The sequence below is a fragment of the Bythopirellula polymerisocia genome (genome assembly GCF_007860015.1).
In the GTDB taxonomy this organism is placed as follows: domain Bacteria; phylum Planctomycetota; class Planctomycetia; order Pirellulales; family Lacipirellulaceae; genus Bythopirellula; species Bythopirellula polymerisocia.
In genome coordinates this window covers 288,358-346,028 of the sequence record NZ_SJPS01000005.1, presented here as the reverse complement: position 1 = coordinate 346,028, position 57,671 = coordinate 288,358, and the positions used below count along the sequence as shown (strand labels likewise).

The window sequence follows — 57,671 nt, the reverse complement described above, 5'->3', positions numbered from 1 at the left end:
TGTCGGCAAGGCTGCCGATGGACGTAGTTTAATCAAGGATGAACACGATGAACCACTTAGCGAAATATTCGAACGCGAAGCGTAAGAACCGCCTTCTTTCGACAGCGATAATAGTTAGCGCTCTGCTGGTTTTGCCGGGCTGTGGTATTCCACCGCTCCGTAGGGCGGATTGTGGAGCCCCTTTGCCGCATACTTTTTCCCGGTTCTGGACCATGCAGAATGTCGCAACCGGTTCAGAGGCGGATGCCGACAATTCGGGAGTTCAATCTGCCAGCTTCGTGTCGGAAACCGAAAGCGAACTCAAGCCGATTCCTTCGGCTGATACTGCCACTTCCCGAGATAGTGGAGCTACGAGTGCCGAAACTTTGCCCTCGTACCCGAAAAGCGAAACTGCCAGCGAGGATGCTCAACAACCTAGTCCCGAGGAACTTCCTCCGAGCTTTGACAGCGATACGACGAGCTTGCTCGAACTTCCGGATAGTTGCGAAAACTCAGCGCAGCTCTCCTTTTGCCAATTTTTCGACGACCCGGTCCTCACAAGCTTGATCCATCAAGCCCTGGCTGGCAACCAGGAATTGAAGATCCTAACCGAAGATATTCGCATCGCCTCTAACGAGGTTCGGGGACGCAGGGGGGAACTCTTTCCCTTTTTCGGTTGGGGAACCCGAGCAGGGCTAGAGAAGCCAAGTCTCTTCACCCCTCAAGGTGCCGTCGAAGCTCAACTCGAGGTTCTTCCTGGCAAAGGCTTTCCTGATCCGCTGCCCAATTTTCTGGTCGCCACCGACATTACTTGGGAAGTCGACATCTGGAGAAGGTTGCGAAACGCGCGAGACGCGGCAACGCTTCGCTATCTGGGCTCAGCGAACGGTCGGAACTATATCGTCACCCGTCTGGTCGCTGAAGTTGCCGAGAATTATTACGAGCTGCTTGCCCTCGACAACCAAATGCTGACGCTAGACAGGACCATCGAGATCCAACAAAAGAGCCTGGAGCTCGCTAAAGCCATGAAGGCAGCGGCTCGTGGCACCGAGTTGGCAGTACAGCGTTTCCAGGCCGAGGTCAGCAAGAACCAGAGCGAAAAGCTGATCATCCAGCAGCGAATCGTTGAAGTCGAAAACAAGATTAACTTCACACTCGGTCGCTACCCGCAGCCTGTCGAACGAATCTCCACAGATTACATCAATCTGAATCTGCATGCGCTGAGAGTTGGGGTGCCCTCGCAACTACTTCGCTACCGCGCCGACATCCGCGAAGCCGAACGCGAGGTGGCAGCAGCAGGACTCGACGTTCGGGTCGCCCGCGCCCGCTTCTTTCCTTCTCTAATTCTCAGCGCAGGCGCCGGATATGAGGCTTTCAACACCAGGTATCTGTTCTCGAGCCCGGATTCCTTGATCTACGGCGTTGCAGGTAACTTGGTTGGTCCGTTGATTAATAAGAGTGCGATCCGAGCTGATTACATGACAGCGAATGCCATGCAATTGCAGGCTATTTACAACTATCAGCGAACCGTCTTGAATGCTTACACAGAAGTCGTCAACCGGATCTCCAAGGTAGAGAACTACGCCAAGAGCATCGAGGCCAAGAAGCAGCAGTTGGCTTCGCTTGAGTCCTCGGTCGAGAGCGCCACGAAGCTCTTTCAGACTGCCCGTGGCGAATACCTGGATGTATTACTGTCACAGCGAGACATGATGGAGGCCAGGATGATTTTGATCGAAACCAAACAGCAACAACTCTCCGCCATCGTCAATGCCTATCAAGCCCTTGGAGGCGGTATGATGCCTAACGCAATAAACCTATTCGCTGGCGCTTGCCCGGCGTATGTAGTGTCGTCATCGCCACAACCCGAAGCGATTCCGACGATCCCCGAGCCGACGCCCGATCCAATCCCAGAACTTCGACAGTCGGATCTCGATGATTCACAAGCAGCTGATGAAAGGAGCCCCCAACTGCTACCTCCTGCCGAGCCATTGGCTGAATCAGGTCCACTATTGAACCATTCCGTGGCGATTTGAGAGCCGAAATGTGCCCTGTTCGCCCACTTGGCACCGGTACAGGTAGAGAGTTCAGTTGACCGACCAAGAAAAAATAGCTGAATCGGTATGCTGCCACTCCGTTTTGGCACTCTCTAGATGCTCCTTTAGCGCTTGTGAAATTCTCAATGGTCGTTCGATAACAAAATTCGACTTGAGCGTTGAAGCAGCGTGAATAGTCATCCAAGCCAGAGCGAACGACGCAGCGACGGTTGCGATCGATTCATTAAACCAATTGGTCGTGTTGCTCACGGCGAGTGTCCCCGCATTGCTTGTTGCCATTAAGAGCAGATTCAGGCCCAAAGTTGCTGCCCTCGCCTGTAACCAGCGTTGCGGGTCGAACCAGGCGACGATTAATGCGGCGGATAGGATTGCGGTATGATGCCCCGTGAATGCGGGGTAGTTGAGATAAACAAAGGTCCAATTCCAAAACGTGTAGCCGCAAATCCAAACAAATGGGACATTATATCGAAGCGTTTGATGTTGACTGGTGCGATCAACTAGTGTGTGTCGCACAGAAAACGGCAACGTAGCAATTAAGAGAATACCTGCCAGCGCGTTGAAACCGTGCGCGATTCCGCCCCCCTGGATGTCCAACACGAGCGCCTCCAGGATGTTTGCCACCAGTAGCCAGGCAATCGTGAGGCGTAGCCAGGGCTTGTCTCCCATCGGGGTGAAACGCAGCCAACTGGCCCAGCTTACGCAAAACATCACGCTGTAGATCTTGATCCACACGAACAAGTCAAAGCTATTGGTCTTCAGCCAGTAGGGGGTAAGCGCCAGCGGCACGAACAGAAAGAGTGTCCACAAAACGGGCAGCCTGCTGCGGGAAACCAAATCTTGTGCCCCGAAGAACACCATCGTCATCACAACCACCACCAGTAGTTGCCACATGATCGCTCTCCCTCAAGGGATAAACCACAGGAATCAGCCCTGGACGACACAGCGTCGAAAAACTTTGGGGCCGAATACTAAGGTGTGAAGCGAACGATAGGGGCAGGCGTTACATAAAACAGAAATTTACGATGGGATGCACGATAAGGAGCGAGAAAAACATGCTGTGCGCAGCAAGGCAGTTGGGTTGAGATAGATCAAAAGCTTGAGGGACCCTGTTCCAAGGAATAGGGCCCCTCGTGTTTGGTTTGTGTGTTCAAACGAATGACGCGGCAAATCACTCTGCAGCGGCGGCCGCTTTTTCTTCTTTTGGTGGCATTTTGAGCCGTTCAGCGGCGAGCGCTTCCGCCACGCCAGATACGTCTTTAGCACCGACGGGGACATGGATACTGGAATCCTCGAAGTCTTTGCCTACGGGTTCAAACTCTCCTCCCAGATGTTCAGCTAGGAAGGCTTCGGTGACCGCGTTGAACGACATGCGGTTTTGCTCACCGGCGAAGCCGTGGCCTTCGTCGGGGTAGAGGACGTAGGTGACTGGGATGTTCTTTGCCTGCATCGCTTCGACGATTTGGTCGGCCTCGATTTGCGTTACGCGGGGGTCATTGGCACCCTGGCCAATTAGCAGTGGGCGTTCGATCTTGTCGACCAGCGTGAGGGGCGAACGTTCCAATAGCTCAGCTTTTCCCTCTTCGGTGTCGACATCCCCCACGCGAACCTTCATCACTGGCATGAAGGGCACCCAATAGGGTGGGATGTTCTCCAGCAAGGTAACCAAGCTTGATGGACCGACGATGTCGACTCCGCAGGCGAACACATCGGGTGTGTACGTCAGCCCGACCAGGGTCGCGTAGCCCCCGTAGCTGCCACCCATGATGGCGACCTTATCACGATTGGCGATTCCCTCGTCGACGGCCCAGTTGACGGCGTCGATCAGATCGTCGTGCATTTTACGGGACCATTCGCCGTTGGCGGCGTTGGTGAAGTTCTTGCCAAAACCGGTTGAGCCACGGTAGTTGACGCTCAGGACTGCGTAGCCACGATTGGCCAGCCATTGATGGCTGCTGTTGAAGCCCCATTCATCGCGGGCCCAGGGGCCACCATGAACATCGAGCACTAGTGGAAGTGGCTTGTCGGGCACGCCATCGCCGTCGGGATCGCTGCCTGGTGGTAGCGTGAGATACGATACCAGATTCATTCCGTCGCGACTTTTGATCACGGGGGTGTGCATCTTGGAGAACTGGTACCTATCGAGATCGTCGCGACTATTGAATAGGAAGCGGGCTTTTTTGTTCGCGCGGTCGTAAAGATAAAACTTGATTGGCCCGTCATCGAGCATGAACGCGACGGTCCAATACTTGTCGTCGAGCGTACGGCTGGTCATAATCACCTCGCCATCTTCAACGGTTTCCAGATAATTGAGATCAGCGCGAATCGCCTCGTCGAGAATCTTCCACTCGTCGCGGGTGTAATTGAAGCTCACGGCTTGAATTGTTTTTTCAGTGGGATGGACGATCATGCTACCTACATCAGCACGGGGATCCTCGGCTACCAGTTTTTTATCGCCTGACTCCAGATTGATTGCGAACAGGGCACCTGTATCACGATCACGGCTATCTTGCAGATAAAGCACATTGCCCGATTTATCGAAGCCAGCCGGCCCAGTGTTCATGGCGTCCTCGGGTCCGGTGGCAATGAATTCTTCCCATTCGGCGCCTTCGCCGGTGTTGCCTGCCACCTTGGGCTTCATCAGAACCGTGCCCCCCTCGGGGGTATAGTTAAAGGCAAAGCGGACATCGAAGTCGTCGTCAGTTACATAGGCTGCGACACCTTCGTTCTGCTGCACGAGTTCCCGGTCTCCCGTGAGTATGTTTACGCGGTAGATATCGTGTAGTTGGGGAATTCGGTCGTTGAGGCCCACTAGTATTTCCGTCGGAAACTTCTGGCTGACGTCTTGGACCTGGGCGTGGATATTGTCGAGCGGCGTGAGGTCCTTGGTTTCGCCGCTGGCCACGTCGGTGACATAGATGTGCCAGTTTTCGTCTCCCGCTTTGTCCTGCGAGTAGATAATGTGATCGCCCGTGTAGGCCCAGTAATGTCCGCGGATGTCGCGAACTTTGTCCTTGGTTACCGGCTTGGCTTTTTCAAGATCATCTATGGGTGCTACCCACACATTCAATATTCCATCAACTGGAGCTAGGTAGCTGAGCCATTTTCCATTGGGACTGACGCGGGCGCCGGCACGTTGGGGGTTGCCGAACAAAACACTGCGGGGAATCAAGATAGGCTCCTCGGTTGAAGTGGAAGTGGTTGGTTTTGAGCTTTCGGTGGCGGACTCCTCGGCTGATGCAGCTGGCGACAAAGTCGCGTAGGACACTAGAATCGCCGGAATCAACGCGCCTAGCAGAGCAACTCGGGGATTTAGAGTGGGAATTATAGTTAAAAATCGCTTCATGGCAGATACTCCAGCTACGTGGATCGCTAAGGTGTTTTGGCTATTGTTCCCGCTTTCGAAAAAACTTCAAGCGGAAAGCGGAGGGCTTTATGGGGAAGTAATTCAATTTTGGAAGTCCCCAGAGTACACTATTGACCGGCTTCTGCCCCGTTTTTCGCATTTGCAGTGACGCCCGCACAGTCATTGTGTTCCTATATGTCTACGGATTCAAACCACAATCGTTCGCTTCGTATCTTGCCGAGTTCCTGGCCATTGCTCCTAGTGGTGGTGTTTATGGTCGCGGGAATTCTGACAGACCATCTGTGGGGCCAGAATCTTGGCATGGACCCAGTCACCTGGTGGCTCATCGCGGTTGGGGCCACCTCAGCGACGATGACCCTGCTAAATTTTGGCCATACTCAGATTTCGGTGGTTGCTCTTCTGCTAGCGGTTGGGGCACTTGGAGGAACCTGGCACCACTACCGTTGGAATACAGTTTCGGGCAACGAGATATCTCGATATGCGCCGGCCTTGGCATCGCCTGTTTGCGTGGAGGCGATTGCCACAGGTCCAATACATCATTCTCCAGCCGCAGAGACCAATCCACTGCGCGCGATTCCCTCCGAGCCTCAAAGCCAGCTTTTCGTTCTAGTCACGCGAATTCGTGACGGAACCACTTGGCAAACCACGAATGGCAGAGCTCGAGTACGAATCAATGGCACTCTCAGAAAAATCGTACCAGGCGAACGCTTGCTGATCTTTGGAAAATTGGGGAAATCGCGACCCGCGATTAACCCAGGGCAATACGACTATGCCGCGGCTGAACGATCCGCCGACAGACTTTGTGAGCTATACACTGGTTCGCCAGAGTGCGTAACGGTTGTTGAGCATGCGAGTACGTTTTCGCCAGATCGCTGGCTGGCCGCGATTGGTAACAGATGTCAATCACAGCTAGAACGCTACGTAGGTTCGTCGAGTGGCCCCATTGCCCAGGCTCTTCTGCTGGGAACTCGCTCGGAACTTTCAGACGAGACGTTAGAATCTTTTATGAAGACGGGGACTATCCATTTGTTGGTGGTCTCGGGCTTGCATGTTGGCCTCTTGGCAGCAGCTGTGTGGTTGATCCTGAAAGCCTTTCAGGTTTCGCAGAAGTGGAGCTTGCTGGCGACGGCCTTACTGATAATTCCTTATGCGGCGATCGTCGGCGGGGGACCCCCTGTCGTACGGGCGAGTGTCTTGGTGTTGATGACCCTATTGGGAATCGCGGCATCACGTTCGGCATCGGTAATCAACCTCCTCGCGGCATCCGCATTGGTCGTGCTCGCGATCAATCCAGGCGAGGTCTTTCGAGGGGGCACCCAACTGAGTTTTGTTGGTGTGGCGGTCGTGGTTGGATGTGCAAGATCTGGAATGTTGCAAAGCACCCCTGATCCACTCCAGAGAATGATTGCCAGCTACATGACTTGGCAAGAATTAACGATTCGTTGGTTTCTCAGTCGTTTCAAGGCGCTGGCAATCGCATCGTTTCTCGTTTGGGTTCTGGTAGCGCCTCTGGTGCTGTATCATTTCAATATCATCACTCCCAGTGGTTTTCTGATTACGCCTGTGCTGTGGCCCTTCGTGGCGGTGGCACTGGTTGCAGGATTGGGAGTTTGCACGGTCGGCTTTGTCTTTCCACCGGTCGCTTGGCTGCTGGGCCTAATCTGTGGCTATTCTTTGCTTGTCACCGAAAGCACTGTCGGGTGGGCCAGTCAGTGGAAGTGGGGACATGCCTACGCCCCTGGTCCACCACTGTGGTGGTTGATCGTATTCTATGGTGGACTGGCTATGATGGCGGTCGTACCACAATTTCAATTCCAGACTAAGAGGTTCATTGCGATAGCCGCGCTTTGGGTGGCCGTTGGCTTCGGAGCTGCTGCCTGGCATCCCAAACACGAAGACGAATTGCGCTGCACTTTCTTAGCGGTCGGACACGGCACTTGCGTTGTGTTGGAATTCCCAGGGGGACAAACTATGCTCTACGATTCGGGGAGCCTTGGTTCGCCTGAGAGTGCTGCCAACATCGTCTCGGGTTTTCTTTGGTCGCGGGGCATTTCGCACATTGATGCGATTGTCGTTTCTCATGCAGACGTGGATCATTACAACGCAGTTCCGGGGATATTGGAGCGTTTTGATGTTGGGGCCGTGTATGTGTCTCCGTTGATGTTCGATCCTTGGGCGAATGACGGAGACCTCACTGCTCCCAACTTTCTCAAACAGACCATTATCGACGCAGATGTTCACCTGCGAGAAGTGTGGATGAACGACCGACTACGAGTTGCTGATTCCGACATTTCAATCGAAATTCTTCACCCGCCTCGACTTGGCGTGCCCGGCCGAGACAATGCCAACAGTATCCTACTGGCGGTGGAATTTGCCGACACCCGGATTCTGCTCCCAGGGGACCTGGAGTCGCCGGGGATCGAAGGTGTCCTGGCAGAACCCGCTCTGGACACAGATATTTTGCTTGCCCCCCACCATGGAAGCCGGTTCAGCGATCCTCCCGGGTTTGCGGCCTGGTGCACTCCGGACTGGGTAGTCATGAGTGGCGGGCCCTCGGTCGACTACACAAGCTTTGCTTCGAGTTCTTATCAAGCTGCGGGGGCAGAAATCTTACATACAGCCCAGTGCGGGGCAGTGGAATTTAAGATAGGTCCCAACGGCGTAAGCCGGCAACTTTTCCTGGGAGATTAGAGAAGTTGTCACTATGGTCATCAAAACTTCGGTAAAGCACGCAAATTACCAGCCTGGCTCAAATGCTAGCCCGCGGGAGTTTCTATTTTTTTACCCAATATCTGACCTTGCGGCCTAGCACATTAACTGCATATTTCCTATGCTGTCGGCATATAATTAAGAATCAGTCTCAATTACATTTAACCCTCGATAAGTACGATTTTCAACTTCTCGAGCTCAAACTTGCGTCGAAGGATTTGCATAGTCCTCACCGAACATCTCACCTGTAATGCACAAAGGAGCCACTGCAGTGTCAACTGATAAACCAAGTGAGCCCTCTCAAAGCTCCCGCAAAGTCACTGAAATGCAAAACTCTATCAAGCAATCTGGCACGGCTGCAGTCGCTGCAGCCAATGCCGCCTACTTGCGTGGCAAGCAGGCCTTTGAAGAATTGGGCATGAACTGGCCCATCGTCATCTGGATCGCGCTAGTGCATATGTTAGCTGTTGCCGCGCCGTTCTTTTTTAGTTGGCCAGCGTTGATCACTTGCATCCTCTTGGCATTTGTTACGGGCAGCCTTGGTGTCTGCATGGGATATCATCGCTTGTTGACTCATCAGAGTTTTCAGACTTACCGACCGATTCGCTGGCTATTGGCATTCTTGGGTGGTTTGTCTGGCGAAGGTTCGGCACTCACATGGGTGGCTCAGCATCGTAAGCATCATGCGTTCAGTGATGAAGATGGAGATCCCCATTCTCCGCGCGATGGCCAGTGGTGGAGCCACTTGCTGTGGTTCATGCCAGACTTTGGTCGCAAATGGCATCGCGAATTGTTGCACCGTTACGCGCCTGATATGGTCAAAGACAAAGTCATGGTCTTGATTCATCACATGTTTTTGCCCTCGCATTTGATACTGGCTGTCGCCCTGTTTCTGATGGGCTATTTCGGTCCTACGAACTGGGGCCTAGGCACTGCCTGGGGCGGTTGGTCGATGGTTTTCTGGGGCTTGGGCGTGCGGATGGTGTACGTGTTGCACGTTACCTGGTTCGTGAATTCGGCCACGCATCTGTGGGGCTATCGCAACTACGAAACCAGTGACGACAGCCGCAACCTCTGGTGGGTTGGCCTGTTAGCCTGGGGTGAAGGTTGGCACAACAACCATCACGCCTATCAACGCGTCGCCAGCCAAGGTCATCGCTGGTGGGAAATCGACACCACATACTGGTGCATCCTACTGATGGAAAAGCTGGGCCTCGCTTGGGATGTAATCCGTCTGAAAGACGTTCGCAAGCCGGCCATGTAGCGTGCGAGCGTTCGTGGCTCGAATGAGTATTATTCCCTCTAAATGTCGAAATCCCTAATGATTACAGGGTACTGGCCCGAGACTCGCTGGTTTGCGGGTGCTATCTACCCGCACTTAGTTCCTCAGCGTATGATTTACTACCGAAATCAAGTGAGATTTTCCGCAACTACTTCCACGCGAATGTTTCGCCGGTGATAAGGTTGTAGGCTTCGATGTATTTCTCCCGAGTACGAGCAACTACTTCTTCAGGTAGTTCTGGGGGGGTACTGTTCTTGTCCCAACCACAGTTGGTGAGCCAATCCCGGACGTATTGTTTGTCGAAGGAGGGCTGAGCATGTCCCGGTTCATACAGATCGGCTGGCCAAAAGCGGGAACTGTCCGGCGTTAGAACCTCGTCGATGAGAATCACCTCTCCATCAACGACTCCAAATTCAAATTTGGTGTCGGCAACGATGATTCCTTGCTCATGGGCATGGGCGGCACCTTGTTGATACGTTTCTATACTCATGTGCCGCAATTTATCGGCAAGTTCATGTCCCACGCGTTCGCACATCTGAGAGAAGGTGATGTTCTCGTCGTGATCGCCTTGCTCCGCCTTGGTAGCGGGGGAGAATATCATGGAGGGGAATCGGGAAGATTCTTGCAGGCCAGTTGGTAATTCGATACCACACACTTTGCCTGTATCGCAGTACTCTTGCCAAGCCGAGCCTGAAAGAAACCCGCGAACTACACACTCGATGGGAACGACTTCGGTCTTGCGGACGAGTATCGTGCGACCCGCGAGAGATTCTAGATCGGTCCCCACTGGCAAATCCATTGCCTCAACGTCAGTTTCCAGCAAGTGATTGGGAATTTTCAGATGATTAAACCAGAAATTGCTGAGTTGAGTGAGCACCCGTCCCTTGTCGGGGATGCCTGTGGGCAAAACCCAATCAAAAGCACTGATCCGGTCAGTGCTCACCAAGAGCAAATTATCACCCAGGTCGTAGACATCGCGGACCTTTCCGCGAGTGACTGAGAAACCTGATAAATCGGTTTGCAAGAGTGGTAGCGACATAGGGAATCCATGGGGAGGCACATGTTATAATTCTGCTGAATTGAAGACCGTCGGATGATAGACTTTAAATATAGCGGAATGCGATATCGGCGTGCACCCCGCCTCGTTGGCATCCCCAACGGCAAGAAGAGTTGTTAGAATAAAGAATTAGGGCAGGCAAGCCGATCCACACGCAACGAGCCAAGTGTGGGCGTACCGGGAAACTCACCTTATGGGACAATTGCGATTTCGACTTCAGGATCCCAGTCGCATTCCGGAAGGTGGCCTGGAACGCATCTATGTAGCTGGAGCCGAGGAAATTCCTTGGGCGACCCGCACACACTGGGAAGGCAACGAGCTAGTTGTCGACCGTTCCAATAGTGAGTCAGGTTGCCTCTTCGTCCCTTGGCTTCTCGATGGCCAAGGCCGATGTTTTCTGGCGACCGCTACTCTCATGGAACGCACATTGCCTTACCAGCTGGAAGTTGAATTGGCTCGAGGATTGATTCAACGGATTCGCAATCGACTTTTCATTTGGCAGTGGCTAGGAATGGAAGTACCGGCACTGCTGCAGGAGCATCTTTCCGATGCCACTCTGCTATTCTCTCGGGCAGCGACGAACCAGGGAGATCCAACGATTGCTGCTGAAAAAGCCAACGAAGCCATCACCCTGGCACTGCGTACCTCGGAGGAATTGGTAGCCGAGTACGCTCGCCAGGCAACCGCTTCGCGATTGCATCAAACCCCTGTTTCGACTCTCATGGGAGTCAGTCTAGGACCGCATCTACCCAGTGTCGAAGTCCGCCGCCGGCTAGTTGAGGCTTGCAACATAGTTCAGCTGCCGATTTCGTGGCGTGCCATCGAACAAAGTGAGGGCAAGCGGAATTGGAAACAGACTGACGACCAGCTCGCCTGGTGCCAAAAGGCGGGACTCAAGGTCTCGGCAGGCCCTTTGCTACAACTTGATGATCGTGGCATCCCTGACTGGATGGTGTTGTGGGATGGCGATTTCGACAACTTGATGAAATTGCTGCTCGATCATGTTCGCGCGGTTGTCACAAGGTATGCGGGTCGAGTCCATCTGTGGTTAGTAGCGTCTCGAATCAATACGGGAAAGATGCTCTCGTTGGAAGAAGAACAACGCCTGCATCTGGTAGCTAATGCGTTAGACTTGGTACGCAGGCTTGATCCACGCACTCCCACCGTGGTATCGTTTGATCAGCCGTGGGGTGAGTACCTAGCGAGCCAGTCGGACGATCTTGCCCCTTCTCACTATGCCGATGCGCTAGTAAGAGCTGATCTGGGTATTTCGGGATTCGCCTTAGAGATTAATGCGGGCTTCGACCCCGGGGGAAGTTTCCATCGTCCCACGATTGAATGGGGAAAACTGCTCGATCAATGGAGTATGTGGGGTCTGCCGCTAATGGTTAGCATCTCGACGGCAAGTGATAGCAATCGCGATCCCAAAGCAAGGAAGAATATCGAAGTGGAACTGCCAATCGGATTTCAGGTGACCGGACAGGACTCCCAGCGGCATTGGGCAGGATCGGTACTACCTTTGCTACTGGCGCGTTCCGCTGTTCAGGTGATTATCTGGAACCAACTTTCCGATGCCGAACCGCATGAATTCCCTCATGCCGGCCTGTTCGATGCCAAACAGAAGGCTAAGCCAACACTTGAAATGATGTGTGACTTGCGCAAGTCGCTGCTATGACGTTTGTTCGGTATTCGAGCGAGAGACCAATCTAGACTCGCTCCAATTCTTCGCCATAGATTGCTTCGGTGCGGGTCGTAAAATGCGGCAGTGCCTGATCCAGGCGGCAGACGTGAATTGCTTCGAGACATTCCGGGGAAAGCCCCGACAAACGAAGTGAGCCCCCTCGTTTGAGCACGCGCTTGTGCAACATGACCAATTGTCCCATCATCTGACTGGGAAGGAAATCGACGTAGTCCATTTCCAGCACGAGTCGATAGACAAAGTGTTGGTCCAACAGAGACCACAAGCGGTCAGCAAGATTGTCGAATGGTTCATCCGTGGGTGTTAACTGCACGATTAACCAATCGGGTCCACGATCGATTCTCATGGCATTGCTCCAGTCTTGGTTCCGTCCAAACATGCCGCCAGGAAGAGCCGCCTACGGCAGCCTGTTTTGGGCGTAGATTATAAAGAGAAATCCTTCTCAACTGCTCCCCCTGTATTCATTCTATACCTGCATGCATTCCTGGGACAATAGAAATCTACCGAATCTTTATTTTCTGAAGAGTGATGTAGGTGAATGAGTTAGGGGAAATCTCGCTCAAAAGCAAATAGCGATCTACTTTCAACTCGCCAGCTCACAATGTCCAGCTAGCATTTCGCCTTTCAGCTTTTTCCTTCGATCATATTTGCGATCGTATGTCGGGCGACTTCTAGTGCCTCAGAAAGTCGCTCGGGTTCCTTACCGCCGGCTTGAGCTAAATCGGGACGTCCTCCTCCGCCCCCTCCCAGTGCTTGGGCTACAGGTTTGATCCAATTACCAGCATGGCCACCAAGTGCCTGTAGGTCTTTCGAGATACCAGCCACAAGTGTAACTTTGTCGTCTCCCTCGGTTGCGGCTAGCAGAACGGCGCTTAAGGAAACCTTTTGGCGGATTTGATCGATCAATTGCCGCATCAAATTCGCATCGGCCGTAGGTGCCTCGGCCACCACAACTTGGACATCTCCCACTTTTGTCGCTTCCGCCAGAAGCGCATCGGCCGACAAGGGTCCAGCCGCTGCACGTTGGGCCAACCGGTCGCGCAAGGCAAGGACCTCTTCATTGAGGGCGACAACTCGCTCAGGAACGGCCAGGGGTGAGACGGACAGCATTTTGGCGACTTGTGTGAGAATCTCTTTTGCTTGAGAGGGCTTCGGCTCTTCCGAGCTGAGGTTGGTCGCCATTTCTCCCGCATCGGAGTTGGGAAGGACTCCTCCTGAGGTGAGTAATTTCTTGAGATCACGCTGCTTCTCAAGTAAATCGGAGACATTTGAGGCCAGGGCCAGTTGAGCACATCCAATAGTTTCTGATGCGCTACGAACGGCTGTGCAGACTTGATCGGAATATTGAGTCGCCTGCGGACCTGTGAGTGCCACGATTCGCCGAGTCCCCGCAGAGACCCCTTCTTCGCTAAGTACTTCAAACGCCTCAACCTCTGCGGTATTGTCCAAGTGGGTGCCACCGCAAAGCTCTTTGCTGAAGCTACCCATGGATACCATCCGCACGGGGTCGGGATACTTCTCTCCGAAGAGCATCATTGCTCCCTGCTTGCGAGCCTCAGCCAGCGGCAAAGTTTCCCACTTTACCGGCTTAGCTTCATCTACATGTTTATTCACATCTTGCGTAATGGCACTTATTTGCTCGGCAGTCACTGGGCTGAGGTTGGTAAAGTCGAACCGGAGCCAATCGCAGTCCACCTTGCTTCCCTGCTGTTGAGCGTGGGTGCCTAAGTGTTTTTGCAAGGCATGATGGAGGATGTGCGTGGCAGAGTGAGCTCGGCGAATTCCCTGGCGTCTGTCGGTATCCACGATCGCTTGGACGGCATCCCCCTCGCGAATGACTCCCTTGGTGAGCTGCCCTAAATGGACAATCAATTGCCCGTCTTTATGGCTATCAGAGACCTGGAATTCGAAATCTTTGCCGATAATCTTGCCGGAGTCCCCAACCTGGCCGCCACTTTCTCCGTAAAAGGGAGACTGATCCAGCACAACCCGCACGGCTTTGTGACTCAGGTCGTCGAGTTGATCGCATAGGTGATCATCAGGCGACTCGCCGACCACGATTCCTTTCACGACGGCGGCGGCTTCAGTGGTTTCATAGCCCAGAAAAGGGGTGCTGTGGAGTGCATGCTTTAGCGAATCGAGTGGCCCTTTGGCCCCCATCACTGTGTGCTGCACTTTGCCGGAAGCTTCGCCATGAAGTTCCATCGCGCGGGTGTAGCCCTCCCAGTCGAATGTGAGATTGTGCTCGGCGGCGAGTGCTTCGAATAGCTCAGGAGGGACCCCAAAAGTCTGGTAAAGTTCTGCGGCAACACCCCCCTCGACCTTCACGCGGTTTTCCTTCCGCATGTCTTCAAAGACACGGTCAATCCTGTTCAGTCCCGCGTCAATGGTGCCAAAGAAATTAGCTTCTTCTTGTTGAATCACGCTCGCAACGCGTTCGGTAGTTTCGGTGAGTTCTGGATAGGCACTCCGCATGGCCTCGACCACAAATGGTACTAGTTTGAACAGAAACGGATCGCGGAGTCCCAACTGGTGCCCATCAAGCACAGCCCGCCGAAGCAGGCGTTTGACCACATACTTTTCCTTGTTCGCGCCGGGATAGACATTCTCATGGACGGCAAACGTGCAGGCCCGTACATGGTCGGTGATCCGCCGGCAACGTCGGCCCGCGTCGCTGTCGAGCGTGTACTTCACACCGCACACTTCCGCCGCGGCCTGCACAATAGGCATCAAGTTGTCGATGTGGTAATTAGTCGGTACTCCTTGCAACGTCGCCACAGTCCTTTCAAGCCCCATGCCCGTGTCGATATTCTTAGAAGGGAGGGGTCGCAGATTTTCCGGTGGGTCTCCGACTCGATTGAACTGTGTAAAGACCAAGTTCCAAATTTCGACCGACTTGCCTTCATCGGGGTGAAAGTAGATCTCACTACAAGGACCACAGACGCCGTCGGGACCTTGGCTCGGGGCGCTGGCGGGCCAGAAATTCTCCCCTTCGTCGAGACGCTCAATCTTCGCTTTGGCCAGACCGATATCCTTGGCCCATATTTCTCCGGCTTCCTCATCATCGAGATAGACAGTGACAGTCAATCGATCTGGGTTTATGCCAAGCCATTTTTTGTCGGTAAGAAACTCCCACGCCCAGTTAATGGCATCCCGTTTGAAGTAATCGCCGAAGCTAAAATTACCCAGCATCTCAAAAAACGTATGGTGGTAGGCAGTGCGACCGACATTGTCGATGTCGCCGGTCCGAAGACATTTCTGGCAACTAGTAGCACGCGTGTAGTCCAGCTTCACTTTACCGAGAAAGTGATCTTTGAACTGATTCATCCCCGCAGGCGTGAACAGCACCGAAGGGTCCCAAGTGGGAACCAATACGTCGCTGGCCACACGTGTGTGGCCTTTAGTTTCAAAGAACGCCAGATATTTTTCGCGAAGCTCGTCGGTTTTCATGCGGAGTTGGTATGGGGTCAGAATGGGAGAGAAAACCCAAAATATACCGCAGTCTCGGCAGCTGCGGCAGGGCAACTATTCGGACAGGAGGTGGAGTAGCCCTTTAGGCCTCTCGCACCGCAGCACACTGATTCGTATACTCTCGGCTAAGAATTCCATAGCCTGGAGCCTAAATAACATGAATCCTGAAGCAGCCCCTGCACCTGAAGGCCCCCGCTGGCATCCCCTGGAACGCATCGAACGCCGCGTCCTGGGGGTACTTGTGGAAAAGGCAAAGACGACGCCCGATAACTATCCTCTATCCCTGAATGCCTTGGTCAATGGTTGCAATCAGAAAAGTAATCGTTTCCCCCAGATGCAGCTCGACGAAGAGCAAGTTGACAGTGCCCTTGAGAGCCTGCGAAAAGTCGGTGCCGTGGCGGCAATTCAAGGGGATGGGCGAGTCGAGAAATATCGGCATTTGGCCTACGACTGGCTGGGTGTCGATAAGCGCGAACTCGCTGTGATGGCTGAGTTGTTGCTGCGCGGGGCACAGACTATCGGGGAGCTGCGTGCCCGGGCGGCGCGAATGGAGCCGATCTCTGGAATCACCGAATTAAGGCCATTGGTTGAGAGTCTGCGACAGAAGAAACTCATCATCCTATTGACCCCTCCTGGTCGGGGCTGCGTCCTGACTCATGCCCTCTATCAAGATCAGGAACTGGCCAAAGTCCGGGCCGAGCATGGGAATGTCACGGTGGGAGATGAGCCTCTAACCGATGAAGAGGATTCTCCTGCTCCACCACCAGTGCGAACTGCAGCCCCTGCTGCACCCGCGCAGGTCAACCACCGAGAAGACTCAAGTGATCTCAAGCGAGAAATGGCTGAGTTGCGAGAAGAACTCTCAGAGGAAATACAAAATTTGCGGAACGAATTGGACGATTTAAAACGGCAACTGGGCGTGTGAGACGACACGCTTCGCTTCTTCAATCAAATATCTCATCGATCTCACATTCAAATCCTGGCACAACCGGACCACCCATGAGTCTTTTTCCCGCCGAGTAGACTCGGATGTCAGAAGCCGATATGTGACAACTCACGGACTCGTTTTCTGGATCGACGATCCAGACGATCGCACCAGCGGCCAACCAGGCCTTGGTCTTCTGTGCTACCTCATCAGGGCTGTCGTTGGGAGAGAGTACCTCTACTGCCAAGTCAGGCGCGCCCGGCCAATAGGCTTCGGTCGGTTTCGCAGCAGGTAGATGCTCGTTAGCAATAAAAGCGATGTCCGGCGCGCGTACCGTATCGGGATTACACGCGAGCTTGAATCCAGTTTCCGCACCAAAGATCAGACCCATATCATGTTGGCGTACGTAGCTTCCAAGCAATGTGTGCAAATTTCCTAGGACTTCACCATGCCGCCAACCAGAGGGGGACATCATGTTCAATTCTCCGGCAATGAGTTCATAGCGACAGCCATCGCCGGAGCGCAGAAAAAGTTCCTCAGCGGTGACAAGAGTGGAACTGCTCATGCTAAAATTATAACACACTGGGCACGCGATGCCACGCTGGAACAGATCACAGAAGACCGAGGAGGTAGTTAAGCTTGCGATTGAGCTGCCATCGGCGGAGTCGCCCAGAAACCGGCGACGGCACACGCACCTGCCATCGCGGCAAACAACCACATTGAGGGGGTAAACCCGCCCAGATAATCGACGCTGACACCCATCACCACTGGGCCGACGGCGCTGGCTCCGACGGCGGCAGTGAGTGAGGTGCCACGAATCTTCCCCAAGTGGGTTCGACCAAAATAGCGAGCCCAAGCTGTACCTGCGATCACGGATTTTATCCCTTGGCCACATCCATAGGTCCCGTATCCCAAGATAAGCGATTGTATGTCAGCAGCAGTCGCAAGCACTACACATCCCAATCCGATCAGTGCCATCGCGGTTACCAATAGCCACCGCATCGCCAAACGATCTGCCAAGACTCCTCCCACGATCTGTGTGGCTGCCATGGCCAAGGCCACCGAACTGACTGCTACCGTAGAGTCCTGTGCGGTGAAACCACGGGCACGAAAAACCGCGACCAGATGGAAGACTAGGCCTGTCCCCACCAGCGACCAGACCGCTGTGGAAATCAAAAGTATCCAGTAGGCACGATGCTGAGTTGTTTCGCGAAGCGTTAATTCGTTGCCATAGCTGAACGATTTATGTTTCTTGGCTGCGTGAAACCTGAGCCCGTCGGGTACTTGTCCGATTTCGCGGGGCGACTGACGAAGAAACAGAGCCACTAGTGGCAGGAAACCTCCTACCATAATCGCAGCAAAAACTAGATAAGTGCCTCGCCAACCGACGGCATCAATCAAGCCGACAATCGCGACAGGAACTAGCCCCCAAGCCCCGGCCATCGAAACTTGGGCAATGCTACTGACCAGTCCCAAGCGGCGATCGAACCAAGCAGCCAGAGTATTGTTGGCAAGCAATGTCATTGTTCCGGGACCAAACATCCGCAGCAGCAGAAACGAAATGAACAGCGTTACGAGCCCGCTGGCTTGCGAGGCAAACACACACGCTCCAGCCATTGTGAGAAATCCTACGATCGACATACGACGAATGCCAAAGCGATCGATCAACGAACCGATCGAAGTGAGCGACAGGGCAGCCAACAAGGTTGCGACCAGATAGGTACTAGCCAAGGCAGTATTGCTCAACCCAAATTCAGCGATGAACTGATCGTTAAAGTAACTAACCCCAAAAGTCTGTCCCGGGCTAGTGGCCAGCATCATGGCAATTGCCAAAGGCAGAATGACCCAGCCGTAAAAAATGGGAAAACTAGTTTCTTGCTGACCGGCGAGAGGTTCTCGAATAGAAACTGCCGATTGTGTGGCAGCGCTCAGTAATTCCGCAGTTTCTGCGCTCGGCGTGGACATTGCGATTGGTACAAGGTGGGGAGGACAGGGTCATGCCCTCGGGAACGGTGGGAGGGATTGCGGGGTAAGACTCATTGTAGAGTCCTCGGCGAGCTTAGACACTAGCGATTCTTGGAGGGTTCAGTGGTATTCCGACTGGTGATGAATCCAGCCACAAGTTCTGTTATTCTAGAGAATTCTGCGGCGCGGTTCGGTTGTTTCCGTGAGTCCTACCCAAGTATTAACGTTCCGAATCTTATGACATTGGCTGAACCCACAGGCAACGGCAAACAATCTAGCAAGAATGGATTTTCCAACATTCTTGAGTGGATTCATCTTCATTTCCTGTGGTTACTAGTAGGATGCTACGTCTTAGCGGCATTCCTGCCAGGCCCCGGGCTGATGATTCGCCAGCTCTCTTGGGGGTATCCCTATGCAGGCGAAGTCACGACTCCCATGCTGCTGCTAGCGATGCTCTTGTTCTGTGCAGCGGCTGTGGTCCGCTGGGAACAGGTGTGGCAGCTTTTGCTTCGCCCCGGCATTTTGCTCTTGGGGCTGATTTGCATCTGGTTGGTGCCAAGCATTTTTGTCGGAGTCTTGGGATGGATCCTCCCCTTAGCACTCGGAGAGGCCACGACTAGTGGCCTGCTTGTTGGCTTGGCCCTTGTAGCTGCGATGCCGGTAGCCAATTCTTCGGTCGCCTGGACACAAAACTCGCGTGGCAATGTCGCATTGGGCTTGGGATTGATCGTACTGACGATCCTTTTGAGCCCCCTGGTAACTCCTCAAGTACTGAAGTTAATGGGCTTGGCACTTTCGCCACAAGACACGGTTCATAGTGAAGAATTGGTGAAGCGATTCACTGGAACTTTCTTCATTGCCTGGGTAATTCTTCCGTCTTTGGCGGGAATGACTTTCAATCGACTTGCAGGTTCGGTGTTTATCGAACAAATAAGGAGCAGGATTCGCTTCGTCAGCGCACTCGCCTTATTGACACTCAATTACACGAATGCCTCATTGGCATTGCCAGACTTATTGAAGCGTCCCACCTGGGGAGCAATTTTTCTCGCAGGTGCGCTCGCCGTTGCCTTACAATTGCTGGGGGTTGCCACCGCATGGATACTGGCCCGTTTGACTAAACAAGACAAAGAATCAACGACAGCACTCGTTTTTGCATTTAGTATGAAGCACACGGGTTTGGCATTAGTGCTCGCTGGCGAGGTGCTTCAACAGGAACCGCGCGTGATATTGCTAATCGTCCTCGCCACGCTCTTGCAGCACATCCTGGCTGGCTGCGTGGACTGGTATATAACGCGTACCAAAGCAATTATGTGAGCATATCTTTCTGTGCGAGAATTACCCATGATCATTGAATAGCCGGAGATTGCACAAGCACATTCCACCCGGCTAAGACGGCTTTTGATGTGTCGGTCAACACCTCATTGATGGTATAAGCTACCGGCTCGAAGACTCCCCAGTACGTGACGCCAGGATTGATAGAGAGCGGATCATGGTAGCCAGCTATGAAATGATCTTCACCTTTTTCCATGGCAGCAAGTACTTCTGGAGATACCCGGGGGGGGTGTTCCTTTTCTTTCCAGATGGGGAGTAGTGGGTGATTGAGAATTAGTCCGCGCTGCGGAGTTTTTGCTGATTTATCCAGCATGTCTTCTCGCAAGTCGACTAGCACAATGTCTTTGCCCTGTTGAACATTTTTGTTCAAGACCTCAAAAGCTCCTAGTTCTACCGACATCGAGAGCACAGCAATCACCTTTCGTGCTTCATCGGACGGTTTAGACCACACTGGGACCGAAAATGCAACCTTAAGCTTGCCAGTGGTGCTGCTCATATAGACAGCGGAAAGATTGGGGGACTGAATCGGCTCGATCGGCTTTTCACTGTCATTGGGAAGGTCTTTGCCCAACCCATGAAAATAATCGCGGTAGCCATAGTTTTCGAGAAAGCTGTCTTCGGGCTTCTTGGTTGCCCTCTCGACTAGTGGATGACGGGCGATCTGTATTCCTTCGATGTCGTTGATAAACCAGCTGTCCGAGGGAGCGGAATCCATGTTGTCTTGCCGATGCTCTTTGATCCACTCGGCCAGAGGGTAACTCTCAAGTTGAGTTCGGGCTTCTGTCGGGGAAAATTTTTGGATCATCTCAATGAGTTGGACATCAGTGGCGGCTTGTTGCAAGATCTCAAACCTCAATGTGAGAAAGTTGCCTATCGCATTGGCGGCCGTTTCGGCTGCAAGAGGCAAAGTATCTCTGGCTTGCTGCATAGCGTTGGCAATGGTTCGCTGTCTTGCTTGGTATGCCGTCCAGGAGAGTGCCGCAAAAGCACCAAGAACTAAAATGAACGGAAGCCCTCGTCGCAAGATCCAGCGACGAGTCGGATAGAGATGACTTGCCCTGGAAAGCCAAGTATCCATTCCCGCCCCAGAATCGATCCGCGTATAGCGATGTGAACTGTGCTCGCTGCCCGGTTCCAGGTATCCACGCACCAATTCCACCAGATCGCTCCCTACGCAGAAGGAAGTTAACTCCGCCGCAACCTCTGCCGGTGTGGCATAGCGATCTTCCGGCTTTTTGGCGACCATCTTTTCTATGATGTCCCACAGTTTGCGCGGTACGTTGTTCGTGCGAATGGGTGGAAGTTTGGATTTCTCGTGCGCTTTTTCAGGACGCAAATCAGAATCCATAAAGGGAGGCTTCCCGGCAAGCAGATGATAGAGCGTACATCCCAGACTGTAGATGTCCGCACGTATGTCTACACTGGTAGTCTTCCACTGTTCGGGGGACATATACATGCCGGTCCCCATCGCTTTGTTGTCAAATCGTGTCAAACGGTCTTGGGCATCTCCTGCCAACAGCGCCAGACCGAGATCGAGTATTTTAACGACCCCTTCCACGGGTTCATCATGTTCAGCAATAGCCGGTTGGCTTGCCACTCCATCTCCGTTGACAAGCGTAAGCATCAGATTTGAAGGTTTGATGTCTCGATGGACCATCTCGTTGCGATGGATGAATTGCAAGCCGCGTGCAGCCTGGCGGACAATCTCACATGCGTCCGGCACAGACAAGTGCCCCAATTGTTCGACCAGGTCGTGTACCGATACCCCCTCAATGTATTCCATCACCAAATAATGCAGTCGGTCCGTGGGGGAGGAGGAATCGATCGCGACGACAATATTCCTGTGCTCAAGAGCACCGACTGCTTTGATTTCCTGATAAAAGCGGCGAATGATCTCTTCATTACCAGCAGCAACGTATTGAGGTTTGATGACCTTAATCGCCCTCAACCGGCCAAACTGTGTATGACGACCTTTGTAGACATCCCCCATGCCTCCGCTACCCAGCAAGGATTCCAACTCGTAGTTTCCCACTTGCTTGAGCTGCAAGGTTGAAGCGACTGCGGAGTCCCGGCCACCGTGCTCTTGTCCTGCGCCCATCGTAGGGACCACAGTCCATTGTCGATCGGAGTGGCTTGCTGGCTGTTGACGTAACGGGCGCGGTCCGTGGTCGTCGTAAAGCAATTCGTGGACTTCGACATGGCCAATGCCTTTCAGATGACGTCGGCCATGGAGATGAAATGAAATCCCTTCCAGCCCGATGTCATCAAGAATTGCCATTACACTCCGAGAGACCAAGATTTGGCCTCCGGTCGCGTAGTCATTCAGGCGAGAGGCGTAGTCGACACTCTTGCCGACAAAGTTGTCAGGGGCCGTCGGATCTACCTGCGGCACCCCCACGTGCATACTAATGCGAACCTCGACCTGACCGCCCCCAGGCGTTTCAATCGGGTTCTCTAAGTGGCTTTTTTGAACCTCAGCTGTCCAAATAGCAGCCTGGATTGTATTGCTAAACACAAGGAAGTGGCCGTCACCCGCGGTTGAAACGACTCGGCCAGTCATCTCCTCCAAATGGGCTTCGATCCGCTCTCGATGCGGCATCAGAATCTGCTGGATGAACGCCATATCGCGTTCGGTCACGCTTCGGCCGATCATCTCGTTCTTGAGATCGACGCTTCGACAAATGTCGGTGAAAAGAAAGGTCTTAAGCTCAGCCATAGTATGAGGCGCGTGGCGTGTGTAGCGAGGCGCTAGTTCGCGGTAAACATCGCCGCAATAGTGCCAAGCGTCTGGCAGGCGATTGCGAATATCTCAAAAGCCGACCCATACTGGGGTAGGGGTGACAACCACGGGTGCCAAAGCTGTGCGATATCGTGTGACTGTGCCACCTAAGATAGGACGATAACGGGTACGGGCAACGGGCACACGTTGATAGGTCACCACGGGGGCAGGAGCAAAAAAGCTGGTCACTTGAACCGGAGCAGGTGCAACCCACACAGGCGCAGGTGCAAAGTAAGTCACATGAGCAACCTGGGCATGAGATTTGTCAACGACAGCTACCGCCAAGATACTACCAACGATCAGCATCAGGAATTTGTTCATGTTAAAGCTTCCTAATCCAAAAAAGGGAAAAAGTGGCTAGTCCTCTTCCATGCACGGTATTCCCCTATCCTACGCTAAGCAACCGTCGGCAACTAGGCTTCCGCACCGAGGAATTGTGTTTAGCTTTGTTCAGCCCAGACTCCCGATCTCTGGCTTCTCAATGGGTTCCCCAGCAAAAATGGGGATAAAATGAATTCGCATTTATTCCCGACATGTAAACTCCACAATCAGCGGCAAGTGGTCCGACGCCTCGCGTGCTAGAGCCGTACGACTAGCAAAAGCATGATGCACCTGCAGCGGCCCGCGGTAATAAATGCGGTCAAGCGGTCGCATCGGAAAGAGTGCGGGAAACGTTCGATGCATCCCACCAGCATTTTGGTAGCTGACGGGCTCTAGAACCTTTCGTCCCAGCCTTCCCCAGACATCGTTGAAGTCGCCGCCGACGAGAATCGGTGTATCTTTATGTGCATGGGCTAGCATGGGGTGCTTCAAAAGCCTGCGAAGTTGAATCGTCCGCTCTGGGCCAGCCAGTCCCAAGTGCATATTGGCCAATAGTAGGGAGCGTGAGTGATCGCCGACCGAGAGTTTGCAACGAGCCAGAAGGGCCTGCCGACGTTTCTTCAGTGGAATCGTCAAGTCACAGCTTTCGACATCGCTCAAGGGGAAACGGCTCAGAATTGCGTTCCCATACCAGCCTTGCTTTAGGTGCACATTCCGCTGAAAGGCCAAGTGAGAGAAGCCAAGTTCTGCGGCCAACATCTCAGTCTGATGGTGGTGCCGGGAGCGGGGAACGTCTTCATCGACCTCTTGCAGAAAGAGGATGCATGGCTCCAAGTGAGCGAGAGTCTCGATTATCCGCTCAGGCCGATACCGACGATCCCGTCCGCCGATTCCTTTGTGGATGTTATATGTGACAACGCGAAAATGCATGCCACGATGATAACCATTTGCGGCACCTCAGAGCCAGGACAGCGCAGAAATTTCCTACGCCGCATTGCGACGCTCTTCCTCGGTCGGAGGAGGAATCGTTTGCTTGCCAAATCGCTTTCGACTCAGATGATTAGCAAAATCAATAATGCCCGGGAAAAAACGTTTGGCGTAATATGCCAGCTTGGCGTAGGGCTGGACAACTACCAGGGCATCATCACGTTGGATTGCTTCTATCGCCCGGTCGGCGATCTTCTCGGGTGTTGTCAGCATCCAAGCCGGTGGTTGCTTGTGCGCGGCCAGATTATTGCCTCGCAATGCATTCGAGAACAAGCCAGTATCGACAAATCCTGGACAGAGAGTAGTAACTCCCAAGTTCGTGCGTGCGTATTCGGCGCGAAGAGACTCGCTGAGGCCGACCAGGCCAAACTTGCTGGCTGTGTAGGCTGCCAACTTGCGAGTACCTATGAGGCCAAAGAAGCTGGCGATATTGAGAATGTGGGCTTCAGGCCGCGACAGCAGGCTAGGCAACAAGAGTCGAGTGAAATGCAATGGGGCATGCAGATTGATTGCCAATAACCGTTCGCATTGCTCGGCACTCATCTCCTCGGTATGACCATAATAAGTGACTCCAGCGTTGTTGACCAATAGATCGAACCCACCCCAGCGACTGATGCCATGTTCTACACATGAAACAATTTCAGGGAACTGACTGACATCACATTGCCGCCCCACCGCGATGACTCCACGTTGGCGGGCGGCGGTAACCGTCTCGGCCAGTTGGCCGGGGTTGATGTCAAGGAGATAGAGATTCACACCTTCCTCAGCCAGGCGCAGTGCGATTGCCCTGCCGATGCCGGAGGCTGCCCCCGTTACGAGTGCAATCTTGTTTTGCAAGACTTGCATGTACGGTCTCCTGTTTCAAATAAGTTGATAAGTTGCCGATCACGCTGCTGAGCGATAGCGGTCTTCAGTCGAAGTCTTCTCAAGCCTTGCTGGTACCACGGTCTTGCTGAGATGATGGCGATCTTCACCTCGCAAGAGGGCCACCCCCCAGTTCTTCAAGTTGTATTTGCCACCATTGTAGACAGAGCGGTATTTCTCTTTGCCAGTTAGCACGGGAACATTCGTAGGTACGATTCGTAGATTGAATGCCAATCGATAGCGATCGGTCGTGTTCGCAGGCGAACCATGGATACAGCGCTCTGTGAATATGATGAACTGCCCGGATTTGACGGGCATGGTAACTACCCGAGCGGGATCACGGTCAAAATCGAGCGAGAAATTTGCCTTGTAGAAACCTTCTTCTCCCCCGAATTTTATTTTGTGAATTCGGTCGTGCGAACCACGTATGAACTGCATACAGCCATTCTCGGGAACGGCATCGTCGACAGCGACCCATACAGTTAGCTGAAACATTTCGTCCATGCGTGGCGGATAGATCGCGGGGTCGAGGTAATCTTCAACCATGAACGTACTTGCCTGATGAAATTGAATCGCTGGCGCACCAGGTCCTTTGTAGAAAAGTTGAGTCCGCCAGCAGAGTAGATCGGGGCCCAGAATCTGGGCGACCCGTTCAACGATTGCGGGATGATTCATGTGTTCCCAAAGCCGGGGCGACTCTAGATGGCGATCTCGTGGAGTGACGAAACCGTAAGTCTCGGAATTCGCGTTCTCAACGGCGAGCATTTCTTGTCGAAGCTGAGCCATCTCTTCTTTGGAAAAGGCATCGAACGGGCCAATAAACCCGTCACGATGGAATTGCGTGAAATCGTCTTCCGTCATACGAAATTCCGGCGCGACCTCCGCCTTGGGGAAATGTTTGCCAGAAGTATTAAATGTGCATGGCTCATCGATGAAGGCCTGAGTAAGGCCACTCTTGATGAGCGTCCAGAACATCGAGTAGTGCCAGTTTCTAACGATGGCACGCAAATCGCGGGGAAGAATTCTTCGCGGCAATTTGAGCGCCTTGTAGACGAGCAACATTCCCAGCACGGGTATTATCAACGCCCGCTGCCATAGGGGACGAACTTTGGGATGCATATTCATAGCAATGTCGACCAGAAACTCGTAGAAGAGTAGCGAACCAGCTTGGAACCAATTGGCAAGACTAGGGTCTTTTCCAGCAAATCCACTGTAGACCATCAAACCACCTGAGCATAATAATATTCGGGTTTTCATGGTTCCAAGGTGTAGGAATTCTGTTCCAAGATGAGATTCGGGCAGACAAGATGGCAACTTGTATCAAAATATGAGCAAAATCGACGAGGGAAGAATTCCTTCCTGCTAGCACTGCTGCTACAATCAAAATCTACGAGGAGAATAAGCAGTGAAGAGGCCTCAGTAACTGTATTTTTCCTCTTTTGAGTCGGTATTCATGATTCCCGATTCTGCCAAGAAAAAAATCAAATCGAACGACAAGGGTTTTCGTCTTCCGACCGATTCATATGCCTCAGAAAATGGGGTGGAGAAAGAAGATCTAGAGTCCTTTCGCTTTGAGGTCTCTGCGGGCGAGAAGCTTCGACTCGATGACGACGTTCCACGTTCGAAGGGATTGCGTCTGCGCGCGGATCTCCCCCATCACTCTGAACCTCACAACTCCCCTCTCGTCAGTGAACCTTCACTAACTGAAAACGCCAGGTTTCCCCAGCTTGAGGTGGCGGAGACGAGCTACTACCAAAAAAGAAGCGAGAAGCTTCCTGTCTGGGGCACGAGCTTTTTTATTCATTTGCTGGCCATGCTAGCTTTTGCCTTGTTCACGTTTTCAATTAACAAGCAGCAGGTAGATTTCACACTCACCCTAGAGTCGGATGCCACGATTGAAAATGAAATCGAACTCCAGGATATCGAGATCGACCCCATGGAGGAGATTGAATCTGATGTCAATCAACTAGCGAGCGAAATTCAAGAAGCATCGAGAGTAATGGCTAGTGAACTGAGTGCAGAAGTCGCGATTGCAGATTTGGTGAGCTTCTCTGGATCTCAGGAGATTGGCTTGGGAGAACTATCAGGATTATCATTCGGATCCCACGGCAACGGTCTCAGCGACATGCTCCCGAAGGCAGAGAAGCTCAAGGCCACCTTCTTCGAAACTAAGATCGAAGGACGCCGCATCGTTTTTGTGGTTGATAATTCTGGAGGAATGCGCGGTGGCGAATTAGAGACGCTCGTCGATGAACTTATAAAAAGTGTCGAATCCCTCACAACGGAACAACAGTTCTACGTCATTTTCTACAGCGATATGCTCTATCCGCTGTTCTATCCACAACCCGTCCAACGATTTGTCCCCGCCGATGATCGCTTTAAGAAGAGTCTTCGTCAGTGGCTCGAAACAGTAGAGTTTTGTCTTGGCAATGAAGTCGACAAAGCTATCGAAGCCGCCCAGATGATTCGTCCCGACGCGGTCTACCTGCTAACCGATGGCGATCTGGACAGTACCCGCGATCAGCGTCGCATGGCCTATTTGCTTAATTCTCAAGGGCGCAGATTTCCGATTCACACCTTCGGGATGGGAACCGGCGAAAAGGGGAGAGCAGCAGACAAGTTGCGCCAAGTGGCAGAGGCCAATCGGGGCATATTTCGGGCCGTGAAAGTCTCGACTGCCGCCAAAGATGCAGCCCTGGAAAAGAGGCGACCCTACCACGACAAAGAGCCCGGTGAAGTCTGGGGACTTAACGTCGGCGGCAAATGGGGAAGAAAGTGAGGCGCAAAAAAAAGCGGGCCTCGGACGAGCCAAATACACATTGACTTGATAAATCGGTCAGGGGCAATTGCACCGACGCACCACAGTTCGTCCGAGACCCCGCGGGCCAGTTAGGTTGAGATTCGAGAGACCCGAGGACCACTCGAACCGCTCCTAATATAGGGGCATACTACGTGCCAAATATCTCTTGGTTGGCATAGGACGTACGTGAAGACATGCCATAACCTTTTTCTATCAAAGCACTTAGCGTGAGACAACGACACCGATTTGATCCCTCAATTTAGATTTTTTTGCTAATTAGCCGGCAGGTTGAGTATTGCAAAACAAGTCAATTCTTCTGGAAATGCGCGATTATGCTATGACTCCACTGGCTCATTGCGTAATGCCGAAAAAACCCGCCAATCTGTCTCAAATCGAGAAAACGTCGACTAGCCTAATGTTATAAGCTATTTGTGAATAACAACTTACAACGACCCCGATCGATCCCAATGGTGCTGATCTTTGAATTCTTTTGTCGTGTAAGACTAAAGGAGAAAAGACGGCGAGACTCAAATCGAGACAACCCTTTTTGGCAGAAATCCGTGAATTGCTGTGAGAAGGAGGTCGAATTTTCTTCGACCCTAAATTAGGTCCGTGACAAACACTTACAGCGAGTAGTTCGTATGTGGAATAGGGGTTATATTGCTCCGAACTTAAGCCACCTCGCCTCCTTGCGGAAATAAGCAGTGTCCAACTACCCCGCTCAAATTGGTCCTCTCCTCTGTGGAAATGATCAGCCCTTGTTATGGATTGCCGGCCCATGCGTCTTGGAAGGTCGCGACTCAGCCTTGGAGATCGCCCTAGAGCTGCAACGCGTGGCTCGACTGCTGTCGGTACAACTCGTATTCAAGGCGTCGTTCGACAAGGCCAACCGCACCAGCAGCAGTGCCTATCGAGGTCCAGGGCTCTCCGAGGGGCTAAAAATCCTGCGTGAAATTGGCCAGACTACGGGACTGCCGGTAACGACGGACATCCATGAAGCACAGCAGGCCGCAGCGGTCGGTGAAGTCTGCGACTTATTGCAAATCCCCGCGTTCCTTGCGCGCCAAACCGATCTCCTGATTGCAGCAGCTCGCACAGGCAAAGCGGTAAACGTGAAAAAGGCACAATTCATGGCCCCTGGCGACATGCAGTACGTCGTGACCAAACTGGCAGATGCCGGTTGTGAAAACATCCTGCTGTGTGAACGGGGAACTTTCTTTGGTTATGGTAGATTGGTGAACGATATGCGTGCGATTCCCCAAATGCAGGCCTTCGGTGTACCCGTGATTTTTGACGCGACTCATAGTGTACAAGAGCCAGGAGGTCTTGGCGGAGCGACGGGGGGAAATCGTGCGATGGTTGAACCATTAGCCCGTGCAGCTTTGGCGCTCGGTGCGGAAGGGTTATTTACCGAGACCCATCCCAACCCCGAGCAATCACCTAGCGACGGACCCAATATGATTCCCCTTGGCCAGATTGAGACTGTTATGCGCAGGCTTTTAGCAATCCGGCAGGCGATTTCCCAAATTGCATGAGAGCCATTGTGAAGAAGTCTTACATCGTAGTTTTGGGAGCCATCGTCACCTCAATTGGTTTATTTGCCTCCGTTGGTTGCAAAGACAGCGACTCCCACTCGACGGGTCGCAGATCAGTCGGCCGCCAGGCGCAGGCTCGCCAGGACAATTTATCCGTCTTACTCGATACGGTTGCCAAGACTCTCAACGCGCTTCCGAACGAAACTGTTCTCGATCTTGTCCCGCCAGTGCCCATCCTGGATGACTCCACTAGTGCTGATGGCAACGAAGTATTGGCAATTCTTGGCGTGAACCCCCAAGATCCAGAGGGTGGCAATAACTTTCTGTCTGTTCCCGCCGGCAATGGCAACTTCAGGGGCTTGCGAGTCAAGGCGGGAGACATCGTACGGTACTTTATCGACTACGATGAAGAGAGCTACGAACATGGTGGGGGGGTTGAAGTTGATTACATTGAATTGCCGGTCCGACGACTCGATACCAACAATGCACAGAACGCACTGATTCTGGACGTTTCACTCGGTGGTCCGGTTGTTGAGCCTCACCGCATCGAGATCTGGCGATTTTCTGATCAGCGCATGAATGAGATTCGCCTGCGACTCACTCGCTACGTCCGCCAGCGCCGACCAGCCATCGCCTGGGAGCCTACCCCAGATGAAACTGCATTGGTGCAGTTGGCTGATCGTGCCAACCAATGGTTTCGCAACCTAAGACCGAGTCAAGTAACTTGGGAACTGAGCAAATTGATCGATACGCTCCCGGCAACCGTTCGCGATGCCGGATCGATCGCACCACTGCTGACCCCCGAGGCACTCCGCGATGGGCTTTTCGATTTAGCGGACATCCGCTCGCTCCAAGAGGCCATTTGGCTCCGCGATATTGCGGCTTGGGCGAAGCAGGATGCATACAAGAAAGTCGATATCGCCTTGGCGTTGTTCGACTGGACGATCCGCAATATCCAACTCGACGAATCTGATCAACCAGGAATCGTCCACCAGCCTTGGCAAGCGCTCATGTATGGCCACGGCTCGGCTGAAATGCGAGCGTGGGTTTTCGCGGGACTTTGCCTGCAACAGCAACTCGATGTGGTGATGCTCTCAGTCACAAACGAGAAGGAAGAATCCAAGTGGTGGCTCCCTGCGGTCTGGATCGATGGCGAATTTTACTTGTTTGATCCCCTCCTCGGGCTGCCGATCTTGGACGCTGAGGCGGAGCATATTGCAACCCTGAGCGAAGTGATTGCCGATCCGAGCCTTTTGCGCAATCTGGATCTCGATGACAAGCATCCGTACCCGATCACCGCGGATGACATGAGTCATGTCTCGGCTAGCGTAGTAGCGACGCCACTGCAACTCTCACGGCGGGCAGCCGCCTTACAGAACGCCTTGGAGGGCGAAGACTACGTTGTATTAGCGGCTCCCAGCAAAGGGCTTGTTGATTATCTGAAAGCACAAACAGAATTCACTGAGGTTGCGTTGTGGCCGTTTCCCTACGAACAGCGGTTGGCCGAAGAGGCGATGAAACGGCCGCAGCGGGAATTGGCAGCACAGCAAGTCTTAACTTTTTGTCAACGGCCGCGACTCTGGAAGGCTCGTGTGCTGCATTTTCAAGGTACGAAACCGATCCCCGTTTCACAGCAGAACGATCCACTTGCTCAACCCAATCTTGGCCACCGCGAGGCGATCCAGAATTACCAGCACACTGAGATTCGCACCCCTGACGCGGTACTTGATTTGTTTGATGCCGGCAAGCAGATAATCTATCGCTCGATTAAATACTCAGCCAGCTACTGGCTGGGACTTTTGAGTTATGATCTGGGCAAATTCGAAGTGGCGGAAGATTGGTTCCTCCGCAGGACTTTGGAGCCAAACCCCGATGGCTTTTGGACTCCCGGTGCCCAGTACAATCTGGCCCGCACGCTAGAGCAACTCGGTCGAACCGACGAGGCGATCACGATTTTAGAAGCTGACCAATCTCCTCAACGACACGGCAATCTGTTGCGGGCACGCAGAATAGCCGACACCGAGAATTCTGATTCATCCCCTGCGGAGTGAGAGCGAACCGCAGCGTGATTATCACCATTTGGAAACGCCACTGGTTCCTGCTTTCGTTGGGAGTCGTTCTGTTTACAGGAATGGCTTTTCCCGAAGCCTGCTCCGGATTTGCGTTCGCGATTCCCAAGAACTGGGTGATCGCGGTGGTACTCATGCTGATGGCCTTGCCCTTGCGGATCGATGCCATGTGGAACACCGTCCGGCGCCCAGGGCCTGCACTCCTGGCCGTGGTAATCAATGCGGTGGTGGTACCCCTCTTGGCTTGGCCGCTGAGCTACCTTCTGAAGGGCGAGTTGGCAATCGGACTGGTGATCGCTGCTGCAGTGCCGTGCACGATCGCGTCGGCCACGGTATGGACTCGACTGGCAGGCGGGAACGAAGCAATCAGCATCATGGTGACCGTAGTTACGAATCTGGCCTGCTTTCTCGTTACACCAGCATGGATTTGGCTCATCATTGGTCGCGTGAGCAAGACGGAACCATTTTCCGCCATGGCAACGCAGCTCTTAACGATCGTGGTGCTGCCGATTGTCGTTGCCCAGCTTTTGCGGTTAGTCCCGGTAGTCGCTGAATTCGCCACGGCGAGGAAGCCCCTCTTGAGTATTCTTGCCCAGGCGGGCCTGCTGTCGATTGTGCTGCTCGGGGCCGTGCATTCGGGCTTACAGCTTGCCGAACTTAAGGGACAACTGTCCGTTGTCGCCTGGCATCTGGTGTGGATGATGGTCTTGGCGGCGGTGCTGCACCTGTCGGCGTGGTTCTTAGGATATCGAATGGGGAACTTGCTGGGGTACGCGCCGGAAGATTCTTTGGCGGTGGCCTACGCTGGAAGCCAAAAGACCCTGATGGTCGGACTGGCGATCGCACTCGAATTCGGCGGGTTAGCCATCTTGCCGATGCTCGCCTACCATATAGAGCAACTCTTGATCGGCACTCTTCTAGCGGGTCGCTATCGGGTTAGCAATCTTCCAACCGAGCCCGAGCTTGATTGACTAACTCCTGCACTTGCTGGTGGGCAAGTTTCTTGATGTCAGCGGTATCCAGTTCTTCGTACTCTAGCGGAGTGCCGATTTCGACTGCTACCCGCAGTCGCTTCAGCCCTGCGACGCGCTTGATGTGAACCATGAATGATTCGGCCTCGAAATAGGCAGCATCGTTGTCGTAGGCGAATCCCATCGGCACGATTTGGGCATTGGAGCGGCGGGCGGCATTGAAAGCCCCATTGTGAAATGCCCTGACCTCGTCGCCGGGATACGCGGTCCCCTCGGGAAACATGGCAACCGCTTCGCCTCGTTCCACCACATGGGCAACTTCCTTCAGCACGGCCGCGCCGCTGCGACGTGATGAGCGGTCTACAAACAAAGTCCCGATCCGCTGGGCACCGCGGCCGATAACGGGCCAGTTCGCCACATCGTGGCGGCTAATGCAGTGGGCCTCGACCGTGGTTAACACCACAGGGATATCCATTCCTGAACGATGGTTGGCAATAAAGATACGGCCTCGGCCCGCATCATCGCGGCCTGAAACCAACCTACCGGGCTCAACTAGCAAACCGCGAGGTTCGACACGCACACCGAAAATCCACAAATTGATTCGTGCCCAGCGAGGCACCCAGCGGTTGATCACTCGCAGGCGATTTTGTTTGCTAGAGAACAGCAATTCTAGCTCGAAACCGATCCAACACAGCATCGTGTTGATCAAAAACAGAAAAACTCGCCAGCCGAATCTCAGAGAGTGGAGCAAGGATCAACTTTCGGCAATGGTTCGGCGAATCGAGAAATTTGGGGCAGCAAGATGGCGATCTGGGTCGCAGCGAGTATAGCAGCTTCCTCTAGTTTCGCCACAGGACCAGTGTGCTATGGACCAATATCAGCATCATCCCGACGGCGAATACAGCGAGATCAATGAGGGCGGCCTGGCTGACGCTATAGCCCAGGCGCGCGACCCAAGTGGCGACCCCGGCGACGGCGGTACCGACCAAGACCATCCATCCCCCGGCCACGCGATTCACGGCCATCCATTTCTGGGGGTTCACTAGGGTGGACCGGGTGCGGAAGCCATAAAGTCGATTCGGCGGGACCTTGCCAAAGTAGAGGGGCAACCCCAGGACGACCAGCAGTCCCCCAGCAATCAGGTAGACAAACAAGATGGCCGTGGGTGGATCGACTTGAAACATGGGTGGTCTTGAGGTGTTGTTTGGCTTTCGCGGGTGGAGCCACTAGATGTAGGGTATGGTGAAAAGTCAATAATTCAATAGGCGCGGGTGGAAGGATTAAGTGTTGAGTGATGAGGGTTGAGAGTAAAAAACAGGTCTGGAGGGTGGGCGAAGACGCAAGTTTTGGGGAAATCTCTTGGAGAGTGCCCACGCCTGACTGGAATCAAGGGGTGGGAATAGATAGTAGCTGGAAGTAGTTAGCTTTCAGCTTCTGTTCTCAGTGCCCAGCACAACATAGGTGCAAAAACCTAATAGGCGAGAAATTTTAGGCGTAAAAGTCGGAAGCGGCAAATCCAACACAATAGCATATTAAAAAAACCAGCCCCACGAATGGGGCTGGCAAAGTGAATTCCTAAATGCTAACTCGAACGCGACCGCCTACCATAAACTCAGGCTGAGGCTTCATTGTAACTATTGCGCTGGCCTCTGAAGCATAGTGCGCCGAGAACGCTCAAAGCCACAATGAGCCAAGTTGCTGGCTCAGGTACAGACACTAGACCTGGGTTGTCATCTCCTTCGTACTTATTCTTCCAAATTGCCAAGTCATTATCGTCTACCGAGTCATCCCAGTTCGCATCGCCATCTTCTAGCTTATGGCCCTGACCAAAACCGCGTTGCCAGGCGAGAAAATCTCGACCATCGACGTTGCCGTCCTGATTGAAGTCGGCTTCTTCGGGCGCTGCAAGGTTCGCAGCCACCATGTTCGCCGAGATGAATTGTCCCAATTCACCCACTGGTGGTTCTGGGAGGTCTTCGTCAAGGAAAATCGAGATCGGTTCATGCTCTTCGTCATAAGGACCTGTGTATTCGAAGTACTCATAGCGGCGGATCACGGCAAAGTTTCCCTCACCAATATCATCTTCCGCCTCATTTTGTTTACCAAGTCCTCCTTCCAGTAACTCCCATTCAGTCTCTTGCTCGCCAATGTTGTCAGGAATGATCCTGTTGTCTGACATCAATTCCATGAGGTCCACCGGCCGATCAATCTCAGTCTTGAAAACTTTCATCCAAATGGAATCGGGACGTTGCGGAATGACTTCGGCAGGTTCAGGCGCTTCAACAATTGCACCGAGTCGTGGTACCCCACCAGGATTGGCAACGTAATTCCAAGTAGGCGTGGCAATCGATTCGGGCATCGTGCCAATGCGTTGTCCGTTTTGGTCAAGCCAGTAAAAACGCGTTGCAGTTGGCTGCACTCCAGTTAATGAAAATCCAAAATGCTCACAACCCTCAGTTCCCACACAGGCGTGGCCATTGGTAGATTGTCCAATGGTATTCGCAGGCAGGTAGCCGCTAGTTGTAAAGTTGTAGCCGGAGTACGTGATGCGTGTCCCAGATTGCGCACCCTCTTGATAGTAAGTCCTTACTTCGTTGTCGTAATGAGATGGAAATGTTCGATAGAGATCCTCGACGTGAACTCCCTCTAACTCAATTTCGGCCCCGTAAGAATCGATTTCTGTTTCGTTATAAGTGTCAAAATTCGACAGTGTCCCGTAGATGGATGCATGCACTGTAGGACCTGCCAGAAGTAGCATGACTGTCGCCATAGAGGTCAATATTTTTTTCATGATCGTTGTTCCTGACTATAGTAGTTGGTAAATGAGAGTGAGGTTCTCACCCTGGAAAAAGTGACTGGGTTGGCCAGTATCTTCAAACGGATTTAGGCGTTATGCTGCAAAACAACAGGCGTCCGGGATTCAGAAGCCCAGACCGGTGTACTTCAAATCTGTCGTACGCAAAAGATTACGCAGCGAACTAAGGATGCACGTACGACTTTGCAGATTGTAGAACCCGCGTCGATCGGACTGAGATCACACTCTACGTCAACGACGTGACCAGAGAAATGGATCGCGAGCTGCCCCAAGTGTTGGACGCGATCCAAAATCATTCTGCGAATTTCCTCTGCAAAACTAATCTGATTGCTGGGGAACTGATGAACTTTTCTGAGGGGGAGTTGAGTATTGAAACCGTCTTCGGCGAAGGAGAATTTCTGACTTAGAACATGCAGATGCCATTCCGGACTAGCCTTTTCTTGAGAACTCTTATGACAAGCATTCAAATGAGACTGCATCTCACCCTCTCTCAAATCACAGTGGCGATGGAACCAAGGAAGGGGTGCACCTGTCTGCAACACGATGAGCATCCACAGCAGTGGGTTCGGAAATGCCAAGTAACTGCCCATTTTGATAACCAAAAGCAGGGATATTGATTGGAATGGAAAGATGCACATGATCTCCCCTCTGAACAGTAGAGTCCGTTTTATGCCACCGATCCGCCAAGGAAGTTAAACTAAATCAATGGCGTGGATTGCTTTGCACGGCGTTTCAAAAAATTGGGAAATTCAGGAACTTTCAGTCGGGAACCGTGACGGTTACCATGGAAGTATTCGACTATACTCTTCGTCGGGACATTAAATGGCCGCTTCACCACACGAAACAAAATCAAATCGAGGATCAGAAAATGTGAAGGTAGGCACTGATCACTCGTTGTTGCGTCGTTTTCAAGAGGGGCAACAAGATGCGGCGACGGCGCTCTACCTCCGTTACGCCAAGCGACTGCAAGCCTTGGCCAAGAAGCAGACTGCGCAAGCACTGTCACCACGTTTTGATCCTGAAGACGTCGTGCAATCTGTCTTCAGGACTTTTTTTCGACGTGCTTCCGAAGGATGCTACGAAGTCCCGGTCGGTGAGGAGCTATGGCAATTGTTGCTGGTGTTGGCATTAAACAAGATTCGAACCTTGGCGGTTCATCATCGAGCTCAAAAACGAGATGCCGGTCGGACCGTTGGAAACGTTGAGTCGGGAGAGGCGGTAGGGGTAACGGAAGATGCGATTCCCTATGAAACAATGCGAATGTTAGTCCAAGATTTGATCGCAACCATGCCGGCACCACAAGACCGCATGCTGCAACTGCGAATTGAAGGGCACGAAATCGCTGAGATCGCCAGTCTTACGTCGCGCTCAAAGCGCACCGTGGAGCGGACTCTTCAAAACTTTCGCCAACATCTCAATAAACTTATTGATGAGGACCAATAATACAGTGTCTACCGTCCCATCAACTACTGAAGATCTCTTGATGAGCTGCGTCGAAGCCTACGAAGAGTCTCGCCAACGCCAGGGAAATGCTGACTTTACGCACTTCTTGCCTCCACCTAACCATCCACTCTATGCAGAAGTTGCAACAGAATTGATGCGAGTTGATATGGAGTATTCATGGGAGAGTGGCGAGTGCCGGACGGTCGAAACTTATCGCCCAATTCTCCACGAGCTTTTAAGCGATTCGCAGGTACTAGAAGCACTTGCCTATGAAGAATATCGATTGACAGTTCAGTCTGGGCAGCGAGTGACTCCAGAACTGTACGCTCAGCGCTATGCGATTGACACCAGTTTATGGCGTGTGTTTTCAACTGATAACTCGCAAAAAAGTGATGCATCCCACGATGGTAGAGCATCAGCCACAATTCCAGGGTTTTTTGAGGAGGTAGGTCTCTTAGCTGACGAGGCAGTTGAGCTCCCTCAGTCGGGAGATTCCGTCTTGAACTTCCACTTGGAACGGGAAATCGGTCGCGGTGCGTTTGCCAGAGTTTTCTTGGCTCGGCAGGGCGATTTAGCGGATCGGCTGGTTGTATTAAAATTCGTTTCAGGAAGTACTCTCGAGCCCCAGCATTTAGCACGCTTACAGCATACGAACATAGTCCCTATCTACTCGGTGCATAGAGTGAATGGCTTGACGGCAGTCTGTATGCCGTTCATTGGACAACGTACATTGTCGGATGTTAACCGCACTCTAGAACAGAGCGACCGGTTTCCCCAGTCAGGTCAGGCATTCTTAAGTACGATTCGATCGCCCCTCGAAGACACGCTCAAGATCCCAAACACCGATAATGACAAATCACGGGATTCGCAATCCATTGATCTTGATACGAACGAGTTTGTATCGAAGAGACTCGCCACTCCTCAGAATTACGTTGACTGTATCATCCGATTGGTGTTGCAAATTGCGGAGGGGCTTTCCCACGCTCACCAACGCGGCATCGTCCATCGCGATCTCAAACCTGCAAATATCCTGCTGACAGAGGACGGCCTGCCGCTAATTCTGGATTTTAATTTATCCGCCGATATCGTGGTAAATGGTCGTGCCTCGCTGCTGGTTGGCGGGACCTTGCCTTACATGGCGCCGGAACATCTTTCTGCAATAGCCAGAGGAGGCAAGATTGGTGTCGGATCAGATATATTTTCTTTGGGGGTTATCTTTTTCGAACTGCTGACGGGCAAGCGCCCCTTTTCCGTCTTCGAGGGCACGTTTGAAGAAGTTGTCCAAAGGATGATCCTTGAACGCCGCCAACCATCCCCGTCGGCGCGAAATCTGAATCCAGCCATTCCTCGATCAGTGGATGCAGTCGTCTCCCGTTGCCTTGCGGCCGATCCGGCTTCCCGCTACCAGTCGGCTACCGATCTCTGCGAAGATTTGCGTCGACACTTGGACAACTTGCCATTGCGACATGTGCCAGACAGATCCTTGCCCGAACGAACAGCCAAGTGGGTCCGGCGACATCCACGTATTTCTTCCGCCAGCAGTGTGGCGACCCTGTCAGGGGCTGCACTATTGGCCTGTTTAGCAATAGGAATTCACTGGTGGGCCGAGAGCAAGTTTCAAGTATTTCAATCGACGTATCCGCTCGCTCGCACCGCTTTGAGCATTCCCGAAAATGATTCAGACTTGATCGCTTCGGGTATGAAAATCGTCGATAATGCACTCAGCGAATACGGGGTACTTTCGGATCCAACTCTGAGTCAACGACTGCAACTCATTGCATTACGTCCACGACATCGCATACAACTGGAGCAAGAATTTGGTGAACTCTTGTATCAGCTTTCTGAAGCGACGATTAGAAAAAATGACGCTGATGCCGCAGAATTTGCAGAGGCGTTGCGACTCAATTCGCTTGCCAGAAAGTACATTCTGCCGAATCAGCAGCCGCAAGCTTTCACGCTCCAGCAAGCCACATTGTTGGAAAAAATGGGAGACGTTGACCAGGCAAACCAACTTCGCACCTTGGCCATGAGTCGTGAGCCAGAGGGTCCCTTGGATAGCTCTTTGAAAGCTCAACGGCTCTTACTTGAGCAGGATTATGCAGAGGCTCTCCCACTGCTTAATGAACTGCGAGATTCCAGTCCCACCGATCCCGTTTATTGGCTACTACTTGGAAATGCAAATACTGGGGCATCGCGATTGCACGAAGCCGAAGGAGCTTACTCGACGGCTGCCGCTTTATTACCTGAGTCTTACTATCCATTTTTCAATCGTGGTTTATGTCGCTTTGATTTACATGAATTTGATGCGGCACTAGACGACTTTGATAAGGTGCTCGAACTCCAACCTGGTTTGCCAACTTGCTTGCTGAACCGTGCTCGCGTGCATGCTGCACTGGGAAATCACGATCAAGCAGTCGCTGATTTTACCGAGGCTCTCGATAAGGGAGCTTCCCAGACGCGAATTTATTTCCTGCGAGCCCGGTCGCTCTTTGCACTAGGCGATCAGAAAGAAGCTGAGCGCGACCTTGCAGAAGGCTTGCGGCTTACACCCACCGACGCAGAGAGTTGGGGGGCACGCGGCATTGCTCGATTGGTGGAAGACCCTCAAGCAGCTCTTGAGGATTTTCGCCAGGCAGTCACTCTTGATCCACGAAGCCTCCAGGCCTGGAGAAACATCGTACATGTAACCGCTGATCGTCTCAATCAACCCGAAGAGGCCTTGGCTGCTCTCAACTGCATGTTGGAACTTGATCCAAATGATCATTTCGCTCTCGCAGGACGAGCTGTGCTCTTTGCACGACAAGGAGATCGCCCGGCTGCTATTGCCGATGTCCAGCGCCTGCTGCAACTCACTCAGGAACCGACCTATTTGTTCCAAGCTGCCTGTGCACTGGCTCATACTTCCCAGGGAAATGAGGCCGACCGCACGACAGGATTGCTGATGCTTACCAAGGCCGTGATGCAGGACCCAGCCCTGCTTTCCCGTGCGCAGTCCGATCCAGACTTGGAAAATCTCCGCAAGTTGGATGCTTTTGAACAGATGATCCAGTCTGCAAGCCATCCAAGCTCGAAAATTTCGCCTAACTGATTCTGAGTTTCAATAACTTTGGCAAGCTAAAGAGGCGGTCGCTACATTGAATAAGGGGGAATTATTTTAAGTTTTGGGAGTGGATTATGTACAATGAGCGGAGGGATGTTTGATATTTATTGCGGAATATTTCTCCAATTGGCGGAAGGTACACGCCGATTCGGCTACTCAATAGGGGTGGTAGCTTACATTTATTTCCCATTTAAGAAGTTGAAACACTCGAGGCATCTCAGTTCACGAGCTGTTATCGCGGACTACTGAAACTCTGACAAAATATATGCGAAGGCGAATTCAACATCTCGACTCCAAGCGTCGACACGCGGTCCAACTTTCGTTCGAAACGTTAGAACCTCGTGCCATGTTGGATGCTGCCGGTTTTCTCACCGGAGTGGATGTCCATCTAACCCTAAGCTTCGCGGCCGACGGCACGCAGATCGCCGGGCAAAGCAACGCCTTGGCAGCCAAATTCGATTCAATTGCACCTGAAGCCGAGTGGAAGGAGGTTATTCTGCGGGCCTTCCAAGACTGGGCTGTCAACACTAACGCCGACATCGGAGTGGTCACCGATGGGGGACAGTCTTTCGGCTCGGGGGGCGCCAGTCAAGGAGACTCGCGTTTCGGAGATATTCGTATTGGCGCTATCGCGATGGCACCCAATACAGGAGGAGTTTCCGTCCCTACCGATGGACGTGTTTCAGGGACCTGGTTTGCAGACGTCATATTTAACACGGCATTTGATTATCAATCCTTGGACGACATCTATGCTATTGCACTGCACGAAGCCGGGAACGTATTCGGCCTTGACGACAACAACGACCCAAACTCTCCCCTGCACACTAGCATCCCTCCTGAGGTCCATTTCCCGACGGCCAATGACATCGCCAATCTCCAAGCACTGCATGGTATACGCGCACCGGACCTCAATGAAGTACCCGATAGTGGCGGCGGTGGCAATCAGACGGACAACGACTCCTTCGCAAATGCGACGCAACTTGATACCAATGAAACTGCTAGCTTGATTAACGGAAGTGCACCATCAATCGTCTATGGCGACATCACATCCCAAACGGATCTCGATTTTTTCGTAATCGATACGCCTGGAAACTATACAGGGCCCACCACTTTCCAGTTACGGTCTCAGGGCATCAGTTTACTCGCCCCTCATTTGACTATCTATGACAATAATCATCAGCTCCTCGGGGAAGCGATGGCGACCCAGCGAACAGGTGACTTGGTCTCAGTGCACCTCCCCACTTTAGGAAGTACGGACAAAATTTTTATTAAAGTAAGTAGCGATAACACGGATGTTTACGGTGTGGGGGGCTATTCGCTGGTTGTGACCTTCGACAGCCGCAACGAAATCGATCAAGCCACGATCGATGCAATAGCTGGTGGTGCCTTTCGGTTTTTGAATTCAGAGGATCTCAGCAAGTTTTTCGATGCCGACGATCAGGAATTGTTTAATGACGATATGCACACGAACGATAGCTCTTCGGAGGCAACGGAACTTGAAACATCTCCAGGTTATGTCCAACATACACGATACGATGTGGTTGGAAGCATTGCCGACCCCTTCGATAGCGACTTCTATACGATTAAGGCTCCTGTGGTCGCTGATCCGCTTCTCAACGTCATGACCATTCTCATCCGCTCTATAGATGCGGGGGGACTCATTCCAGCGATTTCGTTACTTGATGAAGACGATCTTGCGGTTCCGTTTGAGGTCCTGTCTAACGGTGGGGGTGATCTAATCGTCCAGGTGGCGGACGTCACGCCGAGAAACGACTATCGGATTGAGGTCAAAGCAGCCACACCTGGCGCACTTTTCGACAAAGGAAACTATGAACTGACGGTATTCTTTGGAAGCCAGACGACCGTGCTCAACACATTGGCTTCCGCTGCGATTGGCAATGGAGTGGCCCAGAGAACCCACACTTTATATGTTGGCAAACCCCAATTATTTCACTTCTTGCTTCAGGCAGATTTAGCAGCGACCACCTCGCCCACAGCGTTGTTGGCAACCATCGTAGATGACCAAGGGACTCCAGTTTATCAGTTCGCCACCCGACCTGGGGAGACTCATTCGCGCGAGGCTGTGCTTTTGGAACCTGGTTCCTATACCGTGGCGGTTAGCGTTTATACTCTCGACGGGAGCACTCCGCCAGAAATCAACTACAAGGTGAAAGGCCTGGCAATTTCCGATCCTTTTGTCGGTGACCCGAACGATCCGACTGCCAATCCATTCGCTTGCCCCGAGATGCCAGGCTTCTTCTGCTACCCAGGCGATGTCATCAGTCCTGATCCATTTCTTTGGGACGATTTTATCTCAACACTAAGTGGAGATCCTCCTCCACTAGGTTCGGGACCACTCACCACACTGCTCTTTGGGGATTGGTGGACTTGGGTCTGGAATGAATTTGGCAGCAATGGCCCCGCGTTTGCTCAGGACGACACCTATCACACACCCACCGAAGGTACTCTGTCAGCTAGCGGAACTTTTCAGTCAAATCAACTCAGCGCCTTGACTGTTGGATCGGTGCAAGGAATCCTGGGCAATGATATTGATCCTGAGGGAGGACAGTTCATTGCCTTGCTTGTGTCGGATGTTTCCCACGGTACACTGCAACTTGATGTCGATGGAGGCTTTACCTATACCCCCAATCCTGGCTATGTGGGTATGGATACCTTTACCTACAAAACTTTCGATTTCATTGATGAGTCGGCTCCGGGCACAGCCAGAATTGTCGTGGGAATCTCAGCCGACTTTGATGCGGACGGTGCCGTCAGCGGGCGCGATTTCTTGACTTGGCAACGTGGGTTTGGTAAAGCTCCTGATGCCCAGTTGACGGATGGTGATGCCGATTTTGATGGGGGCGTTGGGTTCTCGGATCTCGCGGTATGGAAAGCTCAATACCCCGATTCATTAACTCCAACTCCTAGCAATGGCGATGCGGATGGGGACGGAGACGTCGATGGCAGAGATTTTCTCGCATGGCAACGCGGATATGGGATCGCCAATGGTGCCCAAGCAGCTGACGGAGACTCCAATGCCGATGGTACTGTCGATGCCGAGGACCTGTCTCTCTGGCAAACCAACTATGGTGGAACTTCCGGAGCAGAGTTGTCCAGCGCTCTCACAGTTGAAAACACTCCGTCAGTTGCGTTGGTTTCGAAAAATCAACTTGCCACACTTACGGTTCAAAGCGGTCAGATTCCAGTAACCCCGCTTCTCTCGACCGATCAACTTCAGACCCTTTTCCCTTTACGATCGGCTAAGACGCTACAAAAACCGCTTGAACAGTGGCACACTTCTCAGCCTGCCCTTTTGACTTACATACCCCACCCAAATTCATTAGATCGAATTTTCAGCGAGTACGCATCTCAGCGAAACTTTTCTACAAGGTCACCTGGAAAACATGCCCACAACTCTTACAACATGGCGGAGGTGAGTTCTCTTGATCTGGTTGATCATGTCTTTTCTTTGTGGATGCAAGACCAACGCAAAGAACTATTTCCTTAGCATCAGAAAAGAAGGCTGCATGCCTGGAAACGACCTATCTAGTGAACAACCTGAATCTGAACTTATTGTTGCTCCGCAAATACGTTGGAGAACGAATCACAGTTCCCCGGCATTCACGCTTATCGAACTGCTGACCGTAATAGCCATCATCGGCCTCTTGGTTGCACTCCTGCTGCCAGCCGTTCAGGCGAGTCGCGAATCGTCGCGGAGATTGCAATGTGCCAACAACCTCAAGCAACTAGGACTGGGCATACTAAACTACGAAAGTGCCCACGGCGAACTCCCTCGCTGTGGGATTGTGAATCCACGTAGAGACGATCTGAATCTGGTCGACATATACAATCCTTACAGCGGTAAGCAATTGAGCTGGATTGTGCTGGTGCTTCCCTTCGTTGAACAGCAGGATCTCTATGCCAAGTTTGATATAAACGTGAGTATTGATCGGCAAATCAATAACCCTCAGCAGCAGATTGTCTCGATGCTGCTTTGCCCTAGTGATGAGGCTCTGGGTAAATACTATGAACTACTCCGTGCAGGAATCGGCCTCAACTACGTCAAAGTCGCCAAAGGGAACTACGCCGCATATGTCAGCCCTTTTCACGTTGACCTCCAATACCTTTACCCGGGAGCATTGCTGGGCATCCCCCAGACATCCGGAAAGATAGTCGACGGGTTTTCGCGGACCTTAGCGCTGAGCGAAGTTCGTACATTGGACCATCCCTATGATGAACGAGGCGCTTGGGCCTTAGCCTGGAACGGTGCCAGCTTGTTGGCCTTTGATATGCACCCTGAGTCGATTAACGGAGATCCTAACGGTAGCGGTGAAGGGGACCCTTACATTCGCGAGAATCTTGCTCCATACAAAGGGAGTTCTGAAAGTCTTGGTGAGACACAACGCCCCAACAATCAAGGACCAAACTTGGATACTTTAAAGCAGTGCGCGGAGACCTACGATGATCTCCCCTCAAAAGCAGCTCAAGAACAAATGCCTTGTTCCCTCCATATCGGAGCTTTCGGAAAAATTGGCGTCGAGGGTCATTATTCAGCCGCTCCCCGCAGTCTTCATCCCGGAGGAGTAAACGCCACGTTTCTCGACGGGCACGTTGTGTTTCTCGTAAACGAGATCGATGAATTTACCATGGCCTATATGGTCAGTTCGGTTGATGAACAGCAGTAGACAAACTTCTTTGTGCCAATCAAATCCTCATCGCCGTCTGCCCCAACGACTAGTGACGCTGCGTCGAAAACTGCGAGTGCGATTTGAGCAAGAGCTCACCGCAAAAGTCCTTGACGCCCGCCGCCGCGAAGCCCTAATCCAGCGCCACCTGCGCACTATCGAAAACATCGTCTACGCCAAAAAAGCTGTCTCGCTGTGCTCCCAAGGATATTGTCGATCGCTATCAAGACATCTTGAACCTTGAGCAAGGCACTCTGGTGGTTGCTGGGCTAGCGGCAAAAGTCGAATAGGCACTCCGCGCTGTGAAGTACAGGCGAAAAAAGCTAGTTGAAAACCTAGCGACTTAAGCTGGGGAGCTAGCGACATTGATCGACTACGCAGAAGTACTATCTGCGTGAGCGAAGCCCTAATGCCAATGCCGCCGATAGCAGCAGGACGACCGAGCCAGGTTCGGGCACGCTGCCGGCAATGCGTACTCGTTCAAGTTCAGCCAATGACAAAGCACTGCCATAAACTCGGACGTCATCTTGCCATCCATTGACCGATGTATCGGCAGTGGGAGCGGCATCGGTGTATCCAACGCCGAAAAGAGATGTTCCCCCGTCAAGAGTTAGCTGAGGTAGGGTCTGATCGGAACCGAGTTGGCTGACAGCAGAACTCGCATCCCCAATATAGAATTTTGTATTGTTGGCTGCTTGAGTGCCATCGTAGGTGAGGGCAAGAAAAACCCATTTATTGTCCGCATCCACGTCGGCGTCAGAAAAACCGGCACCGAAATCTGCCGCTCCAGAACTAATGTTATTTCCCAGAAAAATCGCAAGGCGAAAATTGTCAGCGCCGACAGTGCCAGAGTTAGGAGTCGCATTCATGTTCCAGCTGAACCCACCGAAGTTGCCACTTGCTTGTTTTGCTATGAGGCGATTGTTGCCACTAGTATAGTTTGCAACCTTGAGCCAAGTGGTAAGTGTCAATGCACCAAGTCCGTCCAAGTCGGCCGCATCCCCCTCCAGAACATGAGCAAATGAAGGTGAATCGTTACGAAGATCGAGCGAGGAACCAGAGCCACTAGGGGTGTCCGATGAACGTGTTGCTCCCCCCATCAGTTGACCTGGAGTTTGGGGTGCATCGCCGGTGTCCAGCGCGTCGCCGCTGGCTTCGTCGAAGTTATAGTGCAGCAATGGAGCTGCCGACACCACCATGGGAAGAATTAAAACCAGAGTAGTCGAGAGAAAGAAACTCGTTCGTATCATTATGCTAACCTCTGCGATGCTATGCACGGAGTCTAAAGGGAAAGGAGGCGGATATCTCACCCGCTCACGCTGCTGATTATGCTCCCATCGCTAACAAAAAGCAACATTTTTATGGATTTCCTGGAGAAGCAGGCCGCACCTATTTTCATAAGTCGTTCATTTACATAGGCTTGTGACGATGTTCAACTAGGATGAAACCGGGTAAATCATCGAGGTAAAATTGCGATTTCCCCGATTCGCTCGGTTCTGGCCAGCGAATCCCAGTCACAATCTAGAATAGACCTGCTGCAGGAACTGACGTGTCGTACTGAGCCGGATCCGATGGGGTAAGGAATACTCGCTCAAATGAACTGGTGCTCCGCGACTAACTCGAGCGCAATCAACCAGACTGCTAGCGATGCTCGCAGGGATTCTGGGGTTGTCTCGGGGAAACGAGCGGTCGTACACTGACCGCGCAAGTGAAGAGGGCCGACTCCACCCGCAATTGAGTTCGGCTGCTCGACATTGACTGCGCGGCGAAACCCACCGCGCCCCTTGGGGAAATAATATTACCCATGAAGTTGTGAACCGCTCGGCATGGATGTCGTGAGGCACGACCTGGATTTCTCGCAGAATGGAAGCTGCTCCGATGTTTGATGGACAAACATTGCTTGTCACAGGTGGCACCGGTTCTTTTGGCCACGACTTCTCGCGCCTGGTTCTCGGCCAACACCAACCCAAGCGTGTCATTGTCTATAGTCGCGACGAAAAGAAACAACACGACATGCGACTGGAGTTCGACGACTCGCGACTGGGGTTCGTGATCGGGGATGTCCGGGATCGCAATCAACTCGTCATGGCCATGCGGGGAGTGGACTACGTCTTCCATGCCGCGGCGCTGAAACAGGTTCCTTCCTGCGAATTCTTTCCGATGGAGGCGGTCCTCACCAATGTGCTGGGGACCAACAACGTGCTCGATGCGGCAGAAATCAACGGTGTCAAGAAACTGGTCGTCTTAAGCACTGACAAGGCCGTCTATCCGATCAATGCCATGGGACAGACCAAGGCTCTTATGGAGAAGCTGACCCTCGCCCGAGCGAAACAAGCAGAGACCGAAACTATCTTTTGTGGAGTGCGCTATGGCAACGTGATGTACTCGCGTGGGTCGGTGATTCCGTTGTTTGTGAAACAAATCACTAGTGGCATGCCGCTCACTATTACCGACCCGGACATGACTCGGCTTCTGTTGCCGCTGGCCGAGGCGGTGCGTTTGGTGACGTTTGCGATGGAAAACGGGGAACAAGGCGATATTTTTGTTCGCAAGGCCGTAGCAACCACCGTGCAGACGTTGGCTGAGGCAATGTTGAATCTATTCGGCGCGAACAATCCGATCGAGGTCGTGGGAGTGCGGGCCGGAGAAAAGTTGCACGAAATCCTGGTGAGTGCGGAAGAACTCACCCGCGCCGGGGACTGCGGCGAGTATTACCGGGTACATTGCCACCGCGATGAGAACTACGACGACTATTTTGTGCGGGGAATCATCTCCGAAACGATAGCTCGTGAGGGTTATACCTCCGAGAATGCCCCGCAGCTTTCCGTCCGCGAGACGGAGCAGTTGTTGCTTGAACTTCCTGAAATTCACCGCGACCTGCAGCAATGGCGTCCGCAGGGCGCAAGACTACGGAGGGCCGCATGAAAACACAAATTATTGGCGTAACCGGGCCGGGCGGTTTTGTTGCCGGCCATCTGATTCGAGCGTTGCTGAACCAGACCGACATGCAGATTCTTGCCCTCCCACGCGATACTTGGGAGGACGATCGCCTGTTGGGAGATTTTGTTGCCCAGTGTGACACCATCGTCCACTTGGCGGGGATGAATCGCGGCAGCGAAGAAGATATCTATAAGACCAATGTTGCGCTGGTCGACAAGCTCGTAGCAGCAGCAGACTTAGTTGGCACGCCTTTGCACATCGTGTTCGCCTCGTCCACGCAGCGGGATCGCGATCAGGGTTATGGCCGTTCGAAGAAGTATGGCGAGGCACAATTCGCTGCCTGGGCCGCGCGGAGTACAAATCGAGTAGCGACCAGCTTAGTGATTCCGAATGTGTATGGTGCTGGCTGCCGGCCCTTTTACAACTCAGTCGTGGCCACCTTCTGCCATCAATTGGCCAAGGGTGAAGAACCGCACATCGACCAGGACAATCTCGTCGAATTTATTTGGGTCAATGAACTCGTACAGCGGATTGTCGAGAGCCTGGGTTTGCGTGAGAAAGGCGTTGTGCGACTGGCCGGGACAGCGAAGATGCGAATCAGCGAGTTGCTTGCCAAACTCCAACACTTCCGCGAAAGCCATGCTAAGCATGACACTGTGCCGAACATTTCGGCTCCTCTGGACGCTAGTTTGTATGCGACCTATTTGTCGTACCTCGACTTGCAGCAACACTGCCATCGCCCACAGGTTCATACCGACGAACGGGGCAAGCTGTTCGAGGTCATCCGGATGGCGGGCGGCGGGCAGGTGTTTTTCTCGACGACCAAACCGGGGGTGATCCGGGGAAACCATTTTCATACCCGCAAGATCGAATGGTTCTGTGTGCTAGAAGGAGAGGCAGTAATTCGTCTCCGCAAGGTGGACGACAGCGAGGTGCATGAGTTTCGAGTTTCGGGCAACTCTCCGCAGTTCATTTCCATTCCCGTGCTGCATACCCATCAACTTGAGAACGTCGGCGAGCGAGATCTGCTTACGATGTTTTGGTGCAACGAGATTTTTGTGCCCGAAGATACGGACACGTACTTCCAGAATGTCGCTTGACGATCACCACACAGGAATTCGGCATGACAAAGCAACTCAAAGTGATGACGATCCTCGGCACCCGTCCCGAAATCATTCGACTGTCGCGCGTGATGCAGCTTCTAGATCAACACACGGAGCATGTGTTGGTGCATACAGGGCAGAATTCGGACTACGAGTTGAACGAAGTCTTCTTCAAGGATCTGCGGGTGAAACAGCCTAAACATTTCCTTTCGATCAGCCGCGATTCCTTAGGGCGAATCCTGGGTGATGTGCTCATCAAGAGCGAAGAGGTCCTGCGTCAGGAAAAGCCTGATGCGGTCGTCATCCTGGGGGACACGAACAGTTCGTTTGGTGCGATCATCGCCCGGCGGATGAAGATACCTGTCTATCACATGGAGGCAGGTAACCGGTGTTTTGATTTTAATGTGCCTGAAGAACTCAATCGCCGGATCATCGATCACATTAGCGACTTTAACTTGGTGTATACGGAGCATGCCCGGCGAAATCTGCTCGCCGAAGGCATTCACCCTCGGCGGATCTATCTCACGGGCTCTCCGATGCGGGAGGTGCTCGACGACAATCGCAAGAGTATCGAGGTGAGTGATGTGCTGGATCGCCTGGAGCTTAAGCCACAGAAGTTTTTCCTGGTGAGCATGCATCGTGCTGAGAATGTGGATGTCGAAGAGCATCTAACTCAATTGCTTGAAGCGATTAACGAGCTCGGCGAGAAATACCAATTGCCGATTATTGTGAGCACCCATCCGCGTACGAAACATCGATTGGAAAAACTGAAATTCGTCTCGAGCGATCTGGTTCGGTTTCTTCCTCCTTTTGGGTATCACGATTATGTCCGCCTGCAATGCGATGCCTATTGCACGCTGTCAGACAGTGGCACGATTAGCGAAGAAAGCTCGATTCTCGGTTTTCCAGCAGTGACGATGCGGACCGCGATGGAACGTCCTGAAGCGATGGACTCGGGGCACATTGTGCTCACCGGGCGTGATCCAGAAACGATTCTGCGGAGCGTGCAGCTTGTGGTGGAAAGCGCGGCCAGCGATCGGCAGCAGCGCATTGCCAAGGAATACGAAGTGACTAATACGTCCTACCGCGTTCTAAAGTTGATCCTTGGCACGGCCAAGTTGGGGCACCTCTGGGACGGCATCGTGGCGGCATGAGCTGAAAGACAGCGTATGTATTTCATTTTTGCGACATTGAGAATCCTCGCCGTTTACCGCCACTACTGGCCCGATGCGACTCCCTACGCGCGGCTGTTGAAAGCCATCCTGGAAGAGCAGGTCCGCGAAGGTCATCAAGTCGACGTGTATTGTAGCCAACCCGGCTACAACGACATACAAATCTCGCGCCAGACTAGCAAGGAAATGATCAACGGCGTCTCGGTCAACCGCATTAGCCTGCTGCCCGAGAGAAAAGGATGGCGCCTGATGCGCTTGGTCAACTCGGTGCTGTTTCTGGCACGTGCGGTCTGGCACGCCACAGTTCGCAGAAGATACGACTTGCTGATTGCCAACACGCATCCGCCGGTGCTGATCGGCTTTGCCTTGCGAATCATCAAGCGACTTAGTGGCGCGGAGTTTATATTGCATGCCCAGGACATTCATCCTGAGGGGGCATTGCTGGCGGGGGATTTGAAATCAAGCGGTCTCTCAAAACTTGCCATGGCGATCGATGCGAAAAGCTGCAACGCTGCTTTGCGAGTGGTCACACTGTCTGAGGATATGCGGCGAACATTGCTCGATCGGAAAGGAAGCTCTGCGAGCAAAATTGTCGTACTCAATAATTTTGCCTTGGAGTCGGAACACTCTCAAGCGGACAGTATTGATAGAGATGAGTCTCCAGTTTTTCGCATGTTGTTTGCGGGAAACTTGGGGCGGTTTCAAAGTTTGGAAAGACTCTTGAATGCGATCCAGCATGTGCCACAAAGCGTGCCTTTGGAATTGACCTTTATGGGAACTGGCTCGCAACTTCGCGAGCTTCGCAGATTGGCAGCAGAGCAGGGGGGGGCGCGAGTCCACTTCGAGCCGTTTCAAACGCCGGATGCGGCGATTGCCCGCATGCGACGTGCAGACTTGTGTATCGTATCACTTGCTGCTGAAGTCTACAGGATTGCCTATCCAAGCAAGACGATGACGTACCTGGCGGCAGGCTGCCCCCTACTGACAGTCGTCGAACCAGAGAGCCAATTGGCAGGCGAAGTTCGCCAGAACGAATTAGGCTATGTACCCACCTCGACATCGCCTGGGGATATAGCCAAGTGCATCGAATTTGCCTGGCTGGATCGCAAACGCTGGTCTTCGGCGGAGCGTGCCGAACTCACGCTCCGAGGAGAGATGTTGTTTGGCAAAGAACAAGCATTGTTGACATGGAATAGACTCATTCATCAATGTGCTCAAGAACTCGGCGTCGCGGCGCAATCATTGGGCGCATTACCTACACAAATCGAACGGCAGGCTGCGTAACTCGCCACTCGTAGGAGTCCTATGAATCGAGATGAGTGAATTCAAGTTTCAACCTGTGATCATCATCGGAGCTGCACGCTCAGGCACGAACATGGTGCGCGACCTGTTGACGCAGATTCCGCGAGTTGCAACTTGGCCCTGTGACGAGATCAACTATGTGTGGCGCTATGGCAATGCGAGCTATCCCACGGATGAGTTGCGTCCCAAGCATGTGACTCCGAATATCAAACACTTTATTCGAAATCGCTTTGCTCGTCTCGCCTCGAAAACCGGGGCGCATTGGATCGTGGAGAAGACATGTGCCAATTCCTTGCGGGTTGACTTTGTTCGAGAGATTGTCCCGGAGGCTAAGTTCGTCTTTCTCGTGCGTGATGGATTGGATGTCGCCGTGTCGGCAAACAAGCGCTGGCATGCACCACTCGATTTAGCTTATGTACTGAAGAAGTCGTTGCATGTGCCGATGCAGGAATTTCCCTACTATGCAGCCCGATATCTGGCACATCGAGTTCGCCGTCTTGCAACTCAAGAGAAACGGTTGCCAACCTGGGGTCCGCGGTTTGCTGGTTTAGATGAGTCGGTCCAGAGAGACACGAACCTTCAAACGTGTTTCACTCAATGGAATGTGTGTGTGGAGAGTGCTCATAATTCGCTCTCCAGCTTGCCGAGATCGCATGTTCATTTCCTGCGCTATGAAGATTTCGTCGCCCATCCGAAACGCCATCTCAAAGCCATGTGTAAAGACTTGGGGATCTCGTGCAAGGGTGGGACCCTACGCGAACTTGCATCGCAAGTGTTTGAGAGCAGCGTGGGGACCGGCAGGAACCACCCTGAGTTGCAGGCTCTTGAAACGCAGACGCAGACAATCCTCCATGACCTTAATGTGTTGTGGAATCCTCACGAATTATCGTCCTGTTCAAGAGCTGCTTAGCAGAAATTTACAAACGTGCTTACACGCCAACAACAAATCGTCAAACGCACCTTCGATGTGGTATTGTCTGCTGTCGGGCTAGTGGTGTGCGTGCTGCCAATTGCCTTGGCGGTGTTAATCGCGCGGATGGAGACTCGCCGCAGTGGTATCTTCCGACAAACGCGTGTGGGACAAAGGGGCCGTTTGTTCTCGGTCTACAAGATACGCACCATGCACGATCTCGCAGGGATCACGACGCACGTAACCCGCAAACACGATCCTCGCATTACCCGCTCGGGGCAGCTTTTGAGGCTCACAAGAATTGACGAGCTTCCTCAGTTGTTCAACGTTCTCAAAGGAGACATGAGTCTGGTCGGCCCTCGTCCAGATGTGCAAGAAGTCGCCTGGCGACTCAAGCAAGAAGCACCTCTCGTGTTGACAGTGCGGCCTGGTATCACCGGTCCGGCATCACTCAAATATCGCGAGGAGGAGGAAATCCTGGAGATGTGTGCCGACCCTGAATGGGTCAATGAGGCGATTTTGTTTCCGGACAAGATGCGGATCAACACGGCTTACGTGCAAAACTACTGCTGGCAGCTCGACTTGAAGTTTCTCTGGCAGACCATTTCGGGCACCGGAGAGCGGGCCAGCATCAACGACATTTCCAAGCAAATCGCTAATCGACGGAGGGCTGCTTGAAATGACCATAACACAGCCAACTCGTATCAACGCGATCGCCAGTAGTTGGCCTGTCTTTGATGAAGAGATGATCGATGCCGCGGCGCGAGTGCTGCGTTCGGGCAAGGTGAATTACTGGACCGGTGACGAGGGCCGGCAATTCGAAAAAGAATTTGCCGACTTCGTTAGTACGAAACATGCCATCGCGCTTGCCAATGGCACGGTTGCCTTGGAGCTTGCACTCTATGCCTTGGGGATTGGCCCAGGGGATGAGGTGATTGTTCCCAGTCGGACCTTTATCGCCACTGCCAGTAGTGTCGTCGCTCGTGGTGCGCGTCCAGTATGCGCCGATGTCGATCGAGATAGCCAAACGATCACAGCGGAAACGATCGAACCTCATCTGAGTTTTCGGACGAAAGCCATTATTCCCGTTCACCTGGCAGGCTGGCCCTGTGACATGGTGCAGATATTAGACTTGGCTCGAAGCCGAAATATTGCAGTCGTAGAAGACTGTGCCCAGGCGCATGGTGCGATGTATCGCGGTCGGCCCGTGGGGAGCTGGGGAGACATGGCGGCGTTCTCGTTCTGCCAGGACAAAATTCTCACAACCGCTGGCGAAGGGGGCATGTTGGTTACCAATAGCAACGTGCTCTGGCAAACAGCTTGGAGTTACAAGGACCACGGCAAAGGGCATGAGTCGTTCTATCACCCCAAGCCTTCTTCGGCTCAGTTCCGTTGGCTGCACGACGGATTTGGTTCGAACTATCGGCTCAGCGAAGTGCAATCGGCAATCGGCCGGATCATGCTCAAGCGGCTACCAGCCTGGCGGGAGATTCGTCGAGCCAATGCGCTGCAACTAGCGGAGAGTTGCCTGGAATGTCCTTCTCTTCGGACCCCGATTCCGACAGGGGACATTTTGCACGGTAATTACAAGTTCTATAGTTTTGTGCGGCCCGAGCAATTGGCCCCGGGCTGGAATCGCGATCGCATCATCTCGGAGCTTCGTGGAAGAGGCGTCCCCTGTTTTAGCGGATCTTGCAGCGAGATCTATTTGGAGGATGCATTTCCCGCCGGTTGGAGACCATCGCGGCGTCATCCGGTCGCCAAGGAACTTGGTGAGACTAGTCTGATGTTTTTGGTGGACCCGACCCTCACACAAAGGCAAATCCTAAATTGTTCGCGTGATATCACGAGCGTCCTAGGCTGTGCTACCAATGCCTGTGCCCCGGGCTATTTTCGGGGCAAAGCTGCTTGAGGTCGGAGGGCTTGGGTCGGCAGCAGACAAGCGACGTTGTGACAGCACAAACAAGCTCCTATACTCCGCCCCCGTTTTAGATGTTGCATTGTGCGCAGACAAAAGCACTAATTCTTCGAGAACTCGACGTGCCAGCCCCGCCAAGTAGTCTAGTGAATTCGCGGATATCGCCGCTGTCGGGCAGTGACAGTTCGGTGAAATCAATTGAGAAGTCCGTACTGGCCAAGATATCTCTGCGCAATAATGCTGCCTGGATGTTGGTTGGGCGAGGGACTTACTTTGTGTGTCAGTTCGGCATGTTGGCTGTCTTGGCAACTCTGGGTTCACCGGAAGTAGTGGGACAGTTCGTCCTGGCATTGGCAATCTGCAATCCGGTTTTCATTTTCGCAAGTTTGCAACTCCACGTGGCGCAGTGTACGGATGTTTCCAATGAGTATTCCTTCTATGATTATCGGCGACTGCGCACTATCACAAGCTTATCAGCCATGCTCATTGTCTGTGCAATAGCGGGGATAGCATGCCAATGCTGGTCCGAGCGTAGCCTAGTGTTTGCGATGGGGTTTGCCAAATGTATCGAGTCGTATAGTGATATTTACTGCGGCCGCATACAGAAACACGAACGGATGTTTGCCGTGGCAATTTCGTTGATGCTGCGAGGCGTCACTGCATTGTTGGCAATGACCGTTGTCTTTTATTTGACACGAAACGTTGCCTGGAGTGTGGTGGCGATGGCATTTCTGTGGTTGGGAGTCTTGATCCTTCACGATGCGATCATGGCGAAGAGATTTGTACTAGCAGAATCTCCAAATCCACTGACAGACCTTCAAACGGTACGGCAACTCAAGCGGTTAGCTTTCCTAACCATACCACTTGGGCTCATGGCTGGCTTTTGTGCTTTAGAAGCGAACTTGCCTCGCTACATCGTTCAAGGAGTATTCGGAACCCGCGAACTTGGTGTTTTGGGAGTGATGGCCTACATCACTCTGTCCGGCAATACGGTCATCTCCGCAATCGGAATGGCAGCTATTCCGCGGCTTGCTTCCTTGTATGGAAATCAGGAGAGAAGTGCATTTCGCTTGGTGTCAAGCAAATTGTTTGCAATTGGAATTTGTACCGGATTGAGCGTGGTATTGTTTTCGGTTTTGCTGGGGCATACCTTCCTGAGTAACGTTTTCGGTCCTGAGTATGCGGACAACTATCAGTTACTTGTAGTCATGTCTCTTGCGGCCACGTTGCAGTACGGCTCGACCATGCTTTCTGTTTCGTTGAGGTCAATGGGACTATTTCGCACGGCTTTATTGGCCCACGTCATTTCTTTTTTCGCCACTCTCATTGCCTGCGTGATACTAGTCGATTCCAGTGATTTGTTGAGTGTTGGCTATGCACTAATCATGTCTGCGCTAATCACTCTCGGAGTCTTTGCTGCCCTGGTGCTTTGGCAATTTAAGCAAATCAAATCAACAAACGTATCGCAGTTGGCCTACGAATCGCAGCTATACGAAGAGGTCGTCGCATGAAGTCAGCGACAAATCACCGCACGGAAGCAACGGTTGCAAATAGTGTTGCATTGCCTATAAGGGCTACCAGAAAAGCTTGGACCGGAAATCTAACCCGATCTGGTTCGCGAACACGAGTCTCGACATTAGGAATAAGCTGTTCCAAGTATGCGCGGTTGTATCCGCTGATCTTCTTTGAGACCTATTTAATATGTTCCTTAGTTGTATTCGCTTTTGGCCCCGTCGAGTTCCAGATCAGCAACCCTCTCAAGCTTTATACTTTTGCAATCGTCGGACAGATTGCGATTGCAGTAGGATATCTGACGGGAATTGCCAAGGCTCCGACTCTCTATTGCAACCCGCTATCAATTTCGAAAATGTTGAAGTTGGCAATTCTTGCCATGCTGATCATGTCGCCCATCACGATCTACAATCGTGATCGTTCGGAAGTATCGATCACAGAGGCCATCACGAACCCTGGAGCAGCCTATGCGGCTCGGGCAGAGAGGTTGAATAATCGCGAATCGGCGCCTCTTGTGTCGATCGTTCGAGCTCTCTTAGGTCCAATATTCGGACTATTTGTACCGTTAGGTGTGATTCACTTGAAAGGTAAACGAGATGCTTGGAAGACACTTTGGCGAATAGGGCTATTGAGCTTGCTCGTCGAGTCGATCCTCGTTGGTGCCGCAAAAGGGTTGTTCGACTTGGCACTTGTTCTCCCCTGGTTATTGTGGTTGCGATTTCATACTGGAAGTTCCACCGAGTCACAGCACTCGACCAGGACTCAGGCGCGAGTAAATCGCCGGCGAAATTGGTCGTTTGCTCAGAAAGTCCTCCTCGTATCTATCACATTATCAGCTCTTCTTGCTGGCATTCTCTACTTTGGCTATTCGAGGCAATCACGTTATGAACTGTCGGGCGGCAGTTACCCTCTATGGACGACTTGTTGGTCGAAAGATCTCTATGGCGTTACGTTGCCAGAGTCCGTGGAGTATCCCGTGTATATGTTGTCACGATACTGGACCCAGGGGTATTTAGGATTATCGGAATGTTTAGAGCTTCCTTTCGAATGGAGCTTTGGAATTGGTCATTCAACCTTTTTGATGCGCTATGCAGGTATTCTCTCTTCAAATCCTAACTACTTTCTCAACAAGTCTTATCCCTACCGCTTGGAGTCCGAAACTGGCTACAGTGTTGCCCACTATTGGCATACGATCTATCCGTGGTTAGCTTCGGACTTGTCTTTTCCTGGATCGATTCTAGGTATCGCGGTACTCGCTTATTTATTGGGCCGTGCCTGGAAAGATGCGATGTGGGGCCAAAATCCCTTCGCCGCGGGGTTTCTGGGCCAAATCCTCCTTCTGTTCTACTACATTCCTGCCAATAACGTTCGCTTGATGTTTTCTGAGGAAGCTATCGCGTTCTGGGGTCTCCTGTTCTTGTGGAAGATAACTAGTCGCACGAGAAGATATGCACCACGACAATTTGGAGTAGCTAGGTGAAAAAGAAGCTTTTTCCCAAAGTGGCAATCGTGTCGTGCAATCCCATGAGGGCGGACATCTCCAATGGGTTACTCATGCGATCCTTGTTTTCTTCCTGGCCCAAGGATCGACTCACGCAAATCTATTTCCCTGTCGGAGCAAGCTATCCACCTGAATTTGATGTCTGTGTGGACTATCGAAGAATCAGCTCCTTTGGCACGGTAGAGCGACTCCAGGAGAACCTTGCAACAATTGAAGAAAAAAAAAGCTCTCTTCACGAACAAGAAGTCTCCAAGTCGCGCACAAGACACAAACTACTCGTCGCACTGAAGCAGCAGAAGCAGTTGTTCCAATGGTCAAAGTGCCTGCAGGAGATATGGTACGGTCATTCCTGGATCGGGCGTACGCTTCGTCAACAGTTGAAAGACTGCAAACCCGACATTGTGTACGCTTTGATTGGGAATTACTCGCTTGCCAAGAATACTCTTTTGGCTTGCAGGCATCTCAGAATCCCCTTATTTATGCATGTAACCGATGACTACGTCAGCTCACTTTATCGATCGATGCCGTTCGGCAAAACAATTGCGGCCGCTTCAGAGAGTTGGTTTAGTCAATGCATAGATTATTCCTGTGGACGGGCAGGCATCAGTCCGTCCATGGCGGAGGAATATGAAGCGAAATACTTGAAGCCATGGGACACGTTTACTACAGGAACTTCGCCTGATTCTTATGACCCCTCACCAAGGCCTTCCGATGGGATCGTTCGCTTTATCTATGCTGGAAACCTGGGGCTGGAGCGCTGGCGACAACTTCGCGCACTGGCAGCAGCATTGAATGAATTGGCCGCACAAAGCAGTCGCCAATTGAGTCTGGATATCTACTCATCAGCAGAACAGATCAATGCCTATCGAAAAGATTTGGAAGTGTCACCTATTGTAAAGCTGCGAGGATGGTGCCCCAGTGAAGAACTGCCTCGCGTATTCCAAGACGCAGACGTACTCGTCCATGTGGAGAGCTTTGATGAGGACGTTACTGCCCTGACTAGATTGTCACTGTCAACCAAACTTTATCAATACATGATGGCTGGTCGTTGTTTGCTAGGATTCGGACCAGAACATCTGGCATCAATGAAATTAATTCAGCAAACCA

41 protein-coding genes (2 of these 41 only partly in view) are annotated in these 57,671 nt (G+C 52.5%); 25 read left to right on the top strand and 16 right to left on the bottom strand.

Annotation, left to right across the window (positions count from 1 at the left end; translation table 11 throughout):
* Positions 1-85, top strand: partial view of an efflux RND transporter permease subunit gene (locus Pla144_RS17240; protein WP_146451940.1) — the end only. Its footprint begins 3,338 nt before the window's first position; only the last 85 of its 3,423 coding nucleotides appear in the window; its start codon lies beyond the left edge, outside the window; its stop codon occupies positions 83-85.
* A gap of 127 nt (positions 86-212) precedes the next feature.
* A complete protein-coding gene (locus tag Pla144_RS17235; protein ID WP_231936419.1) occupies positions 213-2,012 on the top strand; it encodes a TolC family protein in 1,800 nt (599 codons plus the stop codon).
* A gap of 51 nt (positions 2,013-2,063) precedes the next feature.
* On the opposite strand, the gene Pla144_RS17230 is transcribed toward Pla144_RS17235, so the two are convergent.
* Both Pla144_RS17230 and Pla144_RS17225 read right to left on the bottom strand, forming a co-directional pair.
* Positions 2,064-2,924 carry a DUF5692 family protein gene (locus tag Pla144_RS17230; RefSeq protein WP_146451938.1) on the bottom strand — a complete coding sequence of 287 codons (861 nt, stop codon included), beginning with the start codon at positions 2,922-2,924 and terminating at the stop codon, positions 2,064-2,066.
* 277 nt (positions 2,925-3,201) lie between these two features.
* On the bottom strand, positions 3,202-5,376 hold the full coding sequence (locus Pla144_RS17225; protein WP_146451937.1) for an alpha/beta hydrolase family protein: 2,175 nt from the start codon (positions 5,374-5,376) through the stop codon (positions 3,202-3,204).
* Positions 5,377-5,571: 195 nt separating this feature from the next.
* On the opposite strand from Pla144_RS17225, the gene Pla144_RS17220 reads away from it, so the two are divergent.
* Positions 5,572-8,088 (top strand): ComEC/Rec2 family competence protein, encoded by a 2,517-nt coding sequence (locus Pla144_RS17220; protein WP_146451936.1) that lies wholly within the window; start codon positions 5,572-5,574, stop codon positions 8,086-8,088.
* A gap of 289 nt (positions 8,089-8,377) precedes the next feature.
* Entirely contained in the window at positions 8,378-9,370 is a 993-nt protein-coding gene (locus Pla144_RS17215) for an acyl-CoA desaturase (protein ID WP_197530771.1), read from the top strand.
* Positions 9,371-9,536: 166 nt separating this feature from the next.
* Here the strand turns inward: Pla144_RS17215 and Pla144_RS17210 are convergent, their stop codons facing one another.
* The gene (locus tag Pla144_RS17210) at positions 9,537-10,427 is read right to left on the bottom strand and encodes a phosphoribosylaminoimidazolesuccinocarboxamide synthase (RefSeq protein WP_146451934.1); all 891 of its coding nucleotides are present in this window, start codon (positions 10,425-10,427) and stop codon (positions 9,537-9,539) included.
* Between the two features lie 211 nt (positions 10,428-10,638).
* On the opposite strand from Pla144_RS17210, the gene Pla144_RS17205 reads away from it, so the two are divergent.
* Positions 10,639-12,120 carry an endo-1,4-beta-xylanase gene (locus Pla144_RS17205; RefSeq protein WP_146451933.1) on the top strand — a complete coding sequence of 494 codons (1,482 nt, stop codon included), beginning with the start codon at positions 10,639-10,641 and terminating at the stop codon, positions 12,118-12,120.
* A 31-nt stretch (positions 12,121-12,151) separates the two neighbouring features.
* Here the strand turns inward: Pla144_RS17205 and Pla144_RS17200 are convergent, their stop codons facing one another.
* Positions 12,152-12,490, bottom strand: coding sequence for an STAS domain-containing protein (locus Pla144_RS17200; protein WP_197530770.1), 339 nt, complete (start codon positions 12,488-12,490; stop codon positions 12,152-12,154).
* A 278-nt stretch (positions 12,491-12,768) separates the two neighbouring features.
* On the bottom strand, positions 12,769-15,594 hold the full coding sequence (gene alaS / locus Pla144_RS17195; protein WP_146451931.1) for an alanine--tRNA ligase: 2,826 nt from the start codon (positions 15,592-15,594) through the stop codon (positions 12,769-12,771).
* A 178-nt stretch (positions 15,595-15,772) separates the two neighbouring features.
* Between alaS and Pla144_RS17190 the strand changes: the two genes are divergently transcribed.
* Positions 15,773-16,540, top strand: coding sequence for a DUF480 domain-containing protein (locus Pla144_RS17190; RefSeq protein ID WP_146451930.1), 768 nt, complete (start codon positions 15,773-15,775; stop codon positions 16,538-16,540).
* A 19-nt stretch (positions 16,541-16,559) separates the two neighbouring features.
* Here the strand turns inward: Pla144_RS17190 and Pla144_RS17185 are convergent, their stop codons facing one another.
* Together Pla144_RS17185 and Pla144_RS17180 are read right to left on the bottom strand one after the other, a co-directional pair.
* Positions 16,560-17,105, bottom strand: a complete 546-nt coding sequence (locus Pla144_RS17185) for a Uma2 family endonuclease (protein WP_146451929.1) — start codon at positions 17,103-17,105, stop codon at positions 16,560-16,562.
* A 68-nt stretch (positions 17,106-17,173) separates the two neighbouring features.
* On the bottom strand, positions 17,174-18,505 hold the full coding sequence (locus Pla144_RS17180; RefSeq protein WP_146451928.1) for an MFS transporter: 1,332 nt from the start codon (positions 18,503-18,505) through the stop codon (positions 17,174-17,176).
* Positions 18,506-18,628: 123 nt separating this feature from the next.
* Here Pla144_RS17180 and Pla144_RS17175 point away from each other — a divergent pair, with 123 nt between their 5' ends.
* Complete coding sequence (locus Pla144_RS17175) at positions 18,629-19,819, top strand: bile acid:sodium symporter family protein (RefSeq protein ID WP_146451927.1); 1,191 nt, start codon at positions 18,629-18,631, stop codon at positions 19,817-19,819.
* Positions 19,820-19,850: 31 nt separating this feature from the next.
* Here Pla144_RS17175 and Pla144_RS17170 read toward each other — a convergent pair whose 3' ends face one another.
* From Pla144_RS17170 to Pla144_RS17150, 5 genes are all read right to left on the bottom strand, one after another.
* The gene (locus Pla144_RS17170; RefSeq protein WP_146451926.1) at positions 19,851-22,553 is read right to left on the bottom strand and encodes a protein kinase domain-containing protein; all 2,703 of its coding nucleotides are present in this window, start codon (positions 22,551-22,553) and stop codon (positions 19,851-19,853) included.
* A 93-nt stretch (positions 22,554-22,646) separates the two neighbouring features.
* Positions 22,647-22,937, bottom strand: a complete 291-nt coding sequence (locus Pla144_RS17165) for a hypothetical protein (RefSeq protein WP_146451925.1) — start codon at positions 22,935-22,937, stop codon at positions 22,647-22,649.
* Positions 22,938-23,138: 201 nt separating this feature from the next.
* Positions 23,139-23,867, bottom strand: coding sequence for an endonuclease/exonuclease/phosphatase family protein (locus Pla144_RS17160; protein WP_146451924.1), 729 nt, complete (start codon positions 23,865-23,867; stop codon positions 23,139-23,141).
* Between the two features lie 54 nt (positions 23,868-23,921).
* Positions 23,922-24,770: an SDR family NAD(P)-dependent oxidoreductase gene (locus Pla144_RS17155; RefSeq protein ID WP_146451923.1), complete on the bottom strand. Its 849-nt coding sequence runs from the start codon at positions 24,768-24,770 to the stop codon at positions 23,922-23,924.
* 39 nt (positions 24,771-24,809) lie between these two features.
* The gene (locus tag Pla144_RS17150) at positions 24,810-26,045 is read right to left on the bottom strand and encodes a phytanoyl-CoA dioxygenase family protein (RefSeq protein ID WP_146451922.1); all 1,236 of its coding nucleotides are present in this window, start codon (positions 26,043-26,045) and stop codon (positions 24,810-24,812) included.
* A gap of 196 nt (positions 26,046-26,241) precedes the next feature.
* Between Pla144_RS17150 and Pla144_RS17145 the strand changes: the two genes are divergently transcribed.
* The 4 genes from Pla144_RS17145 to Pla144_RS17130 all read left to right on the top strand — a co-directional run bounded on the left by Pla144_RS17145 (position 26,242) and on the right by Pla144_RS17130 (position 32,163).
* Complete coding sequence (locus Pla144_RS17145; protein WP_146451921.1) at positions 26,242-27,567, top strand: VWA domain-containing protein; 1,326 nt, start codon at positions 26,242-26,244, stop codon at positions 27,565-27,567.
* Between the two features lie 725 nt (positions 27,568-28,292).
* Positions 28,293-29,123, top strand: a complete 831-nt coding sequence (kdsA, locus tag Pla144_RS17140; RefSeq protein ID WP_146451920.1) for a 3-deoxy-8-phosphooctulonate synthase — start codon at positions 28,293-28,295, stop codon at positions 29,121-29,123.
* An 8-nt stretch (positions 29,124-29,131) separates the two neighbouring features.
* Positions 29,132-31,174, top strand: coding sequence for a tetratricopeptide repeat protein (locus tag Pla144_RS17135; RefSeq protein WP_146451919.1), 2,043 nt, complete (start codon positions 29,132-29,134; stop codon positions 31,172-31,174).
* 14 nt (positions 31,175-31,188) lie between these two features.
* On the top strand, positions 31,189-32,163 hold the full coding sequence (locus Pla144_RS17130; RefSeq protein ID WP_146451918.1) for a bile acid:sodium symporter family protein: 975 nt from the start codon (positions 31,189-31,191) through the stop codon (positions 32,161-32,163).
* Here Pla144_RS17130 and Pla144_RS17125 read toward each other — a convergent pair.
* The 3 genes from Pla144_RS17125 to Pla144_RS17115 form a co-directional block, all read right to left on the bottom strand.
* Entirely contained in the window at positions 32,129-32,860 is a 732-nt protein-coding gene (locus Pla144_RS17125; protein ID WP_146451917.1) for a lysophospholipid acyltransferase family protein, read from the bottom strand. The genes Pla144_RS17130 and Pla144_RS17125 overlap by 35 nt on opposite strands.
* Positions 32,861-33,002: 142 nt before the next feature.
* The gene (locus tag Pla144_RS17120; RefSeq protein ID WP_146451916.1) at positions 33,003-33,347 is read right to left on the bottom strand and encodes an SdpI family protein; all 345 of its coding nucleotides are present in this window, start codon (positions 33,345-33,347) and stop codon (positions 33,003-33,005) included.
* Positions 33,348-33,775: 428 nt separating this feature from the next.
* Complete coding sequence (locus tag Pla144_RS17115) at positions 33,776-34,954, bottom strand: hypothetical protein (RefSeq protein ID WP_146451915.1); 1,179 nt, start codon at positions 34,952-34,954, stop codon at positions 33,776-33,778.
* Positions 34,955-35,848: 894 nt separating this feature from the next.
* On the opposite strand from Pla144_RS17115, the gene Pla144_RS17110 reads away from it, so the two are divergent.
* The 4 genes from Pla144_RS17110 to Pla144_RS17095 all read left to right on the top strand — a co-directional run bounded on the left by Pla144_RS17110 (position 35,849) and on the right by Pla144_RS17095 (position 44,206).
* Complete coding sequence (locus Pla144_RS17110; protein WP_197530769.1) at positions 35,849-36,421, top strand: RNA polymerase sigma factor; 573 nt, start codon at positions 35,849-35,851, stop codon at positions 36,419-36,421.
* A 40-nt stretch (positions 36,422-36,461) separates the two neighbouring features.
* Positions 36,462-39,509 carry a protein kinase domain-containing protein gene (locus Pla144_RS17105; RefSeq protein WP_197530768.1) on the top strand — a complete coding sequence of 1,016 codons (3,048 nt, stop codon included), beginning with the start codon at positions 36,462-36,464 and terminating at the stop codon, positions 39,507-39,509.
* Between the two features lie 277 nt (positions 39,510-39,786).
* On the top strand, positions 39,787-43,029 hold the full coding sequence (locus Pla144_RS17100) for an Ig-like domain-containing protein (protein ID WP_146451912.1): 3,243 nt from the start codon (positions 39,787-39,789) through the stop codon (positions 43,027-43,029).
* 19 nt (positions 43,030-43,048) lie between these two features.
* Positions 43,049-44,206, top strand: coding sequence for a DUF1559 domain-containing protein (locus Pla144_RS17095; protein WP_197530767.1), 1,158 nt, complete (start codon positions 43,049-43,051; stop codon positions 44,204-44,206).
* A gap of 386 nt (positions 44,207-44,592) precedes the next feature.
* Here Pla144_RS17095 and Pla144_RS17090 read toward each other — a convergent pair whose 3' ends face one another.
* On the bottom strand, positions 44,593-45,456 hold the full coding sequence (locus tag Pla144_RS17090) for a LamG-like jellyroll fold domain-containing protein (protein WP_146451910.1): 864 nt from the start codon (positions 45,454-45,456) through the stop codon (positions 44,593-44,595).
* Positions 45,457-46,069: 613 nt separating this feature from the next.
* On the opposite strand from Pla144_RS17090, the gene Pla144_RS17085 reads away from it, so the two are divergent.
* The 10 genes from Pla144_RS17085 to Pla144_RS17040 form a co-directional block, all read left to right on the top strand.
* Positions 46,070-47,131, top strand: a complete 1,062-nt coding sequence (locus Pla144_RS17085) for a polysaccharide biosynthesis protein (protein WP_315851806.1) — start codon at positions 46,070-46,072, stop codon at positions 47,129-47,131.
* The gene (locus Pla144_RS17080; protein WP_197530766.1) at positions 47,128-48,246 is read left to right on the top strand and encodes a polysaccharide biosynthesis C-terminal domain-containing protein; all 1,119 of its coding nucleotides are present in this window, start codon (positions 47,128-47,130) and stop codon (positions 48,244-48,246) included. Before Pla144_RS17085 ends, Pla144_RS17080 begins: the two co-directional genes overlap by 4 nt.
* Positions 48,247-48,269: 23 nt before the next feature.
* Positions 48,270-49,403 (top strand): non-hydrolyzing UDP-N-acetylglucosamine 2-epimerase, encoded by a 1,134-nt coding sequence (gene wecB, locus Pla144_RS17075; protein WP_146451907.1) that lies wholly within the window; start codon positions 48,270-48,272, stop codon positions 49,401-49,403.
* Positions 49,404-49,418: 15 nt separating this feature from the next.
* The gene (locus tag Pla144_RS17070; protein WP_146451906.1) at positions 49,419-50,705 is read left to right on the top strand and encodes a glycosyltransferase family 4 protein; all 1,287 of its coding nucleotides are present in this window, start codon (positions 49,419-49,421) and stop codon (positions 50,703-50,705) included.
* A 31-nt stretch (positions 50,706-50,736) separates the two neighbouring features.
* Complete coding sequence (locus Pla144_RS17065) at positions 50,737-51,633, top strand: sulfotransferase family protein (RefSeq protein ID WP_146451905.1); 897 nt, start codon at positions 50,737-50,739, stop codon at positions 51,631-51,633.
* Between the two features lie 15 nt (positions 51,634-51,648).
* Positions 51,649-52,311, top strand: a complete 663-nt coding sequence (locus Pla144_RS17060) for a sugar transferase (RefSeq protein ID WP_146451904.1) — start codon at positions 51,649-51,651, stop codon at positions 52,309-52,311.
* 1 nt (position 52,312) lies between these two features.
* Positions 52,313-53,545, top strand: coding sequence for a DegT/DnrJ/EryC1/StrS family aminotransferase (locus tag Pla144_RS17055; protein ID WP_146451903.1), 1,233 nt, complete (start codon positions 52,313-52,315; stop codon positions 53,543-53,545).
* A 128-nt stretch (positions 53,546-53,673) separates the two neighbouring features.
* On the top strand, positions 53,674-55,062 hold the full coding sequence (locus Pla144_RS17050; RefSeq protein ID WP_146451902.1) for a lipopolysaccharide biosynthesis protein: 1,389 nt from the start codon (positions 53,674-53,676) through the stop codon (positions 55,060-55,062).
* Between the two features lie 356 nt (positions 55,063-55,418).
* A complete protein-coding gene (locus tag Pla144_RS17045; RefSeq protein WP_146451901.1) occupies positions 55,419-56,543 on the top strand; it encodes a hypothetical protein in 1,125 nt (374 codons plus the stop codon).
* On the top strand, positions 56,540-57,671 hold the 5' portion of the coding sequence (locus tag Pla144_RS17040) for a glycosyltransferase (protein ID WP_146451900.1). The gene runs 275 nt beyond the window's last position; 1,132 of the gene's 1,407 nt are visible here — the first part of the coding sequence; its start codon is at positions 56,540-56,542; its stop codon lies off the right edge, out of view. The genes Pla144_RS17045 and Pla144_RS17040 overlap by 4 nt, the downstream gene beginning before the upstream one ends.

Coding starts and splice junctions, on each gene's coding strand:
- Pla144_RS17090 (WP_146451910.1), bottom strand. CDS start 45,456: ATGATACGAACGAGTTTCTTTCTCTCGACTACTCTGGTTTTAATTCTT.
- Pla144_RS17185 (WP_146451929.1), bottom strand. CDS start 17,105: ATGAGCAGTTCCACTCTTGTCACCGCTGAGGAACTTTTTCTGCGCTCC.
- wecB (WP_146451907.1), top strand. CDS start 48,270: ATGACAAAGCAACTCAAAGTGATGACGATCCTCGGCACCCGTCCCGAA.
- Pla144_RS17155 (WP_146451923.1), bottom strand. CDS start 24,770: ATGCAAGTCTTGCAAAACAAGATTGCACTCGTAACGGGGGCAGCCTCC.
- Pla144_RS17180 (WP_146451928.1), bottom strand. CDS start 18,505: ATGTCCACGCCGAGCGCAGAAACTGCGGAATTACTGAGCGCTGCCACA.
- Pla144_RS17225 (WP_146451937.1), bottom strand. CDS start 5,376: ATGAAGCGATTTTTAACTATAATTCCCACTCTAAATCCCCGAGTTGCT.
- Pla144_RS17045 (WP_146451901.1), top strand. CDS start 55,419: ATGTTGAAGTTGGCAATTCTTGCCATGCTGATCATGTCGCCCATCACG.
- Pla144_RS17235 (WP_231936419.1), top strand. CDS start 213: ATGCAGAATGTCGCAACCGGTTCAGAGGCGGATGCCGACAATTCGGGA.
- Pla144_RS17170 (WP_146451926.1), bottom strand. CDS start 22,553: ATGGCTGAGCTTAAGACCTTTCTTTTCACCGACATTTGTCGAAGCGTC.
- Pla144_RS17200 (WP_197530770.1), bottom strand. CDS start 12,490: ATGAGAATCGATCGTGGACCCGATTGGTTAATCGTGCAGTTAACACCC.
- Pla144_RS17055 (WP_146451903.1), top strand. CDS start 52,313: ATGACCATAACACAGCCAACTCGTATCAACGCGATCGCCAGTAGTTGG.
- Pla144_RS17120 (WP_146451916.1), bottom strand. CDS start 33,347: ATGTTTCAAGTCGATCCACCCACGGCCATCTTGTTTGTCTACCTGATT.
- Pla144_RS17205 (WP_146451933.1), top strand. CDS start 10,639: ATGGGACAATTGCGATTTCGACTTCAGGATCCCAGTCGCATTCCGGAA.
- alaS (WP_146451931.1), bottom strand. CDS start 15,594: ATGAAAACCGACGAGCTTCGCGAAAAATATCTGGCGTTCTTTGAAACT.
- Pla144_RS17165 (WP_146451925.1), bottom strand. CDS start 22,937: ATGAACAAATTCCTGATGCTGATCGTTGGTAGTATCTTGGCGGTAGCT.
- Pla144_RS17150 (WP_146451922.1), bottom strand. CDS start 26,045: ATGAAAACCCGAATATTATTATGCTCAGGTGGTTTGATGGTCTACAGT.
- Pla144_RS17085 (WP_315851806.1), top strand. CDS start 46,070: ATGGAAGCTGCTCCGATGTTTGATGGACAAACATTGCTTGTCACAGGT.
- Pla144_RS17160 (WP_146451924.1), bottom strand. CDS start 23,867: ATGCATTTTCGCGTTGTCACATATAACATCCACAAAGGAATCGGCGGA.
- Pla144_RS17095 (WP_197530767.1), top strand. CDS start 43,049: ATGCCTGGAAACGACCTATCTAGTGAACAACCTGAATCTGAACTTATT.
- Pla144_RS17230 (WP_146451938.1), bottom strand. CDS start 2,924: ATGTGGCAACTACTGGTGGTGGTTGTGATGACGATGGTGTTCTTCGGG.
- Pla144_RS17080 (WP_197530766.1), top strand. CDS start 47,128: ATGAAAACACAAATTATTGGCGTAACCGGGCCGGGCGGTTTTGTTGCC.
- Pla144_RS17145 (WP_146451921.1), top strand. CDS start 26,242: ATGATTCCCGATTCTGCCAAGAAAAAAATCAAATCGAACGACAAGGGT.
- Pla144_RS17115 (WP_146451915.1), bottom strand. CDS start 34,954: ATGAAAAAAATATTGACCTCTATGGCGACAGTCATGCTACTTCTGGCA.
- Pla144_RS17065 (WP_146451905.1), top strand. CDS start 50,737: ATGAGTGAATTCAAGTTTCAACCTGTGATCATCATCGGAGCTGCACGC.
- Pla144_RS17220 (WP_146451936.1), top strand. CDS start 5,572: ATGTCTACGGATTCAAACCACAATCGTTCGCTTCGTATCTTGCCGAGT.
- Pla144_RS17070 (WP_146451906.1), top strand. CDS start 49,419: ATGTATTTCATTTTTGCGACATTGAGAATCCTCGCCGTTTACCGCCAC.
- Pla144_RS17105 (WP_197530768.1), top strand. CDS start 36,462: ATGAGCTGCGTCGAAGCCTACGAAGAGTCTCGCCAACGCCAGGGAAAT.
- Pla144_RS17100 (WP_146451912.1), top strand. CDS start 39,787: ATGCGAAGGCGAATTCAACATCTCGACTCCAAGCGTCGACACGCGGTC.
- Pla144_RS17210 (WP_146451934.1), bottom strand. CDS start 10,427: ATGTCGCTACCACTCTTGCAAACCGATTTATCAGGTTTCTCAGTCACT.
- Pla144_RS17125 (WP_146451917.1), bottom strand. CDS start 32,860: ATGCTGTGTTGGATCGGTTTCGAGCTAGAATTGCTGTTCTCTAGCAAA.
- Pla144_RS17190 (WP_146451930.1), top strand. CDS start 15,773: ATGAATCCTGAAGCAGCCCCTGCACCTGAAGGCCCCCGCTGGCATCCC.